Origin of the sequence: Comamonas sp. SCN 65-56, from assembly GCF_001724135.1 — a bacterium.
Classification (GTDB): domain Bacteria; phylum Pseudomonadota; class Gammaproteobacteria; order Burkholderiales; family Burkholderiaceae_C; genus Comamonas_C.
Map to the genome: position 1 here is coordinate 55,502 of NZ_MEDS01000008.1, position 57,671 is coordinate 113,172.

At 65.1% G+C, this 57,671-nt stretch carries 49 protein-coding genes (1 of these 49 cut by a window edge); 34 read left to right on the plus strand and 15 right to left on the minus strand.

The annotated features are described in order from the left end of the window. Positions 1–91 precede the first annotated feature (91 nt). From ABS45_RS05595 to ftsB, 5 genes are all read left to right on the plus strand, one after another. Positions 92–1,738 (plus strand): CTP synthase, encoded by a 1,647-nt coding sequence (locus ABS45_RS05595; RefSeq protein WP_291553870.1) that lies wholly within the window; start codon positions 92–94, stop codon positions 1,736–1,738. Between the two features lie 4 nt (positions 1,739–1,742). Continuing rightward, positions 1,743–2,600, plus strand: coding sequence for a 3-deoxy-8-phosphooctulonate synthase (kdsA, locus tag ABS45_RS05600; RefSeq protein ID WP_291553873.1), 858 nt, complete (start codon positions 1,743–1,745; stop codon positions 2,598–2,600). 3 nt (positions 2,601–2,603) lie between these two features. After that, positions 2,604–2,894, plus strand: coding sequence for a DUF1330 domain-containing protein (locus ABS45_RS05605; protein WP_291553876.1), 291 nt, complete (start codon positions 2,604–2,606; stop codon positions 2,892–2,894). A gap of 99 nt (positions 2,895–2,993) precedes the next feature. Next, positions 2,994–4,280: a phosphopyruvate hydratase gene (gene eno, locus ABS45_RS05610; protein ID WP_291553879.1), complete on the plus strand. Its 1,287-nt coding sequence runs from the start codon at positions 2,994–2,996 to the stop codon at positions 4,278–4,280. Positions 4,281–4,308: 28 nt separating this feature from the next. After that, a complete protein-coding gene (gene ftsB / locus ABS45_RS05615; RefSeq protein WP_291553882.1) occupies positions 4,309–4,602 on the plus strand; it encodes a cell division protein FtsB in 294 nt (97 codons plus the stop codon). A 23-nt stretch (positions 4,603–4,625) separates the two neighbouring features. Here the strand turns inward: ftsB and ABS45_RS05620 are convergent, their stop codons facing one another. Then, positions 4,626–5,546 carry a LysR family transcriptional regulator gene (locus tag ABS45_RS05620; protein WP_291553885.1) on the minus strand — a complete coding sequence of 307 codons (921 nt, stop codon included), beginning with the start codon at positions 5,544–5,546 and terminating at the stop codon, positions 4,626–4,628. Between the two features lie 234 nt (positions 5,547–5,780). Between ABS45_RS05620 and ABS45_RS05625 the strand changes: the two genes are divergently transcribed. After that, on the plus strand, positions 5,781–7,526 hold the full coding sequence (locus ABS45_RS05625) for a methyl-accepting chemotaxis protein (RefSeq protein ID WP_291553890.1): 1,746 nt from the start codon (positions 5,781–5,783) through the stop codon (positions 7,524–7,526). 11 nt (positions 7,527–7,537) lie between these two features. Here the strand turns inward: ABS45_RS05625 and ABS45_RS05630 are convergent, their stop codons facing one another. Continuing rightward, entirely contained in the window at positions 7,538–8,503 is a 966-nt protein-coding gene (locus ABS45_RS05630; RefSeq protein WP_291553893.1) for an Hsp33 family molecular chaperone HslO, read from the minus strand. Between the two features lie 10 nt (positions 8,504–8,513). Then, a complete protein-coding gene (locus ABS45_RS05635) occupies positions 8,514–9,038 on the minus strand; it encodes a gamma carbonic anhydrase family protein (protein WP_291553896.1) in 525 nt (174 codons plus the stop codon). A 43-nt stretch (positions 9,039–9,081) separates the two neighbouring features. Here ABS45_RS05635 and ABS45_RS05640 point away from each other — a divergent pair, with 43 nt between their 5' ends. The 3 genes from ABS45_RS05640 to ABS45_RS05650 all read left to right on the plus strand — a co-directional run bounded on the left by ABS45_RS05640 (position 9,082) and on the right by ABS45_RS05650 (position 12,521). Continuing rightward, complete coding sequence (locus tag ABS45_RS05640; RefSeq protein WP_291553899.1) at positions 9,082–9,882, plus strand: ferritin-like domain-containing protein; 801 nt, start codon at positions 9,082–9,084, stop codon at positions 9,880–9,882. Between the two features lie 84 nt (positions 9,883–9,966). After that, positions 9,967–11,226, plus strand: a complete 1,260-nt coding sequence (locus ABS45_RS05645) for an HDOD domain-containing protein (RefSeq protein WP_291553902.1) — start codon at positions 9,967–9,969, stop codon at positions 11,224–11,226. Between the two features lie 26 nt (positions 11,227–11,252). Continuing rightward, positions 11,253–12,521, plus strand: a complete 1,269-nt coding sequence (locus tag ABS45_RS05650) for an HDOD domain-containing protein (RefSeq protein WP_291553904.1) — start codon at positions 11,253–11,255, stop codon at positions 12,519–12,521. Positions 12,522–12,534: 13 nt separating this feature from the next. Here the strand turns inward: ABS45_RS05650 and xerD are convergent, their stop codons facing one another. Further along, positions 12,535–13,452 (minus strand): site-specific tyrosine recombinase XerD, encoded by a 918-nt coding sequence (xerD, locus tag ABS45_RS05655; RefSeq protein ID WP_291553907.1) that lies wholly within the window; start codon positions 13,450–13,452, stop codon positions 12,535–12,537. A gap of 115 nt (positions 13,453–13,567) precedes the next feature. On the opposite strand from xerD, the gene ABS45_RS05660 reads away from it, so the two are divergent. The 4 genes from ABS45_RS05660 to ABS45_RS05675 all read left to right on the plus strand — a co-directional run bounded on the left by ABS45_RS05660 (position 13,568) and on the right by ABS45_RS05675 (position 17,923). Beyond that, on the plus strand, positions 13,568–14,524 hold the full coding sequence (locus ABS45_RS05660) for a TAXI family TRAP transporter solute-binding subunit (RefSeq protein WP_291553909.1): 957 nt from the start codon (positions 13,568–13,570) through the stop codon (positions 14,522–14,524). A 61-nt stretch (positions 14,525–14,585) separates the two neighbouring features. Continuing rightward, positions 14,586–16,616 carry a TRAP transporter permease gene (locus ABS45_RS05665; RefSeq protein WP_291553912.1) on the plus strand — a complete coding sequence of 677 codons (2,031 nt, stop codon included), beginning with the start codon at positions 14,586–14,588 and terminating at the stop codon, positions 16,614–16,616. Between the two features lie 3 nt (positions 16,617–16,619). After that, positions 16,620–17,021 carry a DUF1850 domain-containing protein gene (locus tag ABS45_RS05670; RefSeq protein WP_291553915.1) on the plus strand — a complete coding sequence of 134 codons (402 nt, stop codon included), beginning with the start codon at positions 16,620–16,622 and terminating at the stop codon, positions 17,019–17,021. Continuing rightward, positions 17,018–17,923 (plus strand): AEC family transporter, encoded by a 906-nt coding sequence (locus ABS45_RS05675; RefSeq protein ID WP_291553918.1) that lies wholly within the window; start codon positions 17,018–17,020, stop codon positions 17,921–17,923. The genes ABS45_RS05670 and ABS45_RS05675 overlap by 4 nt, the downstream gene beginning before the upstream one ends. A gap of 261 nt (positions 17,924–18,184) precedes the next feature. Here ABS45_RS05675 and queG read toward each other — a convergent pair whose 3' ends face one another. Then, a complete protein-coding gene (queG, locus tag ABS45_RS05680; RefSeq protein WP_291554318.1) occupies positions 18,185–19,234 on the minus strand; it encodes a tRNA epoxyqueuosine(34) reductase QueG in 1,050 nt (349 codons plus the stop codon). 45 nt (positions 19,235–19,279) lie between these two features. On the opposite strand from queG, the gene tsaE reads away from it, so the two are divergent. The 9 genes from tsaE (at position 19,280) to guaD (ending at position 31,326) form a co-directional block, all read left to right on the plus strand. Then, complete coding sequence (tsaE, locus tag ABS45_RS05685) at positions 19,280–19,792, plus strand: tRNA (adenosine(37)-N6)-threonylcarbamoyltransferase complex ATPase subunit type 1 TsaE (protein ID WP_291553920.1); 513 nt, start codon at positions 19,280–19,282, stop codon at positions 19,790–19,792. Continuing rightward, positions 19,789–21,165: an N-acetylmuramoyl-L-alanine amidase gene (locus ABS45_RS05690; RefSeq protein ID WP_291553923.1), complete on the plus strand. Its 1,377-nt coding sequence runs from the start codon at positions 19,789–19,791 to the stop codon at positions 21,163–21,165. The genes tsaE and ABS45_RS05690 overlap by 4 nt, the downstream gene beginning before the upstream one ends. Positions 21,166–21,289: 124 nt before the next feature. Next, positions 21,290–22,849: a methyl-accepting chemotaxis protein gene (locus ABS45_RS05695; protein ID WP_291553926.1), complete on the plus strand. Its 1,560-nt coding sequence runs from the start codon at positions 21,290–21,292 to the stop codon at positions 22,847–22,849. A gap of 267 nt (positions 22,850–23,116) precedes the next feature. Next, on the plus strand, positions 23,117–23,572 hold the full coding sequence (locus ABS45_RS05700; RefSeq protein ID WP_291553928.1) for an Lrp/AsnC family transcriptional regulator: 456 nt from the start codon (positions 23,117–23,119) through the stop codon (positions 23,570–23,572). 164 nt (positions 23,573–23,736) lie between these two features. Further along, positions 23,737–25,284 (plus strand): xanthine dehydrogenase small subunit, encoded by a 1,548-nt coding sequence (gene xdhA / locus ABS45_RS05705; protein WP_291553930.1) that lies wholly within the window; start codon positions 23,737–23,739, stop codon positions 25,282–25,284. 11 nt (positions 25,285–25,295) lie between these two features. Further along, on the plus strand, positions 25,296–27,725 hold the full coding sequence (gene xdhB, locus ABS45_RS05710; protein WP_291553959.1) for a xanthine dehydrogenase molybdopterin binding subunit: 2,430 nt from the start codon (positions 25,296–25,298) through the stop codon (positions 27,723–27,725). 22 nt (positions 27,726–27,747) lie between these two features. Beyond that, positions 27,748–28,716, plus strand: coding sequence for a LysR family transcriptional regulator (locus tag ABS45_RS05715; protein WP_291553962.1), 969 nt, complete (start codon positions 27,748–27,750; stop codon positions 28,714–28,716). A gap of 38 nt (positions 28,717–28,754) precedes the next feature. Then, positions 28,755–30,047, plus strand: coding sequence for an NCS2 family permease (locus ABS45_RS05720; RefSeq protein WP_291553964.1), 1,293 nt, complete (start codon positions 28,755–28,757; stop codon positions 30,045–30,047). A gap of 4 nt (positions 30,048–30,051) precedes the next feature. After that, positions 30,052–31,326 (plus strand): guanine deaminase, encoded by a 1,275-nt coding sequence (guaD, locus tag ABS45_RS05725; RefSeq protein ID WP_291553966.1) that lies wholly within the window; start codon positions 30,052–30,054, stop codon positions 31,324–31,326. A gap of 66 nt (positions 31,327–31,392) precedes the next feature. On the opposite strand, the gene ABS45_RS05730 is transcribed toward guaD, so the two are convergent. Continuing rightward, a complete protein-coding gene (locus ABS45_RS05730; protein ID WP_291553968.1) occupies positions 31,393–32,034 on the minus strand; it encodes a DedA family protein in 642 nt (213 codons plus the stop codon). A gap of 51 nt (positions 32,035–32,085) precedes the next feature. On the opposite strand from ABS45_RS05730, the gene mutL reads away from it, so the two are divergent. Further along, positions 32,086–34,002, plus strand: a complete 1,917-nt coding sequence (gene mutL, locus ABS45_RS05735; RefSeq protein WP_291553971.1) for a DNA mismatch repair endonuclease MutL — start codon at positions 32,086–32,088, stop codon at positions 34,000–34,002. A gap of 54 nt (positions 34,003–34,056) precedes the next feature. Here the strand turns inward: mutL and ABS45_RS05740 are convergent, their stop codons facing one another. The 5 genes from ABS45_RS05740 to ABS45_RS05760 form a co-directional block, all read right to left on the minus strand. Then, positions 34,057–37,518 carry a DEAD/DEAH box helicase family protein gene (locus tag ABS45_RS05740; RefSeq protein WP_291553974.1) on the minus strand — a complete coding sequence of 1,154 codons (3,462 nt, stop codon included), beginning with the start codon at positions 37,516–37,518 and terminating at the stop codon, positions 34,057–34,059. Between the two features lie 51 nt (positions 37,519–37,569). Then, positions 37,570–38,823 (minus strand): HipA domain-containing protein, encoded by a 1,254-nt coding sequence (locus tag ABS45_RS05745; RefSeq protein ID WP_291553977.1) that lies wholly within the window; start codon positions 38,821–38,823, stop codon positions 37,570–37,572. After that, a complete protein-coding gene (locus ABS45_RS05750) occupies positions 38,820–39,104 on the minus strand; it encodes a helix-turn-helix transcriptional regulator (RefSeq protein WP_291553980.1) in 285 nt (94 codons plus the stop codon). The genes ABS45_RS05745 and ABS45_RS05750 overlap by 4 nt, the downstream gene beginning before the upstream one ends. Before the next feature lie 507 nt (positions 39,105–39,611). Then, positions 39,612–40,739 carry a restriction endonuclease subunit S gene (locus ABS45_RS05755; RefSeq protein ID WP_291553983.1) on the minus strand — a complete coding sequence of 376 codons (1,128 nt, stop codon included), beginning with the start codon at positions 40,737–40,739 and terminating at the stop codon, positions 39,612–39,614. An 8-nt stretch (positions 40,740–40,747) separates the two neighbouring features. Further along, complete coding sequence (locus tag ABS45_RS05760) at positions 40,748–42,310, minus strand: class I SAM-dependent DNA methyltransferase (protein WP_291553985.1); 1,563 nt, start codon at positions 42,308–42,310, stop codon at positions 40,748–40,750. A 246-nt stretch (positions 42,311–42,556) separates the two neighbouring features. Between ABS45_RS05760 and gdhA the strand changes: the two genes are divergently transcribed. The 3 genes from gdhA (at position 42,557) to ABS45_RS05775 (ending at position 44,764) form a co-directional block, all read left to right on the plus strand. After that, on the plus strand, positions 42,557–43,903 hold the full coding sequence (gene gdhA, locus ABS45_RS05765) for an NADP-specific glutamate dehydrogenase (RefSeq protein WP_291553987.1): 1,347 nt from the start codon (positions 42,557–42,559) through the stop codon (positions 43,901–43,903). Positions 43,904–44,195: 292 nt separating this feature from the next. Then, positions 44,196–44,486, plus strand: a complete 291-nt coding sequence (locus ABS45_RS05770) for a CopG family ribbon-helix-helix protein (RefSeq protein WP_291553989.1) — start codon at positions 44,196–44,198, stop codon at positions 44,484–44,486. A 26-nt stretch (positions 44,487–44,512) separates the two neighbouring features. Further along, positions 44,513–44,764 (plus strand): type II toxin-antitoxin system RelE/ParE family toxin, encoded by a 252-nt coding sequence (locus tag ABS45_RS05775; protein ID WP_291553991.1) that lies wholly within the window; start codon positions 44,513–44,515, stop codon positions 44,762–44,764. 42 nt (positions 44,765–44,806) lie between these two features. Here ABS45_RS05775 and ABS45_RS05780 read toward each other — a convergent pair whose 3' ends face one another. Further along, entirely contained in the window at positions 44,807–45,445 is a 639-nt protein-coding gene (locus ABS45_RS05780) for an ATP-binding cassette domain-containing protein (protein ID WP_291553994.1), read from the minus strand. Positions 45,446–45,492: 47 nt separating this feature from the next. Here ABS45_RS05780 and ABS45_RS05785 point away from each other — a divergent pair, with 47 nt between their 5' ends. Then, on the plus strand, positions 45,493–47,289 hold the full coding sequence (locus ABS45_RS05785) for an ABC transporter transmembrane domain-containing protein (RefSeq protein WP_291553997.1): 1,797 nt from the start codon (positions 45,493–45,495) through the stop codon (positions 47,287–47,289). 32 nt (positions 47,290–47,321) lie between these two features. Here the strand turns inward: ABS45_RS05785 and ABS45_RS05790 are convergent, their stop codons facing one another. Further along, positions 47,322–48,872, minus strand: coding sequence for a beta-1,3-glucanase family protein (locus tag ABS45_RS05790; RefSeq protein WP_291553999.1), 1,551 nt, complete (start codon positions 48,870–48,872; stop codon positions 47,322–47,324). 186 nt (positions 48,873–49,058) lie between these two features. Beyond that, a complete protein-coding gene (locus ABS45_RS05795; protein ID WP_291554002.1) occupies positions 49,059–49,670 on the minus strand; it encodes a 2OG-Fe(II) oxygenase in 612 nt (203 codons plus the stop codon). A 154-nt stretch (positions 49,671–49,824) separates the two neighbouring features. Here ABS45_RS05795 and ABS45_RS05800 point away from each other — a divergent pair, with 154 nt between their 5' ends. Further along, positions 49,825–50,133: a hypothetical protein gene (locus tag ABS45_RS05800; protein ID WP_291554005.1), complete on the plus strand. Its 309-nt coding sequence runs from the start codon at positions 49,825–49,827 to the stop codon at positions 50,131–50,133. Positions 50,134–50,439: 306 nt separating this feature from the next. Here the strand turns inward: ABS45_RS05800 and ABS45_RS05805 are convergent, their stop codons facing one another. Beyond that, positions 50,440–50,754 (minus strand): hypothetical protein, encoded by a 315-nt coding sequence (locus ABS45_RS05805; protein ID WP_291554008.1) that lies wholly within the window; start codon positions 50,752–50,754, stop codon positions 50,440–50,442. 233 nt (positions 50,755–50,987) lie between these two features. Between ABS45_RS05805 and leuC the strand changes: the two genes are divergently transcribed. The 6 genes from leuC to ABS45_RS05835 form a co-directional block, all read left to right on the plus strand. After that, positions 50,988–52,409: a 3-isopropylmalate dehydratase large subunit gene (leuC, locus tag ABS45_RS05810; RefSeq protein WP_291554011.1), complete on the plus strand. Its 1,422-nt coding sequence runs from the start codon at positions 50,988–50,990 to the stop codon at positions 52,407–52,409. Between the two features lie 11 nt (positions 52,410–52,420). Then, positions 52,421–52,546, plus strand: a complete 126-nt coding sequence (locus ABS45_RS05815; RefSeq protein WP_291554013.1) for an entericidin A/B family lipoprotein — start codon at positions 52,421–52,423, stop codon at positions 52,544–52,546. Between the two features lie 9 nt (positions 52,547–52,555). Continuing rightward, positions 52,556–53,209, plus strand: a complete 654-nt coding sequence (leuD, locus tag ABS45_RS05820; protein WP_291554014.1) for a 3-isopropylmalate dehydratase small subunit — start codon at positions 52,556–52,558, stop codon at positions 53,207–53,209. Positions 53,210–53,289: 80 nt separating this feature from the next. Beyond that, a complete protein-coding gene (gene leuB / locus ABS45_RS05825) occupies positions 53,290–54,360 on the plus strand; it encodes a 3-isopropylmalate dehydrogenase (RefSeq protein ID WP_291554016.1) in 1,071 nt (356 codons plus the stop codon). Between the two features lie 266 nt (positions 54,361–54,626). Further along, positions 54,627–55,739 (plus strand): aspartate-semialdehyde dehydrogenase, encoded by a 1,113-nt coding sequence (asd, locus tag ABS45_RS05830; RefSeq protein ID WP_291554019.1) that lies wholly within the window; start codon positions 54,627–54,629, stop codon positions 55,737–55,739. A gap of 240 nt (positions 55,740–55,979) precedes the next feature. After that, a protein-coding gene (locus ABS45_RS05835; RefSeq protein ID WP_291554022.1) for a FimV/HubP family polar landmark protein crosses the window boundary here: on the plus strand, positions 55,980–57,671 show its 5' portion. The gene runs 942 nt beyond the window's last position; the window shows 1,692 of its 2,634 coding nt (coding positions 1–1,692); it begins with the start codon at positions 55,980–55,982; the stop codon falls past the right edge of the window.

A 57,671-nucleotide genomic window follows, 5' to 3' on the forward strand; every position in this document is an offset into this window, starting at 1 on the left:
GCTTGGCAAAAGGCTTGCTCACGGTTGCATTTCCTATAATCAGCGTTTCCACCGGGAATGCGCCACCGAGTCCGCGCATCCCAAGCAGGACATGACCAAATTCGTCTTCGTCACCGGCGGTGTGGTGTCTTCCCTGGGCAAGGGAATCGCCTCCGCCTCCCTCGCCGCGATCCTGGAATCGCGGGGCCTGAAGGTCACGCTCGTCAAGCTCGACCCCTACATCAACGTCGATCCGGGCACCATGAGCCCGTTTCAGCACGGTGAGGTGTTCGTCACCGACGATGGCGCCGAGACCGACCTGGACCTGGGCCACTACGAGCGTTTCATCGAAACGCGCATGCGCCAGGCCAACAACTTCACCACCGGGCGCATCTACCAGAGCGTGCTCGAAAAAGAGCGCCGCGGCGACTACCTGGGCAAGACGGTGCAGGTGATTCCGCATATCACCAACGAAATTCAGGAGTTCATCAAGCGCGGCGCCGGCATAGGCACGGCCGATGCGGTGGATGTGGCGATTTGCGAAATCGGCGGCACGGTGGGCGACATCGAGTCGCTGCCTTTTCTGGAGGCCGCGCGCCAGCTGGCGCTGAAGCTGGGCCCGAACAACACCGCTTTCGTGCACCTCACTTACCTGCCCTGGATTGCCACTGCCGGCGAACTCAAGACCAAGCCGACGCAGCACACGGTGCAAAAACTGCGCGAGATCGGCATCCAGGCCGACGCGCTGCTGTGCCGCGCGCAAAAAGCCGTACCCCTAGAGGAGCGCGAAAAAATCTCGCTCTTCACCAACGTGCCCGAGTGGGGCGTGATCAGCATGTGGGACGTGGACACCATCTACAAGGTGCCGCGCATGCTGCACGAGCAGGGGCTCGACGGCCTGATCTGCGACAAGCTGCGGCTGAACACGCGCCCGGCCAGCCTGCAGCGCTGGGACGATCTGGTGCACGAAACCGAGCACCCGCAGGGCGAAGTGCGCGTGGCCATGGTCGGCAAATACGTCGAGCTGACCGATGCCTACAAATCGGTGAACGAGGCGCTCAAGCACGCGGGCATGCAGAGCCACGTGCGCGTGACCATCGCGCATCTGGATTCCGAAACCATCAGCGACGCGAACGCCGAGCAGCAGCTCGGCGGCTTCGACGCCATCCTCGTGCCCGGCGGCTTTGGCTCGCGCGGCATCGAGGGCAAGATTTCGACGGCCCGCTACGCGCGCGAGCACAAGCTGCCCTACCTCGGCATCTGCCTGGGGATGCAGGTGGCGACGATCGAATACGCGCGCCACGTGGCGGGCATGGCCAAGGCCAACTCCACCGAGTTCGATCCCAAGACGCCCTACCCCGTGATTGCCCTGATCACCGAATGGAAGGATCAGGACGGCAGCATCAAGACGCGCGACGAGAACTCCGACCTGGGCGGCACCATGCGCCTGGGTGCGCAGTCTTCGGATGTGCAACCGGGCACGCTGGCACATCACATCTACGGCGACGTGGTGACCGAGCGCCACCGCCACCGCTACGAGGCCAACGTGCGCTACCTCGATCAATTGCGCCAGGCCGGTCTGGTGATCTCGGCGCTGACGCAGCGCGAGCATTTGACCGAAATCGTCGAGCTGCCGCAAAGCGTGCATCCCTGGTTCATCGGTGTGCAGTTCCACCCCGAGTTCAAATCCGCGCCGTGGAGCGGTCACCCGCTGTTCAATTCCTTCATCGCCGCGGCCGTGGCGCGGCACAAGGGCTGACACCATGCGTTTGTGCGATTTCGACGCAGGTCTCACCCAGCCCTTTTTTCTCATCGCCGGGCCTTGTGTGGTCGAGAGCGAGCAACTGCAGATGGACGTGGCCGGGCAGTTGAAGGAAATCAGCGCCAGTCTCGACATCCCCTTCGTCTTCAAGAGCAGCTTCGACAAGGCCAACCGTTCCAGCGGCACCAGCTTTCGCGGTCCGGGCATGGAAAAGGGCCTGGAGATTCTGGCCAAGGTGAAACAAACCATTGGCGTGCCGGTGCTGACCGACGTGCACACCGAGGCCGAGGTGCCGGCGGTTGCCGCCGTCGTCGACGTGCTGCAAACGCCCGCTTTTTTGTGCCGCCAGACCGACTTCATCCACGCGGTGGCGCAATCGGGCAAGCCGGTGAACATCAAGAAGGGCCAGTTCCTCGCGCCGCACGACATGATCCACGTCATCGCCAAGGCGCGCGCCGCGGCGCGCGAAAAGGGTTTGCCGGAAGACAACTTCATGGCCTGCGAGCGCGGCGCGAGCTTTGGCTACAACAACCTGGTGAGCGACATGCGCTCGCTCGCCATCATGCGCGAGACCGGCGCACCCGTCGTCTTTGACGCCACGCACAGCGTGCAGCTGCCCGGCGGCAATGGCACGAGCAGCGGCGGCGTGCGCGAGATGGTGCCGGTGCTGGCGCGCGCGGCGGTGGCCGTGGGTGTGGCGGGCCTGTTCATGGAAACCCATCCTGACCCGGCACACGCACTCTCGGACGGCCCCAACGCCGTGCCGCTCAAACACATGCGCGCGCTGCTCGAATCACTCAAGGCGCTGGATGCAGCGACCAAGAGCCGCCCCTTTCTTGAAAACGACTTTGGAGTCTGAACCATGCCCTGCGGCTACATCATCGCGTCGGTCGACATCACCAACCAGGCGGCCTACGACGTCTACAAAAAGCTCAGCACCGAGGCCATCCGGGTGCACGGCGCCGAGGTGCTGGTGCGCGGCGGGGCCGTGGAAACGCTGGAAGGCGGCTGGAACCCGGGGCGCACCGTGGTGCTGAAATTCCCCAGCGTCGAAGCCGCCAAGATTTACTGGGATTCGCCCGAGTACCGTGCTGCGCGCGCCGCGCGCGAAGGCGCCTGCACCATGCGCATGGTCGTCGTCGAAGGCGCTTGATTTTTGATAGCTTGCAGCGCTTGCCCCTATTGCGCCAGAGCCTGATTTTTATTCAAACTGCCAGAGCCTGCGCCTCTGCCCACCCATCCAAGGAAACCCATGAGTGCCATTGTTGACATCGTAGGCCGCGAAGTGCTGGACAGCCGCGGCAACCCCACCGTCGAATGCGACGTACTGCTGGAAAGCGGCGTGATGGGCCGCGCGGCCGTGCCCAGCGGTGCCTCCACCGGCTCGCGCGAGGCGATCGAACTGCGCGACGGCGACAAGAGCCGCTACGGCGGCAAGGGCGTGCTGCGCGCGGTCGAGCACATCAACACCGAAATCTCCGAGGCGGTGCTGGGGCTGGATGCATCGGAACAGGCCTTCCTCGACAAGACGCTGATCGACCTGGACGGTACCGAGAACAAGAACCGTCTGGGTGCCAACGCCATGCTCGCCGTCTCGATGGCCGTGGCACGCGCCGCCGCCGAAGAAGCTGGCCTGCCGCTGTACCGCTACTTCGGCGGCATGGGCGGCTGCCAGTTGCCGGTGCCGATGATGAACGTGATCAACGGCGGCGCGCACGCCAACAACGGCCTGGATATTCAGGAGTTCATGATCATCCCGGTCGGTGCCGATTCGTTTCGCGAAGCGCTGCGCTGGGGCGCCGAAGTGTTTCATGCGCTAAAGAAAATCATCGCCGACAAGGGCCTGAGCACGGCGGTAGGCGACGAAGGCGGCTTTGCCCCGCGCGTGGAAAACCACGAGGCGGCGATTCAGCTCATCCTGCAGGCCATCGAGGCAGCGGGCTACACCGCAGGCGAGCAGATCGCGCTCGGCCTGGACTGCGCCTCCAGCGAGTTCTACAAGGATGGCCAGTACGTGCTGAATGGCGAAGGCGGGCTCAAGCTCACGGCAGAGCAATGGACCGACATGCTGCTGACCTGGGCCGACAAATACCCCATCATCAGCATCGAGGACGGCATGGCCGAGGGCGACTGGGACGGCTGGAAGCTGCTGACCCAGCGCATGGGCGACAACGTGCAGCTGGTGGGCGACGACCTCTTTGTCACCAACGCCAGGATCCTCAAGGAAGGCATCGAGAAGGGCGTTGCCAATTCCATTCTGATCAAGATCAACCAGATCGGCACCCTGACGGAAACCTTTGCCGCGATCGAAATGGCCAAGCGCGCGGGCTACACCGCGGTCGTCAGCCACCGCTCGGGCGAGACCGAGGACAGCACTATCGCCGACATCGCCGTCGGCCTGAACGCCGGGCAGATCAAGACCGGCTCGCTCTCGCGCTCGGACCGCATGGCCAAGTACAACCAGCTGCTGCGCATCGAGGAAGACCTGGGCGACGTGGCCGAATACCCGGGTCGCGCGGCGTTCTACAACCTGCGCTGAAGCACCCTCTCACCCCGTCGGCTGACCCTTGGGCTCGCGTACCGTTGCCCTGCTGCTCCTGCTGCTGCTGCTGCTCATCCACCTGCAGCTGTGGAGCGGGCACGGCAGCATCGGCGAGGTGGCGCAGATGCGCGCCCAGCTGTCCGCGCAGCAGGCAGCCAACGCCAAGGCGCGCCTGGCCAACGAGCACCTGGAAGCCGAAGTGCAGGACCTGAAGCAGGGTCTGGACATCGTCGAGGAAAAGGCCCGCAGCGAGCTGGGCATGGTCAAGCCCGGCGAGGTCTATGTCGAAGTGCTGCGCGGGAGCCCGGCCAAGCCCTGACGCGCGCCAATGACGTCACGGCGTCATGGCGTTGTCGGCTGCTGGCCATCGGCCTGGCGGAAGGCTTCGGCAAACCGATCCAGATGCGCCAGCAGCGCGCGCAAGGCCGCGCTGTTGTGCCGCCGCTGCATGTAGGCGGCGTACAGCCATACGTCCGACGGTGAAAATTGTTCCAGCGCGGGCTCCAGCTCGCCGCTCTCCAGCCACTGCGCCAGAGAGCGCCGTGCCGCCCACACCACGCCCAGCCCCTGCGTGGCCAGGGTGATCAGCGGCCCCTGCAGGCTGGCATTGACACGCGGCTGCAGCGCGAGCTCCAACGGCTTGCCTGCCACCTGAAAGCGCCAGCACGGCGCCTGCCCCGGCAGGCTCCAGGCCAGCTGCGCATGCGTGCACAGTTGCTCAGGCCGCTGCGGCTTGCCATGCGCGCGCCAATACGCAGGTGATGCTGCTGCCACAAAGTCGATCAGCAGCAGGCGGCGGACGATGAGATTGGCATCCGCGATGGGGCCGGCGCGAAATGCAAGGTCTATGCCTTCCTCGGCCAGGTCCACGACCCGGTCTGTCATGCGCAAATCGAGTGTCACCTCGGGGTATTCCTGCAAGAAATCGCCCAGCATGGCCGGCACGTCGGTATGCGCGAGCTCGTAGGGCATGGTGACTGAAAGCCTGCCGCTGGGACGCGTTGCGCGCTGGTGCAGTTCGCCCTCGGTGAGGTTCACCAGCTCCAGCACCGCGCTGCTGCGTTCAAACAGCAGTTGCCCCGCATCGGTCAACGACACCTTGCGCGTCGTGCGGTTGAACAGGCGCAGGCCGAAACGCTTCTCCAGCTGGGCGATCGCCTTGCTCACGCTCGCAGGTGAAACGCCCTGCGCCGCCGCGGTACCGGAAAAGCTGCCGCGGCGCGCCACCTCGCGAAAGATCTGTATGAGGTCAAGCGAATCCATGGCCGATTATTCCCTTTGCGCGCACGTCGCAGCCGCATTCTCGACCTCGGGCAGCCGTGGGCTGTCGGCATTCCCTGTGACACAAGCGAGATCTTCGAGTGTTGCGTCGCAATCGCACGCCTCAAGCATCTTCTTGCCTTGTCTCCAACAGCGGCAGTAAGCTTGTTTCAACGCAATGCAGACACGGCTGTCGACGGCCGACCATTGCGCCGCCTACCGCATCAGGAGCCATTCATGAACCTGTCCAGCTGGCGTGTGAGCACCCGCCTGACCGTGAGCTTCGGCGCCGTCTGCGCCTTGCTCGTCATCTGCATAGTGACCGGCATCCTGGCGCTGCAACACACCAGCGGCGACTTGGAGCGCATCTCGCATCGCGACTTGCCCGAGCTGCTGGAAAGCACCTCGCTGATGTCCAACGCCGACGCGATTGCGATCGCGCTGCGCAACATGATGCTGAGCAATGACCCGAGCGACCGCACGCGGCTGACGCAGGCGATCGCGGCGGCACGCCAGTCCAATGCTGCAGCGCTTGAGAACATCAACAAGACCGCGACTTCACCCGAAAAGCAGGCACTGCTCGCGAAAGTTCAGGCAACGCGCGATGCCTACCGGGCCGGCGCGGATCAACTCGCCAAGCTGGTACTCGCAGACCAGGTCGACGAAAGCCGCTTGTTCCTGAACGAAACGCTGCGCCCCATGCTGGCGAACTACAAGGGCGCGATACAGGCCTTCATCGATGCCGGGCGCAAGGCCGCCGATCAGACGGGCAAGGATGCGCAGAGTGCAGCGGACAACGCCCGTACCCTGCTGATTGGTCTCGGGCTGATTGCACTTGCGCTGGCCGCGGTGCTCGGCTGGCTGATCAGCCGCAGCCTGCTGCGCGAACTCGGCGGTGAGCCGGCCGAGGCCGCGCAAATGGCGCAGGCGCTGGCCGCGGGCGATTTCACACGCTCCATCCAGGTCAAGAGCGGTGACGGCAAGAGTCTGATGGCGCAGCTGTCGTCGATGAAGAGCAGTTTGGGCGAGGTGGTTACCCGCGTTCGCCGCAGCTCCGACAGCGTGGCCGTGGCCAGTGCCCAGATCGCACAGGGCAATCAGGACCTGTCTGCGCGCACCGAAAGCCAGGCCAGCGCCCTGGAAGAAACCGCGGCCTCGATGGAGCAGCTCGGCGCCACCGTGCGCCAGAACGCCGACAGCGCGAACCAGGCCAACCAGCTCGCCCTCAGCGCCTCCGAGGTGGCGGCGCGCGGTGGCAACGCCGTCAACCAGGTGGTGCAGACCATGAAAGGCATCCACGAGAGTTCCACGCGCATTGCCGACATCATCAGCGTGATCGACGGCATCGCGTTTCAGACCAACATCCTGGCGCTCAATGCCGCGGTGGAAGCAGCGCGTGCGGGCGAACAGGGCCGCGGTTTCGCCGTGGTGGCCGGCGAAGTGCGTTCACTGGCCGGGCGATCGGCCGAAGCGGCCAAGGAAATCAAGCAGCTCATCCAGGAAAGCGTCGACCGCGTCAGCCAGGGCAGCACCATGGTCTACGAGGCCGGTGAAACCATGACCGAGGTGGTGACCAGCATCCGCCGCGTGACCGACCTGATGAGCGAAATCAGCGCCGCCAGCAACGAACAGGCGAGCGGCGTCGCCCAGGTGGGCGAGGCCGTGACCCAGATGGACCAGGCGACGCAGCAGAACGCCGCGCTGGTGGAAGAAATGGCCGCTGCCGCGGCCAGCCTGAACACCCAGGCACAGGACCTGGTGCAGGCGGTCTCCATCTTCAAGCTGGGCAGCGAGTCAGCCTCGGCACCGGCGAGGGCCACCACTCCAGCGCCCCGTCACGCGCCGCCGCCACCCGCAGCGCGCAAGCCCGTCAAGCCGGCTGCCCTGGCCAAGGCAGCGCCCAAGGCGGCCGCCTTGCCTGCAGCGCCGGCGCCCAGGGCAGCCGCGCCCGCAAGTAGCGAGGGCGAGTGGGAATCGTTCTGAACCGCCCCGCCTCACTGCATGTGGGGCGGCACCGGTGGCTGGCTGCCGGGTTCGGTGAAGATCTGGCGGACATCGACAGCATCAAAGCGGTATTGCTGACCGCAGTATTCGCACGCAACCTCCGCCTCGCCACGCTCGCGCAGAAGGCCCTGCACTTCCTCCTGCCCCAGGCTGCGCAGCATGCCCGCCACGCGCTCGCGCGAGCAGGTACAGGTAAAGCGCGGGCCCTGGTCCCCTGAAAGAGGGGCAAACCCCATCAAGCGCTCTTGCCAGAACAGGCGGTGCAGCACGGCAGAGGGCTGCAGCTCCAGCAGCTCCTGCCGGGAAAGGCTGGCCGCCAACGTGGCGATGCGTTCGTAGCTCTGCGCCGCGTCCTGCGCGCTGCCACCCAGATTGCCCGCGCCCGAAAGCGGCATGCGCTGCACCAGCAGGCCGGCTGCGACACTCTCATCCGCCGCCAGCACCAGGGTGGTGGCCAGTTGTTCCGAGCGCTGCATGTAGTGCTGCAGACCGGCAGCCAGCGTGTGAAAAGGAGCACCATCGTCGCCCGTCAGCCCCACGATGCCCTGATAGGGCTGCTGGCCTTGCTGGCGCGTCTGCGGATCGAGCGTGATCGCGCAGCGCCCCTTCCCCCCGGGGTTCACCAGCATCGCCAGATCGGCGCCTGCAGGCACCACGCCGCTAAGGGATGCGGTGGCACGCAGACGCAAACCGGCGTCGACCTGCGCCACCGCAAGACGCACCGGGCCATCGCCCGCCATCTGCAAAATGAGCGTGCCATCGAACTTGACGTGGGTGTGCATCAGCACCGAAGCCGCCAGCATCTCGCCCAGCAACTGCGCCACCGGCACGGGGTAGGCACCGGTTTCGGTATTGGCCGCGCGACGGCGCAACACCTCGGTCCAGGCATCGGTCAGGCGCACGATGGCGCCGCGCACCGGCAGACCATCAAACAGAAAACGCTGCAGCTCGGACACGGCAGAGCGATCAGGCAATGCGCTTGAGCCCGGCCTTGAAGCGGCGGGCATTTTCAATGTAGTCGCGTGCGCTCCAGCGCAGGCCCTCGATCTGCTCGGGCGTGAGCTGGCGCACCACACGCGCCGGGCTGCCGATGATCATCGAGCCATCGGGAAACTCCTTGCCCTCGGTCACGAGCGAGCCGGCGCCGACGAGGCAGTTCTTGCCGATCTTCGCGCCATTGAGCACCACGGCGCCAATGCCGATGAGCGATTCATCGCCTATCGTGCAACCATGCAGCATCACCTTGTGGCCGACGGTCACGTGCTTGCCCACGGTCAGCGGCAGGCCTTCGTCCGCATGCAGCACGCTCGCGTCCTGGATATTGGAGCCGGCGCCTATGGTGATGTGCGCGGTATCGCCGCGCACCACGGTGCCGAACCAGATGCTGGTGTCTTCGTGCAGCGTGACGGCGCCCATCACCTCGGCGCTTTCGGCCACCCAGCTGCTGGCCGCCCGCTGAGGCGCCACGCCATCGAGTTCATAGATTGCCATCGCGCCGGGTCTCCATCAAAGGCTGAAAACTACAATTGTAGAGATGGAGCTTCGCCAACGCGCCCTGGATCTTCTAGGGCTGACAGACATAGAACAAAAACCACTGCAGACGCTTGCCCTGCATGCGCAAGCAGCTACTTTGGATATAGCAACAACGGCGACTTTGGTGGCCGAACAGGCACTGCCCGGTCACCCTGACCGCCCGCTGCTGCTGGCACCTACCGAGGTGCGGCGCCGCTCCCCTGCCACGCCCGAGGGCCGCGCGGTGCTGATCCACGCGATTGCACACATCGAGTTCAACGCCATCAACCTCGCGCTGGATGCCATCTGGCGCTTTCCGGGCATGCCCGAGGCCTACTACCGCGATTGGCTGCGCGTGGCGGCCGAAGAGGCCAGGCACTTCACACTGCTGCGCCAGCACCTGCGCAGCCGGCTGGGCCACGACTACGGTGACTTCCCGGCGCACCAGGGGCTGTGGACCATGTGCGAAAAGACCGCGCACGACATCACGGCACGCATGGCGCTGGTGCCGCGCACGCTGGAGGCGCGCGGACTGGACGCCACGCCGCTGATCCAGCACAAGCTGCGCAGCACGGGCGCGCCCGATGCACTGGCGGCGGTGGAGATTTTGAACATCATCTTGCACGAAGAAATCGGCCATGTGGCCATTGGCAACCACTGGTACCGTTGGCTCTGCGCCCGCCAGGGGCTGGACCCGGTGCGGCACTACGCCGTGCTGGCGCGCCAGCACGCTGCGCCACGCGCCAAGCCGCCGCTCAACGAGCCCGCACGCCTGGCCGCGGGCTTCACCGAGACCGAATTGCGCTGGCTCGCCGGGGAGTAGACGACAATGGAGCGCACGGCAGCGTTGCCTACAATGCCTTTCACCACGCCGCGTACGGCGCCACTTACGCCAGCCATCGCATCCATGACAGACCCATCCGCCACCCCCTCCCCTGGCCAGCGCAACGGCCCGGCAGGCGCGATGATCGCGCGTCAAGCCATCGTCAACGCCAGGCAGGCGGTCGTCGGCTACGAACTGCTGGATCGCTCGCACGCACGCGACGACCATACGGCCGCCAGCGATGTGCTGGCGCTGTTCAACGCGCTCTCGCATGCCGGCAGCGAAGAAATCGTGGGCAAGAGTCTGCTGTTCGTCAACTGCACGCATGAGAGTCTGTCCGGCGGCCATCTGGAGCTGGTCAATCCCGACAGGATCGTGCTCGAAATTCCCCCGCTGGCGCGCCCTGACGCCGAGGAAATTGCTGCCCGCCAGCCGGTACTGGCGGCATTGCGTGAGCGCGGTTTTCATCTGGCGTTCAACCAGTCGGTACTTGAATCCGCCTACGCGCCCTGGCTGGCCCAGGCCGATTTCATCAAGCTCGACCTCTCCGTGCTGCCCCCTGACCAGGCCACGGTGCTGATCCAGCATGCACAGCGCCAGAGCCAGGCCGAACTGATCGCCGAGAAGCTGGAAACCGCACAGCAGTACGACATGGCTTCGTCGCTCGGGGTCGGGATGTTCCAGGGCTACTGGTTTGCCCGTCCGGCGCTGGTGCAGGCCAAGCTGCTGAGCCCGGTGCAGGCCAACATCCTCGAACTGCTCAACCTGGTGCGCAAACAGGCCAATACCGATCAGATCGAAGACGTATTGAAGCGCGATGCGGGACTGGCCTTCAACCTGATGCGGCTCATCAACTCCGCCGGCCTGGGGCTGCGCCGCGAGATCACCTCGTTTCGCCAGGCCGTCATGTTGCTGGGCCTCAAGAAATTGTTTCGCTGGGCCGCGCTGTTGCTGACCGCCGCCCGCAACGGCGGACCGCCACCCGCCGTCGGCCAGACCGCGGTGGTGCGCGGGCGCTTCATGGAGCTGCTGGCGCAGGAGTTCCTCACGCCCGAGCAGGTGGACGAGGCCTTCCTTGCGGGCATGTTCTCCATGCTCGATCAGATGCTGGAGATGCCGCTCGACCAGGCCCTGCAGTTGCTGGATCTGCCCACTGAAGTGGTCAATCAGATCGAGCACCATGATGGCCCCCTGGGCCAGCTGCTGCTGCTGGTGCAGGCCTGTGAAACCAACAGCGATGAAGACTACGACCATGCGCTGCAGACGCTGCCATTGACCAGCCAGCAGGTGAACATGGCGCATCTGCAGGCACTTGCCTGGGCCGACCAAGTGTGCGAAGTCTGACACCGCACACACCGCCCCTGCACACCATGACCGATACCCAAAGCGCCGCCCCCGCCACCCCCGTCGACGACAACACGGTCGCGATCGCCCGCCAGGCCATCCTCGACGCCCAGCGCGCCGTGTTTGGCTATGAACTGTTCGATCGCAGCACCGCAGCCGACCAACACACCGCCGCCACGGATGCGGCCGTGCTGTTCAACGCGCTGTCCTACGCCGGTTCCGAAAGCCTCATCGGCCGCAACACCGTCTTCATCAATTGCACCCACGAAAGCCTGGTCGGCGCGCACCTGGATCTGATCCATCCCGAGAAGGTGGTGCTGGAGGTGCCTCCGCTGGGCGCCGAGGCATCGGCGCAGGACATCGACGACAAGGTGGCAATTTTCCAGGGCCTGAAGGAGCGCGGTTTTCGCATCGCGCTGGACCAGCATGCCCTGCGCAAACCCTATGCCAGTTGGCTGCCACTGGCGGATTTCATCAAGCTGGACATGCTGGCGTTCAAGCCGGAGCTGGCCGAGCCACTGGTGAAATTCGCCCGCGCGGCCAACGCCAAGGCCACGCTGGTGGCCGAAAAGGTGGAGTCCGCCGAGCAATACGAACGCATGGCCAAGCTTGGCGTGACCTTGTTCCAGGGCTACTGGTTTGCCAAGCCGTCGGTGGTCAAGGCGCAGACCATACGCCCGTCGCAAGCCACCATCCTGCAGCTCATCAACCTGGTGCGCAAGCAGGCCGACACGGATGAAATTGAGCAACTGCTCAAGCGCGACCCGACGCTCTCCTTCAACCTGCTGCGCTTCATCAACTCATCGGGCTTCGGCCTGCAGGTGGAGATCACCTCGTTCAAACACGCGGTGATGATTCTCGGGCTCAAGAAGCTGTTTCGCTGGGCCGCACTGCTGCTCACCACCTCGCGCAACAGCAGCACGCCGCTGGCCGTGGGGCAGACGGCCGTGGTGCGCGGGCGGCTGATGGAACTGCTGGCCGCCGAGATGCTGCCGCCCGAGGAGGCCGACAACGCCTTCGTGGTCGGCGTCTTTTCGCTGCTGGACGTGATGCTGGGCGTGCCGCTGGAACGCGCGCTGGAAACCGTGTCGCTGCCAGAGCCGGTGGTCGACGCGCTGCTGCACAAACATGGCGTGTTCGCGCCCTTCCTGGAGCTCACCATCGCCTGCGAAAGCGGAGACGATGCCGCGTTTGCGCGCGCTTGCGCGCAGTTGCAGCTATCCAACCACCAGGTCAACATGGCGCACATGCAGGCACTGGCCTGGGCGGACGAACTGACCAGCGAAAGTCCGTAGCCCGTTCCCCGCCTCACCCACGCGGGTGGTGCTGCGCATGCAGCTGCTTGAGCCGCTCACGCGCGACGTGGGTATAGATCGTGGTGGTCGAAATATCGGCATGGCCCAGCAGCAGCTGCACCACGCGCAGATCCGCGCCGTGGTTGAGCAAATGCGTGGCAAACGCGTGGCGCAGGGTGTGGGGAGAGAGCGGCACCGCAATGCCGGCCAGCCGTGCGTATTTCTTGACCAGCATCCAGGCCATCACCCGTGTCATGGCGCTGCCTCTGTGGGTGACGAAAAGGTCGGCCGTCTGCTGCCTGCCAAGGATCGCAGCGCGCGCATCCTGCCCATAGCGTTGCAGCCATTCGCACGCCACCTCTCCCATGGGCACGAGCCGCTCCTTGCTGCCCTTGCCCAGTACCCGCACCACGCCCTCGGCCAGGCTGATCTGAAAGGTCTTGAGCCCCACGAGCTCGCTCACACGCAGGCCGCTGGCGTACATCAGCTCCAGCATCGCCCGGTCACGCAGGCCAAGAGCGGTCGCCACATCCGGCGCGGCCAGCAAGGCTTCCACCTGCGCTTGCGTCAGCACATCCGGCCGGCGCGGCGGCTGGCGCGCGGCCAGCATGCGCAGCGTCGGGTCCCCGACCAGCAAGTTCTGTTGGCGCGCCCAGTGAAAGAAGCGCCGGAAGACCGTCAGCCGCCGGTTTGCGGTGGTGGCGCGCGTTTGGGCATGGCGTTCGGCGAAATACGCATTGAGCTGCGCCTCCGTGGTCTGCAGCAGCCCCGAACCCTGGCCCGCAAGCCAGGCGGCCAGCGCGCTCAGGTCGCGGCGGTAGGCCTGCAAGGTGTTGGCCGCCAAGCCGTCCTGCAGCCACAGGGCATCGGCAAAGCCGTCAATCAGCCGGATATCGGCATCAGCGGGCTGGTACGCAGCACGATCAGGCATCGTCGATCCGGAAAAATCAGGGAAATCCCTGCAATGAAACCATCAGGCAGCAGGTTGAAATCATGCCGTCTTGCACTATTCTGCCCGCTCAGACACTGATTCAGGAGACTTTCCCATGCGCTGGATACGCACGCTTTGCTACAGCCTCGGCCTGAGCGCCGCCTTCATGGCCCCCGCCGCGATGGCGCAGCAAACCTTCGTCAACGTGCTCACGGGCGGGCAAAGCGGGGTGTATTACCCGCTGGGCGTATCGCTGGCGCAGATCTACGGCAAGACGATACCCAACGCGCGCGCCACGGCGCAAGTGACCAAGGCCTCGGCCGAAAACCTGAATTTGCTGCAGGCCGGGCGCGGCGAACTCGCGTTCACGCTGGGCGATGCGCTCTCGGACGCCTGGAAAGGCGACGCGGATGCGGGCTTTGCCAAGAAGCTCGACAAGCTGCGCGGGCTTTCCGCCACCTACAACAACATCATCCAGATCGTCGCCAACGCCGATTCGGGCATCAAGACGCTGGCCGATCTGAAGGGCAAGCGCCTGTCGGTGGGCGCGGCGCGCTCGGGCACCGAGCTCAACGCGCGCGCCATCCTCAAGGCGGCGGGCATCACCTATCAGGATCTGGGCAAGGTCGAATACCTGCCGTTTGGCGAATCGGTGGAGCTCATCAAGAATCGCCAGTTGGACGCCACCTTGCAGTCCGCCGGCTTGGGCGTGGCGTCGATCCGCGACCTCGCCACCTCGGTGAAGATCATCGTCGTGCCGGTGCCCGCCGACGTGGTGGCCAAGGTGAGCGACCCGGCCTACCAGCCCACCGTGATTCCGGCCAACACCTACACCGGCCAGACCGAGGATGTGGCGACGGCGGCGATTCCCAACTTCCTCGTGACGCACTCAGGCGTCTCCGACGAATTGGCCTACCAGATGGCCAAGCAGCTCTACGCCAACCTGGACACGCTCTACGCCGCGCACAACGCCGCCAAGGCGATCAAGCTGGAAAACGCGGTCAAGGGCATGCCGGTGCCGCTGCACCCGGGCGCCGAGCGCTACTACAAGGAAGTCGGGCTGATCAAGTAAGCCCGCATACCCGGTTTCTGGCCCCGCATCCGGGGCCTTTTTTGATCCTGGCGCAAATACCATGAGCGATCCCGACATCGAACACGTGCCCATGCGCGGTGCCGCCTTCTGGGTGGCCGTGCTGTTTTCCTGCTTCCAGATCTGGACGGCGGCATTCCAGCCCATGTCCAGCCAGGTGATACGCGCGATCCACGTCGGCTTCGTGATCTGGATGGTGCTGATTCTGTACCCGCCATTCAAGGGGGCCCGTCCGTCGCTGGCGCGCATCGGCCGCATTGCAGGCTGGGCGCTGGGCCTGCTGGGTTTTGCGTGCAGTTTCTACTACTGGGTGTTCGAATCGGACCTGACGGCGCGCGCGGGCGAGATCGTCGGCTGGGACTGGTTTGTCGGCATCGTGATGCTCGCGCTGGTGTTCGAAGCCACGCGGCGCGCGATGGGCTGGGGCCTGCCGGTGATCTGCGGCATCTTCCTCGCCTACGGGTTGTTCGGCCAGTATTTGCCGGGCGTGCTCGCGCATCGGGGTTATGGCGTGGATCAGATTTTGAGCACGCTATCGTTCGGTACCGAAGGCATCTTCGGTACGCCGACCTACGTCTCCTCGACCTACATCTACCTCTTCATCCTGTTTGGCGCGTTTCTGGAGCAGGCCGGGATGATCGATCTGTTCACCGACTTTGCCATGGGCACCGTCGGCCACACCAAGGGCGGGCCGGCCAAGGTATCGGTGATTTCCTCGGCGCTGATGGGCACGATCAACGGCTCGGGCGTGGCCAACGTGGTGACGACCGGCCAGTTCACCATCCCGCTGATGAAGCGCTTTGGTTACGCCCCGGCGTTCGCGGGCGGCGTGGAGGCCACGGCCAGCATGGGCGGGCAGATCATGCCGCCGGTGATGGGGGCGGTGGCCTTCATCATGGCCGAAACCATCAACGTGCCCTACGTGGACATCGTCAAGGCCGCGGTGATCCCGGCCATGCTCTACTTCTTCACCGCGTTCTGGATGGTGCACCTGGAAGCCGGGCGCAAGGGGCTGCTGGGCCTGCCCAAGGACGAATGCCCGAACCCCTGGACGGCGGTGCGCCAGCGCTGGCACCTGCTGCTGCCCTTGATCGGCCTGGTGTGGCTGCTGTTCGCCGGCTACACGCCGATGTTCTCGGGCACCATAGGCCTGGCGCTCACGGTGGTGCTGATCTTCGGCTCGGCCGTGCTCACCGGCGTCAGGCGCACCACGCTGCGCGTCGTCTTCTGGGTGCTGCTGGCGCTGGCGTGCAGCGGCTTCTTCAAGTTTGGCGTCGGCACCTTCTTTGTCGTCACCGCCGCACTGGTGGCACTCACCTACATCCGCCACACCGGCAAGGATGCGCGCAAGCTGGCGATCACCGCACTGGCCGATGGCGCACGCCATGCACTGCCGGTGGCCGCGGCCTGCGCCATCGTCGGCGTGATCATCGGCGTGATCAACCTCACGGGCGTGGCGGCCGAGCTGGGTGGCCAGGTGATCGCGATCGGCGAGAACAACCTCTTCCTGGCGCTGTTCTTCACCATGGTGATCTGCCTGGTACTGGGCATGGGCATACCGACGATCCCCAACTACATCATCACCAGCTCGCTGGCCGCGCCGGTGCTGCTCAAGCTGGGCGTGCCGCTGCTGGTGTCGCACATGTTTGTCTTCTACTTCGGCATCATGGCCGACCTCACGCCGCCGGTGGCGCTGGCGGCCTTCGCGGCCGCACCGATCGCGAACGAGAGCGGCATGAAGATCGGCTTCCAGGCGGTGCGCATCGCGATTGCCGGTTTCATCGTGCCCTACATGGCGGTCTACGACCCGGCGCTGATGGCGCAAAGCACCAGCGTGCTGGCGATCGCGTGGGTGACGTTCAAGGCCATCGTCGCGGTCTGTTTCTGGGGCGCGGGAGCCATCGGCTACCTGCGCGCGCCACTCAACTGGTTCGAGCGCCTCTTCGCCATCGCCGCCGCATGCCTGCTGGTGGCCGCGATCCCGTGGACCGACGAGGCCGGTATGGCCTGTTGCGTGCTGTTCCTCGCCTGGCACTTCTGGCGCACGCGTAGGCCCGCGTCGGCCAAGGCCTGAGCCGTGATCCTCGGCATTTGCCTGGCCCTGGCGGCTGCGACGCCCGCCGCACCTGTCTTCATCCCCACCACACGCTTCACGCTGGCGTGGACGCATTCGATAGAAAAGCAGCGCTGGGAAGAAGACTACGTAGTGCACGCGGGCGAGCCGCCGCGCCTGAAAGCGGGCCAGGCGCGCATCCGCGGATCTGCTGCCGGGATGGAGCCCCCACCGGACGCGAAGCTTGAACACGGCTGGTACGTGTACCAACCCGCGCGCTGGCCGGTGACGCCGCTGCGCCTCACACGTTCGCAATTCACCGCCGATTTCGATCTGTGCGTCGATGGTGCATGCCGCAGCATGAGCGCCTACCTGCCGTCAGATCACGGCATCACGCTGCTTTCCCCCTGCTCTCACGCCGAATGAATTTCGCCGCGCTGCTGCTGCCCGACTTTTCGCTGATCCTGTCGGGCTACCTCGTCTGCCGAGTCACGCCGCTGAACCGCAGCGTCTGGCACTCGGTCGAGCGGCTGGTGTACTACTTTCTCTTTCCCATCCTGCTGTTTCTCTCCATCGTCAAAACGCCCATCGACGTGGGCGAAGCGTCCAGCCTGATCGCGGCGGGCCTGCTGCTCAGTGGCGGCGGCATCGCGCTCTCGTGGCTGATGCCGCATCTGCCGCTGCTCGGCCCCAAGATCGACGCGCGCGACCACGCGGGCGCGGCGCAGGTGGCGTTTCGCTTCAATTCCTACATCGCCCTGGCGCTGGCGGCTCGCCTGGCGGGCGAAGCGGGTTCGCAGGCCGTCGCCATCCTGATCGGCGTGTGCGTGCCGCTCATCAACGTCGCCGCCGTCTGGCCGATGGCACGCCAGAGCGAAAGTCGGGTGCTGCGCGAGCTGGCGCGCAACCCACTCATCATCGCCACCGTCTGCGGCCTCATGTCCAATCTCGCGGGTCTCACCTTGCCGGGCTGGCTCACGCCGTCGCTGCAGCGCGTGGGCTCCACTGCCGTGCCGCTGGGGCTGATGGCGGTGGGCGCAGGCATGCAGTGGGGCTCGCTGCAAACCAGCCGCGCGCTCACGGCGGCGCTGCTGGCGATTCGCCACCTGCTGATGCCACTCTGGGGCTGGCTGCTGGCGCGCCTGCTCGGGCTGGAGCCCGTGGCCGCGACGGTGCTCATCGCGTTTGCGGCGCTGCCCACGGCATCGAGCTGCTACGTGCTGGCGGTGCAGATGGGCTACCGCGGGCCGTATGTGGCGGGTCTCATCACACTGTCGCACATCGTGGCGTTGGCAAGTTTGCCGCTGGCGCTCGGGTTTTTGTCCTGAAACGATAGCTGCTCGCGATTTACCAGCAAGCGCTAGAGGCACTTTTAAATGCAAGGCACACATCGCCCCCATCCCTGCCTTCCCCCAAAGGGGGAAGGAGCAAGACCGGTGCACCCTGCTTTTTACCCCCTCCCCCTCTGGGGGAGGGTTGGGGTGGGGGCCAGCGGCGCTCGCCGCCGCAACCAAACTCGGCAAGGCGCACGCCGCCCCCTTCCCAGCCTTCCCCCAGAGGGGGAAGGGGTCAAGAGCCAGCGGGGCGCATCAAGGGGTTTGCATCAAAGCCCAAACCACATGCTCGCGCACCAGCGCGCTCGGATGGGCTAGCCGCGCGCGCAGCGCCGCGCGGATCGCTTCGGCTTCGTCGCCACTCGCCACTCGCAGTGCGTTGCCCAGCGCGACGGCCACGTTGCGCAGCCAGCGCTCGTGGTTGATGCGCCGTATCGGTCCACCCTCGGTGCGCTTCAAGAACGTCGCCTCGTCCCACGCCAACAGATCAACCAGCGGCTGCCCCACCAGCCCCGCGCGCTCGTCGAAATCGGCGACCTCGCTCTCTTGCGCGTACTTGTTCCACGGGCAGATGGTCTGGCAGTCGTCGCAGCCATAGACGTGGTTGCCCATCTGCGCGCGCAGATCCTCGGCAATCGCGCCCTTGTTCTCTATCGTCAGATAGGAGATGCAGCGGCGCGCGTCCACCACGCCGGTGGCGACGATGGCCTGCGTCGGGCAGACGTCGATACAGGCGGTGCAGGTGCCGCAGTGGTCGGTGACGGGCGCGGTCTCCTCCAGCGCGAAATCGACGTAGATCTCGCCCAGGAAGAAAGCCGAGCCCGCATCGCGCGAGAGGATGAGCGAATGTTTGCCCTGCCAGCCCTGGCCGCTGCGCGCCGCCAGCGCTTTCTCCAGCACCGGCGCTGAATCGCAGAACGCGCGGTGGCCGAACGGCCCTATGGCCTCGGCGATGCGATCGCACAGCTTTTGCAGCCGCCCGCGCAGCACCTTGTGGTAGTCGCGCCCCCTCGCATAGAGTGAAACCACGCCTTCGCCCGGGCGGGTGAGCCGGGCAAGTTCCTGCGCCTGCCAGTCATCGGGCACATCGCGCGGCAGGTAGTTCATGCGCACAGTGATCACGCTCAGCGTGCCGGCAATCAGCTCGGCCGGACGCATGCGCTTGGTGCCATGCTTGTGCATGTAATCCAGATCGCCGTGGTAACCCTTGGCGAGCCAGTCAAGAAAATCCGGCTCCACGGCAGACAAATCCACGCCCGAGACCCCGATTTGGGAAAATCCCAACTCGCGCGCCCAGCCGCTCATTTGCAGCATCAATGTGTCGCCATCGACCATTCCCCGATTGTAGAAATGCCCCCTCCCCCCGCCACACCCGCCCCGGCCGACACCCTCACGCTGCACTGGTCATCCGAAGCCGACACCGAGCGCTTCGCCCGGCGCCTGGCGCGCGCGCCGCAATTGGCCAACGCCTTCATCGCGCTGCATGGCGATCTGGGCGCGGGCAAGACCACACTGGTGCGCCACCTGCTGCGCGCGCTCGGCGTTGCCGGGCGCATCAAGAGCCCGACCTACGCGGTGGTCGAGCCCTACACCGCAGGTGAGCTGTCCATCTGGCATTTCGACTTCTATCGCTTCAGCGACCCGCGCGAGTGGGAGGACGCGGGCTTTCGCGACCTCTTCGCCAGCCCGGGGCTGAAACTGGCAGAATGGCCACGAAATGCAGGAAAGTGCTTGCCTGATGCAGACTTGGAGCTTGAAATTCAGGTGAATGATGATGAAAATAGGCACGTCACGCTGCGCGCGGGCACGCCACTGGGCCACGCGCTGCTGAGCGAACTGGCCCGCCCATGCGCACACCCTTGACCCCAACTCCCCTGCACCGACGCACGGTGCTGCAGGCGGGCTCGCTCGCCCTGCTGCTGGGCAGCGCGCAGATCGCGCGTGGCGCCAGCATCGTCGCGGTGCGCATCTGGCCGGCGCAAGACTATTCGCGCGTCACCATCGAATCCGACCAGCCCTTGAGGACGCAGCAAACCTTCGTGCCCGAACCGCCGCGCCTGGCCGTCGACATCGAGGGCATGGACCTGAACCCGCAGCTGCGCGAGCTGGTCGGCAAGGTGCAGCCCGACGACCCCAACATCGCCGCAATCCGCGTCGGGCAGTTTCAGCCTGGCCTGGTGCGTCTGGTACTCGATCTCAAGCGCGAGGCGCGGCCCCAGGTCTTTTCGCTGCCGCCGGTGGCCAGCTACCGCAACCGGCTGGTGCTGGACCTGTACCCGGCGCAGGCCCTGGACCCGCTGGCTACCCTGATCGCCGAGCGCTCGGGCGGCGCCACGCCCGCCGCCAACGAGGGCGAGAGCGACCCACTGGGCGCGCTGATCCAGCGCCAAGCCCAGGCTGACGCACCTGCGGCAGACAAGCCCACACCGGCACCGGACACCACCATCGCCCGCAGCGAGCCACCTGCGCCACCAGCCACCACAGCCACCACACCCACCCGAAGCGGCGGCACCGACCGCATCATCATCGTCGCGCTCGACCCGGGCCACGGCGGCGAAGACCCCGGCGCCATCGGCCCGCGCGGCACGCACGAAAAGGACGTCGTGCTCAAGGTGGCCCATCTGCTGCGCGAGCGCATCAATGCCACCAAAATCGACGGCAACCCGATGCGCGCCTACATGACGCGCGACGCCGACTTCTTCGTGCCGCTGGCCACGCGCGTGGCCAAGGCACGGCGCGTGCAGGCCGATCTTTTCGTCTCGATCCACGCCGACGCCTTCAGCAACCCCGACGCCCACGGCGCCAGCGTTTTTGCGCTCAGCCAGGGCGGCGCCTCCAGTTCTGCCGCGCGCTGGCTCGCGAACAAGGAAAACAAGGCCGACCTGATCGGCGGCGTGAACGTCGGCGTGCAGGACCGGCACGTGCAGCGCGCGATGCTGGACATGAGCACCACCGCACAGATCAACGACAGCCTCAAGCTCGGCGGCGTGTTGGTGGGCGAGATCGGCGCCATGGCCAAACTGCACAAGCCCCGCGTGGAGCAGGCCGGTTTTGCCGTGCTCAAGGCACCCGACATTCCCAGCGTGCTGGTGGAGACCGCGTTCATCAGCAACCCCGAGGAAGAAGCGCGCCTGCGCAGCAGCGCCTACCAGGAACAACTGGCCGACGCGCTGATGCGCGGCATCGTGCGCTACTTCGCCAAGAACCCGCCGCTGGCGCGCAGCCGCACCGTATAGCACGCACGAATCTCCCCGCTCATTGAGCGATGTCAAAACCGGGGTGAATTTCGAGAAACATTTGGTCGCATTGCCGCTTCAGCGGGTGATACTCGCCGTTACACAGCACTCCTGAGTCCGGGCCATGCAGCTAAACCTTCCGGTCACCCAGCAGGAAAACGACTGGGACGACAGCACCATGATCGTCTCCGCCACCGACACACGCGGCTATATCACCCACTGCAACGACACCTTCGTGCACGTGAGCGGCTACAGCCTTGAAGAGCTGGTGGGTGCCAACCACAACATCCTGCGCCACCCCGATGTGCCCGCGCTTGCCTTCAAGGACCTGTGGCGCACCATAGGCCGCGGGCGCCAGTGGACGGGCGTGGTGAAGAACCGCTGCAAGAACGGCGACCACTATTGGGTGACGGCCAACGTCGCGCCCATCATGAAGGGCGGCAAGCCGATCGGCTACCTCTCGGTACGCACCAAACCCAACCGCGCGGAAATCGCCGCGGCCGAAGCACTCTTCAAGGCCGTCAACGAAGCCAAAGACCCTGCCACCCTGCCCGTGATGCTGGAAGGCGGCGTGCTCTGGCGAAAGGGACTGGCGGGTGTGTGGCAACGCCTGGCGCAAACCAGTCTGGGGCAGCGCCTGAGCGTCGGACTCGCCCTGCTCACGCTGCCCGCCCTGCTGCCGCTGGCGCTGCCGCTTCAAGGCTGGGCGCTGGCGGTCGTGCAGTGGAGCGTGCTGGCCGCAGGCGCCGCGGCGTTGGGTTGGTGGTTTCATCGCAAATTCGATGGCGACATGGAGCAGGTGCGCAGCTTCACCGATGACCTGGCCGCCTGCAATCTCGCCACCACCGCCCCCCAGGGTGCGCTGCCACCGCTGTCGGTGCAGGCACGCAGCCTGCAGCAGATCCAGATCGCGCTGCAGGCGGTGGTGGGCGACGTGCAATCGCAAATCGGGCGCTTCAGCCGGGCAGCGCAGGAGATCACCCAGGGTGCGCGCAATCTTTCCGAGCGCACCGAAGCCCAGGCCGCGCAACTGCGCGAGACGACAGACAGCATGGATCAGCTGACGCAGACCATGCACCAGACCAGCAGCACCATGGAGCACATCGCCGCGCAAAGTCGCGACAGCAGTGCCGCTGCCGCCCAGGGTGCAGAGGCCATGCAGCAGGTGGACGCCTTCATGCAAGCGATCACGGCCTCGTCGCGCCAGATGCACGATATCGTCGGCACGATAGAAGGCATCGCCTTTCAGACCAATCTGCTGGCGCTGAACGCCGCCGTCGAAGCCGCACGCGCAGGAGAGCAGGGCCGCGGCTTTGCCGTCGTCGCCTCGGAGGTGCGCAACCTGGCGCAGCGCAGCGCCACCGCTGCGCGCGAGATCGGCGAGCTGATCGCGCGCAGCAACGGCCAGATCCGCCAGGGCACGGACACCATGCAACAGGCCGTGCAGACGGTGCAACGCGTCTCGGCCAGCGTGCAGCAAGTGGGCCAACTCATCCACGAATTCGGCAGCGTCAGCCAGCAGCAGGAGCAAGGCATCGCCCACGTCAACCAGGTCGTCGCGCAGCTCGACGAAATGACCCGACAAAACGCCGCGCTGGCCCAGCAATCGTTTGACGCGGCGCAGCAGCTGCAGGCCGGGGCGCAAGGGCTGAAGCATTCCGTGGATGTTTTCCGGATGCGTTGATCGTGCAAAACATTGGTCAAAATAGGCTCTAGCGCTTGACTGCAAAGAGCTGGCAGCTCCTTTTTTTAAACATACCCACCCAAAAAAGCGCCCCACCCAGCGGTAACCGGGTGGGGCCTTCTCACTCGTGTGCGCCTTGGTAAGGCGCTTTCACTGGGGACAAACTGTACGCGCCAGGGCACGGATTGTTTTACTGAATCAATCCATCATTTCTGCATTTTTAAAATATTTTTCTGATTTTTTGAAATTGATGGAATAATTTTCGAAATGGACAAATTAGATCGGAAAATTCTCTCCGTCTTGCAAGCCGACTCCCGCGCCAGCCTGCAGGAAATCGGCGCTGCCGTCGGCCTGAGCCCCTCGCCCTGCTGGGGCCGCATCAAGAAGATGGAAGAAGCCGGCGTGATCACCGGCTACACCGTGCGCCTGAATCCGCTGGCACTGGGCCTGGCCGAGACGGTGCTGGTCATGGTCACGCTGGACAGCCACTCGGACAACACGCTGGAGAAATTCGGCCAGGTGCTGGCGACGATTCCGGAGATCGTCGAAGCCCATTTGGTCTCGGGCGAATACGACTACCTGCTGCGCATCGTCGTCAAGGACACGCGCGACTACGAGCGCCTGCTGCGCGAGAAGCTCTACAAGATCAAGGGCATACGCCACAGCCAATCCAGCTTTGTGCTGCGCACGCTCAAATCCGCCGATCTGCCGCTGGACGCATAGCTCGGCAGCCGGAAACCCGCGTCATATCAGGGTAAACCCACCTGTTATATGCCTCCGGGCATAGTCAGTATGACCTCCCAAGGCTGGCATTGCGGTCGCAAGCGTCGCACCATCGGGCATTCACCCTGAACGAGGCAGCAGGTCGCGCACATACGGAGAACTCCATGACAGAAACCGCTCACACATCTCCCATCCGCTTCTACTTCCAAGGCCAGGTCGTCAGCGTCACCGGCGTGCAGACCACGCGCTCGCTGCTGGACTGGATGCGCGAGAACCGCCGCCAGATGGGCACCAAAGAGGGTTGCAACGAGGGCGACTGCGGCGCCTGCACCGTGGTGCTGGGCGAGCTGGATGCACGGGGCGAGCTGCAATTGCAATCGGTCAACGCCTGCATCCAGTTCCTGCCGACGCTCGACGGCAAGGCCTTGTTCACCGTCGAAGACCTCGCAGGCCTGGCGCCTTCCGGCAAGGACGGAAAGCCTGCATTGCACCCGGCGCAGCAGGCGATGGTGGAGTGCCACGGCTCGCAATGCGGCTTTTGCACGCCGGGCATCGTGATGACGCTTTGGGGCAACTACGAGCAGCACCTGCAGGACGGCACCCGGCCGACGCGCCAGCAGCTCGCCGATGACCTCTCCGGCAACCTGTGCCGCTGCACCGGCTATCGCCCGATTCTGGACGCCGGCCAGCGCATGTTCGATCTGCCCGAGGCGCGCCTGCAGCGCAAGGCCGTGGTCGATGCGCTGCAGACCATCCAGCGCGCCAAGGCGCTGGACTACAGCGCCGCCCACGCGACACCCCAGGGCCTGCGCACCGACCACTTTCACGCGCCACAAACCCTGGATGAGCTGGCCCGTTTGCGCGCCGACAAACCCAAGGCGCGCGTGCTGGCGGGCTGCACGGATATCGGCCTGTGGGTCAACAAGGCCTTGCGGGACGTGGGCGATCTGATTTACGTTGGCAACGTGACCGAGATGCGCAAAATCGAGGAGCGCGACGGTCAGCTCTGGATAGGCGCTGGTGCGTCACTGGAAGACGCCTGGCGCGCACTGGTGCTGCGCGCGCCCAGCCTGATGGACGTCTGGCTGCGTTTCGCCTCCCTGCCCATTCGCCACGCGGGCACCATGGGCGGCAACGTCGCCAACGGCTCGCCCATCGGCGATGCCCCCCCGATACTGATGGCGCTGGACGCTTCGGTCGAGCTGCGCAAAGGCAGCGCAGTGCGCAGCCTGCCCTTGCCCGAGCTGTACCTGGACTACATGAAGAACGCCATGCAGGAGGGCGAGTTCCTGCAGGCCATCACCGTGCCGCTGGCGGCATTCGGGCGCCAGGTGCGCGGCTACAAGATCAGCAAGCGCTTTGATTGCGATATCTCGGCCATCAGCGCCGGCATGGCGATCGAGCTCGACGGTGACATCGTCAAGAGCGTACGCCTGGCCTATGGCGGCATGGCGGGCACCGTCAAACGCGCGGCGCAGGCCGAGGCGGCGCTCACCGGCAAACCCTGGACGCAGGAGGCGGTGCGTGCGGCCCAGCAGGCACTCGCGCTGGACTACACGCCCATGACCGATATGCGCGCGAGCAACGCCTACCGCCTGCAGGTGGCGCAAAACCTGCTGCAACGCCTGTGGCTGGAAACCCGCGCCGTCGCGCCGCTGGCCAGCCATGCAACCAATGTCTTCAGCGTGCTGCCGCACGCCGCCGTCGTCTGAAGGGGACCACCATGAACACCCGTGTTGCCGAAGAACTCCTGCGCAAAGGCGAACCCTTTGCCAACTACCAGCACAACCTCAAGGCGCGCTTCAACGCCACGGCCGAAGCGAATGCGCTGAGCGAGGGCGTGCGCGTGGGGGTCAGCCGCCCGCATGAATCGGCCGAGCTGCATGTCACCGGCACCGCCACCTATTGCGACGACATTGCCGAGCTGACCGGCACGCTGCACTGCGCGCTCGGGCTCTCGCCGATTGCCGCCGGCAAGCTGCTGGCGAGTGACCTGGCAGCCGTGCGCGCCATGCCGGGCGTGGTGCGCGTGTTCACCGCTGCCGACATCCCCGGCGAGAACAACTGCGGCTCGGTGCTGCACGACGATCCCATCCTCTGCGATGGCGAGATTCGCTACCTGGGCCAGCCGGTGTTCGCCGTGGTGGCCGAAACGCGCGATCAGGCGCGCCGCGCGGCGGCGTTGGCCAAGACCGTGCTCAAGACCGAAGCCGCCGAACCCGTGCTCACGCCCCGCCAGGCGCACGAGCAGCAGCGCTATGTGGTGCCGCCGATGCAGCTCACGCGCAGCGTCTCGGGCAAGGACGAAGCCGGCATCCGCGCTGCGATTGAAAGCGCACCGCACCGCCTGACCGGCAGCCTGGACGTGGGCGGGCAGGAGCAGTTCTACCTTGAAGGCCAGATCAGCTACGCCCTGCCCAAGGAGGGCGACGGCATGCACATCCATTGCTCGACGCAACACCCGAGCGAGATGCAGTTTCTCGTCGCGCATGCGCTGGGTATCCAGGCGCATGCGGTGCTGGTTGAGTGTCGGCGCATGGGCGGAGGCTTTGGCGGCAAGGAATCGCAATCGGCGCAGTTCGCCTGCATCGCCGCAATGGCCGCGCGGGCATTGAACCGTCCGGTCAAGCTGCGCCTGGACCGCGACGACGATTTCATGATCACCGGTCGGCGCCACGGCTTCTGGTACGAATACGACGTGGGCTACGACGACGCCGGCCACATCCTCGGCGTGACGCTGCAAATGGTTTCGCACGCCGGGCATTCGGCGGACCTTTCCGCCGCGGTGATGACGCGCGCGGTCTGCCACTTCGACAACGCCTACTGGCTGCCGGAAGTGGCCATGCACGGCTTTTGCGGCAAGACCAACACCCAGAGCAATACCGCGTTCCGGGGTTTTGGCGGCCCGCAGGGCGCAATCTGCGTCGAGTACATCCTGGACAGCATCGCGCGCACGCTGGGCAAGGACGCGCTGGCGGTTCGCCGCGCCAATTTTTACGGCACGAGCGAGCGCAACGTGACGCCCTACCGCCAGACGGTGACGGACAACATCATCGAAGAACTGGTCGACCAGCTGGAGGTCAGCAGCGACTACCAGGCACGCCGCGCCGAGGTGGCTGCCTTCAACGCAGGCAGCGAGGTGCTCAAGCGCGGTCTGGCGCTGACCCCCGTCAAGTTCGGCATCAGCTTCAACGTCAAGCACCTGAACCAGGCGGGCGCGCTGGTGCATGTGTATCTGGATGGCTCCATCCTCGTGAACCACGGCGGCACCGAGATGGGCCAGGGCCTGAACACCAAGGTAGCGCAGGTGGTGGCGCATGAGCTGGGCGTGAATTTCGAGCGCGTGCGCATGAGCGCCACCGACACCAGCAAAGTGGCCAACACGTCCGCAACGGCGGCCTCCACCGGCGCGGATCTCAACGGCAAGGCGGCGCAGGATGCTGCGCGCCAGATCCGCGAACGCCTGGCGGCCAACGTCGCACAGCGCCACGGCGGCACGGCCGAAGACGTGCGCTTTGCCAACGACAAGGTGCTGGCGAACGGCAAGGAACTGGACTTCAGCGCCGTCGTCGCCGACGCGTATCTTGACCGCGTGCAGCTCTGGTCCGACGGCTTCTACGCCACGCCTGGCCTCTCCTGGGATGCCAAGACCATGCATGGCCGCCCGTTCTACTACTACGCCTACGGCGCGGCCGTGAGCGAAGTCGTCGTCGATACGCTCACCGGCGAATGGAAACTCTTGCGCGCCGACCTGCTGCACGACGTGGGCCAGTCGCTCAATCCTGCAGTGGACATCGGTCAGGTCGAGGGCGGTTTCATCCAGGGCATGGGCTGGATGACCATGGAAGAGCTGGTCTGGCATCCCAAGAGCGGCCTATTGATGACGCACGCGCCCAGCACCTACAAGATCCCGACGGCCAACGACTGCCCGCCGGTGTTCAACGTCAAGCTGTTTGAAGGCCGCAACGCCGAAGACGCCATCCACCGCAGCAAGGCGGTGGGGGAGCCGCCGCTGCTGCTGCCGTTCTCGGTGTTCTTCGCGATTCGCGAAGCGATTGCCGCTGTCGGCAGCCACAAGGTCAATCCGCCGCTGCAGGCACCCGCCACCAGCGAGGCCATTCTGCGCGCCATCACCGCGGTCCAGGCGGGCTGAACCCTGCAGCGACGCAACGCCGATGGAGCACCACGCGCCACCGACCGCTGCAGGCGCCTCGCAACCGGGGGTCGAACGCGCGTTCTTTGATCGCGTGGACCTGCATCTGGTGCGGGTGCTCTACACCGTGCTCACCGAGCGCAGCGTCTCACGCGCAGCGCTGCGGCTGGGTATGAACCAACCGGCTGCATCGGCCGCACTCAAACGCCTGCGTGAACTCACGGGCGATGCCCTGCTGGTCAGAAGCGGCGCCGAGATGGTGGCCACCGACGTGGCGCTGCAGATGATCGAACCCGCCGCGAGCGTGCTGCGCGCGGCCGAGGCGCTGTTCACGCAAACGCGCGACTTTGACGCCGCAACCAGCACCATCACCTTCAATATCGCCGCCAGCGACTACCTCGACCCGCTGTTTCTGCCGCATCTCGTGACCGGCATCAAGCGCGAGGCGCCGCTCGCGCATGTGGCCATCCACGCGCTCACGCGCGAAGCCGACTACCGCGCGCAGCTCGCGCAGGGCGAGGTCGATCTGGTGATCGGCAACTGGCTACAGCCGCCGGACGATCTGCACATCGCCCAGCTCTTCAGCGACGAGGTCGTCTCGCTGGTAAGCGCCCACCATCCGGCCGTGGAAAAAGGCTGGAGCACGCAGCAATGGCTCGCCGCCGAGCATGTCGCCCCCATGCCCACCTACCCCGGCGCACGCGGCATCATCGATCAGGTGCTCAGCAGCCAGGGCCTGGCGCGCAACATCGTGGTGCGCAGCGCCTACTTCGGCCTGATCCCCGAGATGGTGGCGCACAGCCAGCTCGTGCTCACCACCGGGCGCCAGCATTGCGAGCGCATCGCCAGCGGGCTGCCGCTGGTGATCCTGCCCTGCCCCATCCCCATGCCGCCCATGGATTACTACCAGCTCTGGCACACCCGCAGCCAGCACGCGGCCCATGCACGCTGGCTGCGCGAGCGCGTGAAAAAAACCATCCAGGCGCTCTGATTTTTCATCCCCCACCGGCAACAACAAGGAGACAACCGATGCTGGAGCAACTCTTCAAGCTCAAGGAGCACGGCACCAACGTGCGCACCGAGCTGATCGCGGGCCTGACGACCTTCCTCACGATGGCCTACATCATCTTCGTCAACCCGGCCATCCTGGGCGACGCAGGCATGCCCAAGGATTCGGTCTTCGTCGCCACCTGCCTCATCGCCGCGCTGGGCACGGCGGTGATGGCGCTGTACGCCAACTACCCGATCGCGCTGGCCCCCGGCATGGGGCTGAACGCCTACTTTTCCTACGCCGTGGTGCTGCACATGGGCTTTACCTGGCAGGCGGCGCTGGGCGCGGTGTTCATCTCTGGCTGCCTGTTCCTGTTCGTCACCCTCACCGGCATCCGCAGCCTGATCATCAACGGCATCCCGCAGTCGCTGCGCCTGGCGATCACTGTCGGCATCGGCCTGTTCCTGGCGCTGATCGCGCTCAAGAGCGCGGGCATCGTCGTCGGCAACGAGGCCACACTCGTAACGCTGGGTGACCTGCACAAGCCGAGCGTGGTTCTGGCCGCCATCGGCTTTCTCATCATGGTGGTGCTCGACCGCATGCAGGTGCGCGGCGCGATCCTGATCGGCATCATCGCCGTCACCGTCCTTTCGTTTTTCTTTGGCGGCAACGAGTTTCGCGGCATCTTCTCGCCGCCGCCCTCGATCGAGCCGACGCTGTTCAAGCTCGACATCCACACCGCGCTGACCAAGGGCCTGCTCAACGTCGTGCTGGTGTTCTTCCTGGTGGAACTGTTTGATGCCACCGGCACGCTGATGGGCGTGGCGCGACGCGCCGGCCTGCTGGTGCCGGGCAAGATGGACCGGTTGAACAAATCGCTCTTTGCCGACAGCGCCGCGATCTTTGCCGGTTCGCTGCTGGGAACGTCAAGCACCACCGCCTACGTCGAAAGCGCCTCGGGCGTGCAGGCGGGCGGGCGCACCGGCCTTACCGCCCTGACGGTCTCGGTGCTGTTCTTGGCAGCACTTTTCATAGCACCTCTCGCAGGCGCAGTGCCGGCTTATGCCACGGCACCCGCCCTTTTCTTCGTCGGTTGCCTGATGATGCGCGACCTGACGGAACTCGACTGGAACGAATCCACCGAAGTCATCCCCGCGGCCATCACCGCATTGATGATGCCCTTCACCTACTCGATCGCCAACGGCCTCGCCTTCGGCTTCATCGCGTATGCGGCCATCAAGCTGTTGACCGGCCGCGTGAAAGAAGTGCACTGGATGGTCTGGCTCATTGCCATCGTGTTCCTGTTCAAGTTTTTCTACGTCGGAGGCTGAGTCCATGCAAGGCTACCGGGCGCAATTGCTGCGCTTTGATGCTCAGGGCCAGGCCCTGTTCGAGAGCGACGGCCTGCTGGTCACCAGCCCGGGCGTCGACGGCGTCCAGCGCGTCGTCGACGCCGGGCCCCACGCGGCGGTTGCCGCGCGCCACCCGGACCTTCCGGTAACGCACTGGCCGGGTCGCATCATCGCGCCCGGCTTTATCGACCTGCATGTGCATTACCCGCAGACCGACATCATCGGCGCGCCCGCCGACGGTTTGCTGCCCTGGCTCGCGAACTACACCTTCCCGGCCGAATCGCGCTTTGCCGACCCGGCGCATGCGGCCGAGGTTGCGGCTTTCTTCTTCGACGAACTCGCGCGGCACGGCGTGACGACGGCGCTCACCTTCGCCACCTCGCACCCGGCGTCGGTCGATGCCTTCTTCACCGAGGCCAGTCAGCGCGGTCTGCGCATGATCTCGGGCAAGGTGCTGCAGGATCGCCACAGCCCCGAAGGCGTGCGCGACGAAACCGGGCAAAGCCTGGTCGACACCGAGGCGCTCATTCAGCGCTGGCACGGCAAGGGCAGGCTGGGTTACGCCATCACGCCGCGCTTCGCGCCCACCTGCAGCGACGCGCAACTGCGCGGCGCGGGTGAACTGGCGGCAAAGTACCCCGACACCTGGATCCAGTCGCACGTGGCCGAGAACCGCGACGAGGTGCGCTGGGTGCACGAGCTCTTTCCCCAATCGCGCTCCTACCTCTCGGTCTACGAAGACTTCGGCCTGCTGCGTCCGCGCGCCATCTACGCGCACTGCATCCACTTTGATGGCGAAGACCGCGCGCTGATGCACGCCAGCGGCGCCGCCGCCGCCGTGAGCCCGACGAGCAACCTGTTCCTCGGCAGCGGTTTCTTCGATTTTGGCGCGGCGCAAGCGGCAAACATGCTGCATGGCTTGGCAAGCGATGTCGGCGGCGGCACCAGCTTCTCGCCGTTTCACACCATGCTGGCGGCCTATTACGTCGGCCGCGAAAGCATGGGCAAGGCGGGGCTGAGCCTCTCACCCGCCCAGCTGTGGTTTCAGCACACCGGCGGCGCGGCGCGCGCGCTGGGGCTCGATGGCGTGGTCGGCACCTTGCAGCCGGGAACCGAGGCCGACTTCGTCGTGCTCAACCCCGCCGCCACGCCGCTGCTGGCGCGCAAGAGCGCGCAAGCGAACAGCCTGGATGAATTGCTCTTCGGCCTCATCGTGCTGGGCGACGACCGCGTGGTGGAGCGCAGCGTCACGGCGTGAGAGGGTTCGGCGTTGGGCGTTCAGCGTGAACTTCCGGGACGCGCACCGCCTCCTCACGCTCAACGCTCAACGCTCAACCTTCCCACTTCGCCACGCGCCATAGATCGCGATCAGCCCGGGCACCAGGATCAGCGCCCAGATGATCTTCTCCAGGTTGTCCTTCACCCACGGCAGGTTGCCGAAAAAGTGCCCCGCGGTGCAGATGCCCAGCACCCAGATCAGCGCCCCCGCCACGTTGAACGCGGTAAAGCGCGTGCGGTTCATCGCCGCCACGCCACCGACGAAAGGAGCAAAAGTGCGGATGAAGGGCATGAAACGCGCCAGCACGATGGTGATGCCGCCGTAGCGCTCGTAAAAGGCATGCGCCTGCTCGAACGCCTTCTTGTTGAACCAGCGCGAGTTCTCCCACTGAAACACGCGCGGCCCGAAGTGGTGGCCAATCTGGAAATTGCACTGGTCGCCCAGCACGGCCGCCACGATCAGCACCGCGCTGGCGGTCCAGAAATCCAGCAGCCCCGCACCACTGAGCGCACCGGTGATGAAGAGCAGTGAATCGCCCGGCAAAAACGGCATCACGACGACACCGGTTTCCACGAACACGATGAGAAACAGCAGCGCGTACACCCAGGCGCCGTAGCTTGCAACGAAGGCCTCCAGGTGTTTGTCCACATGCAGGATGAAGTCGATCAGAAAAGCGGCGATTTCCACGGAAGGTGCGTCGGTTCAAAGCGAAGCCGTCGATTATCCGTGCCTCCTAAAATGACCCGCGTGAACGACCGTGCAGCCCCCCTCCCCTCGCCGCCCCGCCCCATCCACGAACTGCCCGACGAGCTGATCAGCCAGATCGCCGCCGGCGAGGTGGTCGAGCGCCCCGCCTCCGTCGTGCGCGAGTTGGTGGACAACGCGCTCGACGCTGGTGCGGCGCAGATCACGGTGCGGCTGCTGGCGGGTGGCGTGCGACTCATCACAATGGAGGACGATGGCTGCGGCATCCCGCACACCGAGCTGGTGCTGGCCTTGCGCCGGCACGCGACGAGCAAGATCGCCAGCCTTTCGGACCTGGAATCGGTCGCCACCATGGGCTTTCGCGGCGAGGCGCTGGCGGCGATTGCCTCGGTCTCCGAGCTTTCCATCCTCTCGCGCACCTTTGGCCAGCCCAGCGCCTTCCTGCTGCATGCGCGCAGCGGCGAGCTGCGCCCGGCGGCACGCGGCACCGGCACCACGGTCGAGGTCAAGGAACTGTTTTTCTCCACTCCCGCACGGCGCAAATTCCTCAAAAGCGATGCCACCGAGCTCGCCCACTGCATCGAGGCCGTACGCCGCCATGCGCTCGCCCGCCCGGATGTCGGCTTTGCCATCTGGCACGAAGGCAAGCTGGTGCAGCAGTGGCGCGCCAGCGTCACGCCGGGCGCGGCGCCCGATGGCGACGCGCTGGCCCGGCGCATGGCCGATGTGCTGGGCGAGGAGTTCATTGCCGCATCGCTGCCGGTGCACCACCAGGCGGGCCCGCTCGTCATCACCGGGCGTGCCGGGCTGCCCAGTGCCTCGCGCTCGCGCGCCGACCAGCAATACAGCTACGTCAACGGCCGCTTCGTGCGCGACAAGGTGCTGCAGCACGCGGCACGCGCCGCCTACGAGGATGTGCTGCACGGCCAGCGCCAGCCGGTGTACGTGCTGTATCTACAGATCGCCCCCGAGCGCGTGGACGTGAACGTGCACCCGACCAAGATCGAGGTGCGCTTTCGCGACAGCCGCGAGGTGCACCAGGCGGCGCTGCACGCGCTGCAAGGCGTGCTGGCGGCGCCACGCGCGCAGGCCCTGGCGGCGACACCCGCCGCGGCCGATGACGCACCCACACTGCAAAATTTCAAGCCAAATCAGCCTCCAGCGCCCTACTGGCAAGCGCAAGCAGCTCTCAGTTTGAGAGAAAGCGGGGGCCACAAGGTCTCTGACCTGCAAGCGCTCTGGGGCAGCCCGCCGCCTGCTGCCCCGGCGGGCGAGGTGCCGCCCCCCGACCACGCCGCCCAGCCGTGGCCTGCGCCGATCATGGCCGCCGCTGTCCAGGCCAGCGTCGATGCCGCCCCCGCCATCTGGCCGCTGGGCCGCGCGGTGGCGCAAATCCACGGCGTCTACATCCTGGCCGAGAACGCGCACGGCATGGTCATCGTCGACATGCACGCCGCGCATGAGCGCATCGTCTACGAGCGCCTGAAGGCGCAGCTGGACGGCACGCAGCGCATCGCCAGCCAGCCGCTGCTCATCCCCGCCACGTTTGCCGCCACCCCGGTTGAAGTGGCCACGGCCGAAGCACAGGCCGAGACGCTGGCCACGCTGGGGCTGGAGATTATGCCGTTTTCCGCCCGCACCCTCGCGGTGCGCGCCGTGCCGACCACGCTCGCCCAGGGCGATGCGGTGGAGCTTGCGCGCAACGTGCTCGCCGAGCTGGCCCAGCATGAATCCAGCACCGTGGTCCAGCGCGCACGCGACGAAATTCTGGGCACCATGGCCTGCCACGGCGCGGTGCGCGCCAACCGTCAGCTCACGCTGCCGGAGATGAACGCGCTGCTGCGCCAGATGGAAACCACCGAGCGCTCCGACCAGTGCAACCACGGCCGCCCCACCTGGCGCCAGCTCTCGATGAAAGAGCTGGACGCGCTGTTTTTGCGCGGGCGCTGAAGGGGTCTGCACGCCCCTCGCGTGCATGGGCAGAAAGGACCAATGCTGTCGGCTTCACCCACCCGATGCCGCCAGCGCCGGTTGCTCAAACCGCTGCAGCAACGCCAACAATTGCTCCACCTGCGCCGCGCCAAACACCCCATCCGGCCCCTTCGTGTGGATGTCGATGAACGGCGACTGGTACAGGCGCGCCGCCGGCATGGCGCCGTGCTCGGTCAGGTGCTGCACGATCTCGTCGATGAACTGCAGCTGGCTCGCACTGGCCGTACCTCCAGCCACCAGGTGCGCAAAGGCCGCGGCGGCGGCCTCACGGTCGAGACCGACGAGCGAGCGGACAAACACCGGCAGGCTGGTGTGCAGCGCGCGGGCGCGCTCGATGTCGCCGTCGCTGCCGCCCGCCTCGTGCAGCAGCGCGTCGAGTTCCTGCAGGTCGGTAACCGTGAGCGGCTGGTTGCGGCGCAGCTTGTGCAGCGCCAGCCGGTCTTCATGGGCGCGCAGAAAGACCTTGGCCTTGGCGCGAAAGCGCTCGAAATCCACCGCGCTCGCCACCAGGGGCAACTCGACCTCCGCAGCCTCGCCCAGCGCATCCTCAAAGTCGGTATAGACCACCTTGCGGCTGGTTTTCTCGATCAGCTTGATAAGGCTGCGCAGCTTGCGCCGGGCCTGCTCCAGCATGGGCAGGGTCACGTCCTGCCACCATTCGTCGCCCGTGATGGCTTCGATCAGCAACAGGTGCTCGCGCACGCTGGGCACATTGGCGAGGTGGAGCAGGCCGTTCGCCAGTTGCTGCACGCGGGCCTGCAAGCGGGCCAGGGCGGGCTCCTGCCGCAGCAGGGCGAGTTGGGTCCCCAGCATCAGGGCGTCGAAGCGCTTGGCGTCCTCGTCGTCGTCGCGCACGCTGGTAGGCAGGCCAGAGAGGTGCTGCGACACCTCGGCCAGTTGCTCCGCCGTCGGCTGCCGCCACGCATCGGCCTGCGCCCAGGCTTCCACCCAGCGGCGCTGCGGGCGCACCACGAAGTTGTCGAGCGACATGCCCGCCACCATGCCGTGCAGCAGGGCGGCGGTGTCGTCGCGGATGGCGGCCTCGGTCAGCACCAGCGGCTGCGGCGTTGCCTCGGCCACGCCTTGGATTTTCAGGCGCTGATCCAGCACGCCCAGCAGTTCCAGCCGGGCGTTGAACAGGCGCTGCGACAGCGGCTGCGCCAACGCACCCTCGCTTCCCTCCAGCTCCTGGCTGAAAAACTCCAGGTTCTGGCAGAAGTCGAAGATGAAAAAGTCCTGCTTGTCCTGCTCCGGCCCGTACAGGTCTTTGCACAGGCGCGTGCCGCGCCCCACCATCTGCCAGAACTTGGCCTTGGAGCGCACGATCTTGAAGAACACCAGGTTCACCACCTCGGGCACGTCAATGCCGGTGTCCAGCATGTCCACCGAAATGGCGATGTGCGGTGCGCGGTCTTTCTGCGCAAAGTCGTCGATCAGCGACTGCGCATATTCGGTCTTGAAGGTGATGACGCGCGCGAATTCGCCCCGGTACTGCGGATAGTTGGCGTTGAACCGCTCGGCGATGAAATCGGCATGCCGCTGGTTCTTGGCAAAGATGATGGTCTTGCCCAGCCGGTCGCCGCCCGCCACCTTGTGGCCGCGCTCCATCAGCAGGGCCAGCATCTTGTCCACCTGGTTCACCGCCTCGGCACTCACGGCGTCGGGGGGCTCCCCGCCCTCCTCGTCCCACTCCAGCGCGTCCCACTGGTCTTTCTCGTCGTCGCTCAGATCGTTGTAGCGGATGCCCTCGCGCTGGAACTTCAGCGGCACCGAAATCGCCTTGGGCGGTGCCAGGTAGCCCTCGGCAATCGCATCATCCAGCCCATAGGCGTCGGTGGGCACGCCGCTTTCCAGGCCAAACAGGCTGTAGGTATTGCGGTCGATCTCGTCCTTGGGCGTGGCCGTCAGGCCCACCAGCAGGGCGTCGAAGTAGCTGAAGATGGCGCGGTACTTCTGGTAGATGGAGCGGTGCGCCTCGTCCACCACGATCAGGTCGAAGTGGCCCACGCCGAAGCGGCGTTGCCCACTACCCGCGCCTTCGTTGATGAGCCCCATCATCGTGGGGTAGGTCGATACATATACCCGCCCCTCGGTGGCGCGGTCGGTCACCAGGTTCACCGGTGCCGCATCGGGCAAGTGGGCCTTGAAGGCATTCACCGCCTGGTTCACCAGCGCCACGCGGTCGGCCAGAAACAGCACGCGCTTGGCCCAGCCCGCGCGCATCAGCAAATCCACCAGCGCAATCACCGTGCGCGTCTTGCCCGCGCCCGTGGCCATCACCACCAGGGCCTTGCGGTGCTGGTCGCGCTCGAAGGTCTCGGCAATGCGGCGAATGGCGCGCTGCTGGTAGTGGCGCTCCACAATGCTTGCGGCAATGGGCAGCCGGGCCAGCGGCTTGCGCGTGGTGCGGCGCTGGTGCATCAGCTCCAGCTCATCGCGCGTGTGAAAGCCTTGCACCGGGCGCGGCGGGCTGGTGGTGTCGTCCCACACCCAGTGCTCGTAGCCGTTGGTGCCGTAGATCACGGGGCGGTGGCCCGTGCTGCGCTCGAGGCAGTCGGCATACAGGCGGGCCTGCTGCTCGCCTTCCTTGGCGCTGCGGCGGCTGCGCTTGGCTTCGACGATGGCCAGGGGGATTTCTCCGCTCCACAGCACGTAATCGACAAAGCCCTTGCCTTGGCCATTGGGCATGCCCTGCACTTCAAACTCGCGGTCGCGCTTCTGGTCCAGCGCCCAGCCCGCTTCTTTGAGCAGCAAGTCAATGAACAGGTCGCGCGTGGCGGCCTCGTGGTAGTCGTGTTCGGTGGCGGGTTGTGCGGCGTTGGCCGCCTTGGCGGCAGCGATCTCGGCGCGGTAGCGGGCCAGCTCGGCATCCAGCTCGGCATGGCGCGCTGCGGCTTCGCGCAGGGCAGCGTCGCGCTCTGCCAGGGCCTGGGCTTGCTTCGCCAAGGCTTCTCGCGCAGTTGCCTGGGCGGCACGGCTGGCGGCCTGCTCTTGCGCAACTGCCGTGCTGGCAGGCAGGGGCAAAAGATCGGCACGAAACTGCAGCCCCGCCGCGGGCCGGTCGCCCACGCGGCGCGCATAGTGCTGCGCCAGCCAGAAGGCCACATGGAAGAGCTCGCGCAGTGCGGCCAAGGCGTCTTGCGCAGGCACGGAGCGCACATCGTGCACCGCCTTGTTGCCCAGGCGGCGGATCACATCCATCTTGGCGTGCACCGCCGGGCCCACCAGCTGCTGAAAGCTGGGCTCGAACAAAAAGGCCGACAAATCCGCCTTGTAGGGCATGCGCAAGCTGCCACCCCGCCCGCCTTCGGCCCGGTACAGCCAGGCCACGGCCAGCTCCAGCGTGCGGCGGGCGTAAAAGCAGGCGGTGCGCGGGTCGGCGTGGGCAGCGGCCTCGGCACGGCGGGCTTCGGCCAGCAGGTCGGGCCAGTCGGGTTGCAGGAAGCCGAAGTTCGATGCAGCGCTATAGCTCACGGGGTTGCCTCTCCTCTGCGGTGTACGCCGTCTGCGCGGCGGGTTTTTTGTTCAGCCAGTCATCGACAGCGCGTTGCGGCAGTGTTCCTCAAAAACACCGCCCAGGGTGTTCAGCAATGCGAGCTCTGCCGATGTCGGTTTGTTTTTCTTCTCGATCTGCGTACGCACTTTCTCCCATGCGGCGGGCAGTGCTGACGCCATCGAGCGGAATTCCTTGAGCGTTTCGTCCAGACGAAAGCCGCAGTCCTCGCACAGTGCCTCCCAGGAGTGGCGGCCCACGGCGTCAAAGTTTTCCTCATCGCCAATGAACAACGCCAACCCGGTGTCGCCATACGCCCGCACGCACAGCAGATCGTAAAACGGCGCCAGGCGGTAGCCCTTGTCGTCGATCAGCACCGACAGGTTCTTGGCGTGCGCATCCGCATTGCCGATGAGGTAGTTGAACATCACCCAGCGCTGCAACTCCAGCAGGTCGCGCCCGCGCACCGACAACGCACGCAGGGCCTGCACCAGCTTGGGCAGGCTCACCAGGCCGCCACTGCGCTCGTACTTCCAGCCGGGCCCGTGGCCCAGCAGTTGGCAGCCGTCGATCTGGTGCAGCCCCACGATGTTGCCCGCCGTCATCACGCGGTCGTAGCGCTCCACCACGTAGGCGGCCTCCGGCACGCGCAGCAGCCACACCTTGGGCACGGGCAGCTTCAGTGCCTTGGCCAGCAGCATGCAGGCGTATTCGTTGATGGCGCTGGGCGTGTAGCGCAGCTGGCGTGTGTCGGGCTTGAGGATGTGGGTGGTGGGCGACTGCCCCACGCTGTCAAACAGGTGGCGTTTTTTGCTGTCGTAGCGCAGGCCCACCTTGTCTTGCGCGCCCGCCAACGACATGGTGGCGGCGTCGTTCGACACCAGCAGCGGCACCCGTTGACGAGCGGCCAGGCGCTCGCTCAGTGTGGGCAGTGCCAGTGGCGCATATTCCTGCGTTGCGGACGGGCGCTCGCCCTCGGGCAGCAGCGCGATCACGCCCGGCAATTCCTGCCCCAGCTTGCCCAGCAGGTCAAAGCTGGATGCTTGGCGCATGTGCAGCGCGCTGATGATGTCTTCCAGCGCCTCGCCCTCGGGCAGCAGGTTTTCGAAAAAATTGCGCACCAGCGCCCCGGTGTAGCGCTGTGGGCCCAGCGCGAATTGCGGCGCCAGCACATATGCCCCTGGCTGGGCGAGCCACTGGGCGTCGTACTCAAAGAAAAACTCGGCGGCGGCGTGCCCAAACCACCCCATGGGGCAGGTATTGGCCCACACGCGCAGCCGAATCATGCGCTGGGCCCGCCCTGGGCGTGGGGTGTGGCATCTGGCGGCGGTGCCATGCTGGCCGCTTCGTCGCCCCAGCCCACCACCTGCACCGACAAGCCCAAGCCTTGCACCAGCAGCAGCAGCTTGCCCAGCGAACAGCGTTCGGGCGTGCTCTCTGCATCACGGATGAAAGACGGGCTCACATTGCACACCGCTGCCGCTTGCGTGCGCGACAACCCCTGGCGCTTGCGCTCGGCAGCCAGGCGCTGGGCCAGCGGGGACAGATCGGGTACCTGGAGCTTCATTTTTTGACCTTATCGGGTCATATTAGCCGGTTTCACGGTCGCTGACCGCATTTTTGCTCTTATGAGGGCAATTTTTCGCAACGATGGTTGCGCGCCGTTGGCCCCGGCGCCCATTGGGGGCAGCCCACACAACCGAAAAGTGATCCCATAAGGTCAAATTTGGAAGGATGGTGCGCGAATTCCGTGAATTTGTCCCTAAGGGAACATTTTCAGAGGGCTGGTTTTTTCGACAGTGACGCGCGAAGGCTGTGTGCGGTGGGCCACTCTTCCAGCCGTCTTTAACCTGTATTGGCTGGCTTATTCAAGGCCGACGGGTTTTATAAGTGATTGATTTTCAAAGAAATTTTGAGGAGGCAATGACCGCTTTGACGTATGGAGCGACCATCGGGTTTAAAGCAGGCTGTGCGCCAAGGCCGGTTGCACTCGGTGTGCAGCCTGCCGTATGGACTGAGTGGGCGCACAGCCCGGAAGGTGAGCGCACCCGAGCGGCGGGATTGCTACCCTCGTTCACAACTGCCCCGCAAACGCCCGCTGCTGCAGCGAGGCAAACAGCGCATCCAGCGCGGCCAGGGCGCGGCGGTGGGTGGCTTTGAGGGCTTCGATGGAGGCGATGCGGGTGGCGAAGGTTTGTTGGAGGGGGAGGGGGGGGACCATGAACTCGATGGCTTCAAACCGCGATTTGCTAACCATGCCCTTCATCCCGTTTGTTGATGCGCCTTGGATCAACTTCTTTCCAACAACAATTTGTGCGTAGGCAAAGTGCGCATCCAGTTCAACAGGAATGAATGCATTGATCTGCTGGTTGAACGCAACTTCACGATCCGCCATGGCCGCATTACCTATGCAATCCGGACTTCCTGCAATACAGGTCACCAAGATTGAGTTCGGTGGAACCAATCGGCCAACAGCCTTTCCAGCTTCTGATAAGCCCTCTGTTGCATTGGTCACGTAATAGTGTGGAGTGTTCAAGTTGTCCGACTTGATCCACTCCACCGAATTGCCGTAGTAGGCGGGCACATCCCGAGAAGGCGTGTTGCCAGTGACAACTTTTCCCAAGCTCGAAACAGGCTTGACTGGCCACCCCTTCGGATTCGCCACCGGGTCCCCAAACATATCGAGAAAGAGGGACTGGGTGAGGCAGTCGAGCAGGGCCAGGGCGGTGCGGCGTTGGGTTCGGAGGGTTTCGGCTTGGTCGAGGATGGCGGCGATGCGGCGTTGTTCTTCCAGCGGAGGAAGATACAGGGGCGTACCTAAGAATTCGCCACGGTTGACGTGCTGCATGGTGGCGCCATGCAGATGCTTTTGCATTGCAGACAAGGCACCGCTTAACGCCAGTCGCAAATACGCTTTGTCAACTTTCGATTCGTCAGGGACGACACGAAAAATGTGCTGATTCAGCAAACCAATTTCCGGTCTGTTCCAAGTGAAAACGCCCAAGGTTGCTGACCATGAAACGAGCAAATCGCCTGGGTGTACCTGCAGCTTTTCAGCAACCGTCCGTGTGGTCCGGTTAAACGGCTTCGACGCATCCGTGAGGTTCTGAATGCGAATGATTGGAAAGCCGCTGTCGCCCCAGTCTTCGGGCTTAAATGCGGCGCCGTTGATGAATTGAGCAACTTCACCGAGAGAGGTCATGTTGCGAGTCACTTCAACATCCCCTCCAACACCCCCATCCCCCGCGCAATCTGGTCTTCCAGCGCCCGCAGCTCCGCCAGGATCTCCCCCGGTGCCCGGTGCTGCACTTGCTCATGCACCACTTCCTTGTAGCGGTTGATGCTCAGGTCATAGCCATTGGCCTCGATGTCGGCCTTGGGCACGCAAAAGCTTTGCGCGGTGCGGGGGCGCTCGCGCTCGCTGCCGTGGCGCTGCGTCCAGCGGGTCAGCACATCGGGCAGGTTGTTTTTTGCGTGCTCTGCTTCTGATAGCTGCTCGCGGTTGTCCAGTAAGGGCTGGAGGCCTAAAAGACTTGTATCCAGCAGGGGCTGGCGTTTGTCGTCCAGGCTCCAGCCGTCGGCTTGCATGTCGTAGAACCACACATGGTCGGTGCCGCCGCTCATGGTTTTGGTGAACAGCAAGATGGCCGTGCTCACGCCCGCGTAGGGCTTGAACACGCCGCCGGGCAGGCTGATGACGGCATCCAACTTCTGCTCTTCCACCAGCTTGCGGCGCAGTTCTTTGTGCGCCTTGCTGGAGCCAAACAGCACGCCGTCGGGCACGATCACGGCGGCGCGCCCGCCGGTTTTCAGCAGGCGCAGAAACAGGGCCAAAAACAGCAGCTCGGTCTTTTTGGTTTTGACGGTTTGCTGCAAATCCTTGGCGGTGTTTTCGTAGTCCAGGCTGCCCGCAAAGGGTGGGTTGGCCAGGATGAGGCTGTAGGCCTCGGCGTCGCCCGCCGCGCCTTCGGCCAGCGAGTCGCGGTATTCAATGGCGGGGTGCTCTACACCGTGCAGCACCATGTTCATGCTGCCAATGCGCAGCATGGTGTTGTCAAAGTCATACCCGTGGAACATGCCGTTGTGGAAGTGCGCGTTTTGCGCGGGCACGCGCAGCATGTCGGGGTAGGTGCGGCGCAGGTATTCGCCGGCGGCCACCAAAAAACCGCAGGTGCCCGAGGCGGGGTCGCAAATGGTGTCTTGCGGCGTGGGGGCGGTGAGGGCCACCATCAAATCGATGATGTGGCGCGGGGTGCGGAACTGGCCGTTTTGCCCGGCAGAGGCGATCTTGCCGAGCATGTATTCGTACAGGTCGCCCTTGGTATCGCGGTCGTCCAGCGGGATGGTGTCGAGCAAGTCCACCACCCGTTGCAGCAGCGACGGCGTGGGGATGGTGAAGCGGGCATCGCGCATGTGGTGCGCAAAGGCGCTTTCAGCCGCCGGGCCGCCCGAGGCTTGCAGGCCGCGCAGGAAGGGGAAGACCTGGTTGCTGAGCACGTCGAACATCTCGGCCGGGGCCATGTTCTTGAAGCGCGACCAGCGCATGTTGTCGTGCGGGCGCTCCAGTGCGTCCATGCCTGCCGGGATGAGGCGCACGGGCTGGGTTTTGAGGCGCAGGGCCTTGTTGTCTTCGCGGGTCTGGTCGCTGTCGAGGGCGCGCAGAAAGAGCAGGTAGGTGATCTGCTCGATGACTTCGATGGGGTTGGCGATGCCGCCGGACCAGAAGGCGTTCCAGACTTGATCGACTTTGTTGCGCAGGTCACCGGTGAGCATGGGGCGATACGAAAGTAGAGAGGGAAAGACCGCACGAGTCTGCCACGGCCGCCCCACCTGGCGCCAGCTCTCGATGAAAGCGCTGGACGCGCTGTTTTTGCGCGGGCGCTAGCGGCCGCGTTCGGCGCTTTCACTTCCTGACCCCGTTTTTGCGCAGACCGGTGTTCGCCCGGCATATTCAAAACATGATCCCATGTTTTTTTGGCATAATGCTGCGTCGCATCATTTTTCCTGAAGGTGTTTTACATGGGTGCCCGTCTTTCCGCTGGTCAGTTTCTCGACCGTGTCGCTCAACGCAATGCTGGTCAGGTCGAATTCCTGCAGGCGGTCACCGAGGTCATGGAAACCCTCTGGCCCTACCTCGAAGCCAACCCGCGCTACACCGATCAGGCGCTGCTCGAACGCCTCGTGGAGCCCGAGCGGGTGGTGATGTTTCGCGTAAGCTGGACGGACGACAAGGGCGCCGTGCATGTCAACCGCGGCTACCGCATCCAGCACAGCATGGCAATCGGCCCCTACAAGGGCGGCCTGCGACTGCACCCCTCGGTCAATCTTTCCATCCTCAAGTTCCTGGCGTTCGAACAGACCTTCAAGAACGCGCTGACCACGCTGCCTATGGGCGGCGCCAAGGGCGGCTCGGACTTCGACCCCAAGGGCAAAAGCCCGGCGGAAGTCATGCGCTTTTGCCAGGCCTTCGCCAGCGAGTTGTTCCGCCATGTGGGCGCCGATACCGACGTGCCGGCGGGCGACATCGGTGTGGGCGGGCGCGAGGTCGGCTTCATCGCCGGCATGATCAAGAAACTCAGCAACCGCGCCGACTGCGTGCTGACCGGCAAGGGCATGAGCTTTGGCGGCTCGCTCCTGCGCCCCGAAGCCACCGGCTACGGCCTGGTGTATTTCGTCGATGAAATGCTCAAGGCCCAGGGCAAGAGCCTGGACGGGCTGCGCGTGTCGGTCTCGGGCGCCGGCAACGTCGCGCAATACGCGATCGAAAAGGCGCTGCAACAGGGCGCCAAGGTCATCACCTGCTCGGACTCGAGCGGCACGGTGATCGACGAGGAAGGCTTCACGCCTGAGAAGCTCGCCATCCTCATGCAGGTCAAAAACGAGCAGTACGGCCGCGTGGGCGACTACGCCAGCCGCGTCGGCGCCAAGTTCCAGGCTGGCGTGCGCCCCTGGCATGTGCCGGTGGACGTGGCCCTACCGTGCGCGACGCAGAACGAACTCGACGAGAACGATGCCCGCACGCTGATCAAGAACGGCGTGCAGTGCGTGGCCGAAGGCGCCAACATGCCCTCGACCAACGAGGCCGCCAAGGCCTTCGAGGCCGCCGGCGTGCTCTACGCGCCAGGCAAGGCCAGCAACGCCGGCGGCGTCGCCACCTCGGGCCTGGAAATGAGCCAGAACGCGGTGCGCCTGGTCTGGACGCGCGACGAGGTGGACGTGCGCCTGCTGTCCATCATGCAAAGCATCCACAGCGCCTGCATCCAGCACGGCCGCCGCCCCGACGGCAAGATGAGCTACATCACCGGCGCCAACGTGGCCGGGTTCGTGAAGGTGGCAGACGCGATGCTGTCGCAAGGCGTGATCTGAACTTCTTCCTCCCCCGCCGGGGGAGGATCGAGGTGGGGGCCAGCGGCTCCCGCACATGTGTTCATCGGTTCGTGCCCTCGGGCACGCCAACCGCATAGAGGCAACCTCAACCGGGTTGCCTCTTTTTTCATAGCTTTTTACGCATACTGAATGGGCGCTAGCGCCGGATTTCATTCAATATCGATCTGATGCGCTCCGCATCAAGGCTCATCCCCATGCCTTCAACGCCCACGGCTCATGGGCACATGGTTATAGTGAGGCGATACCCGCAAATACCTTGACGGAGCTTGTCATGACCGCTGCTGCCGTTCGCCCCGTGGCGATCAAGATCGACGAGGACACCCGGGCCCGCATCAAGCGCCTGGCCGACGCTCGGCATCGCACGCCTCACGGGCTGATGCGCGAGGCGATCACCCAGTACGTTGAGCGCGAAGAAAAACGCGAGGCCTTTCGCCAGGACACGCTCAGGGCCTGGGAAGAGTACCGCAGCACCGGACTACACGCGAGCGATGAAGAAGTGCAGACCTGGCTTTCGAACTGGGGCACGGATCACGAGTTACCTGCGCCCACATGCCATAAGTAAGGTTCGCACCATCCGCCATCCGTGACTTGGAGCGCCTGCGCGAATTCCTGCAACCGAAAAGCCCCATCGCAGCCAAGCGTGCAGGCGAGGTGATCGTCAAGGCCGTGCAGGTGCTGGGCTTGCAGCCCGGGATCGGTCGCCCCATCGAGGGCATGCCCGACGAGTTCCGAGAGTGGATCATCGACTTCGGCGCCAGCGGCTACGTGGCCCGCTACCGCATAGCCCCAGATACTGTCACGATCCTGGCAGTGCGGCACCAGAAAGAGGTGGGCTATTGATGGAGGCACGCGAGCACGTGCCGGGGCTTTTTCTTGGGCGGCTCAAGACAAGCGAATGACCTGATTCCAAGGCAGCTCAGCGATCAGTTCGTAGTTCGCCACCACCCAAACACGCCCTGCCTCACCCGCGCGCCGTGCCTGCTCCCCCAGCGCCTCGCGCAGATAGCGGATCGACGCGTGGTCCAGCGCCGCCTCGGGCTCATCGATCAGCGTGAGTGGCGCGCCGCTGGCGAGTGCTGCGGCCAGCAACACCTTGCGCTTGCTGCCGGTCGAAAGCCGAAACATTTCCTTGTGCAGATGCTCTTGCAGCGCCAGGCCCTGCACGTGCCGCTGCCAGTCGTCCGCGCGCCACGCGGGGTAGCGCGCGGCGAGCTCGCCCACCCATTGCTCGGGCGAGATCTCCGGCCAAGGCGCACGCGGATCGCGCCAGAAAACGCCTTCGGGTGAACGCTCACGCCAGGCGGCGACATCTACCCCATCCCAACGCACCGTACCCACCGCAGGCGCCACCTCACCAGCCAGCACGCGCAGCAACGACCCCGCCACCGCACCCTCTTCATCCAGGAGCAAGGACAGGCCCGCGCCAAAACTCGCGCTCCATCCCGCCAACCGCGCCCCGCCTTCCTCACCCAGCGTCACGCCTCTTGCAATCAGGCAAGCCTGTGACCATTTCTCGCTCATGCTCCGTACTCCAACGTTCACACCCACGTGTTTTTACACTGTGCGCCATGCCTGATTCGATCCCCCCGGCAGGTGCGGCCCACCGTCCTGCCCCGCGCGCGTTGGGCGCCTTGCTGCCCTTCCTGCGCCCCTACCGCTGGCCGATCGCGCTGGCGCTGGTCTTCCTGCTGCTGGCGGCGGCGGCGACGCTGGCGTTTCCGCTGGCGCTCAAGGTCGTGATCGACCGCGGCCTGCCCTATGCCGCGCAGGGCTCGATGCTGCGGGCGCATTTCATTTTCCTGTTCATCGTGGCCGTCGCGGTCGGCGTGTTCTCGGCGGCGCGCTATTACATGATGAGCTGGCTGGGCGAGCGCGTGACGACTGATTTGCGCAGCGCCGTCTACGCGCACGTGCTGCGCCAGAGCCCGGCGTTTTTCGAGACCACGCAGACCGGCGAGGTGCTTTCGCGCCTGACAGCCGACGCAACGCTGGTGCAGACCGTCATCGGCTCGTCGTTCTCGATGGGGCTGCGCAATGCGGTGCTGGGGCTGGGCGCGCTCGCCATGCTGGTCTGGACCAATCCCTACGTGATGTCGGTGGCGCTGGCCGCCGTGCTCGTCGTGGTGCTGCCCGCGATGTGGATCGGGCGCAGTGTGCGGCGCCTCTCGCGCGCCAGCCAGGACCGCGTGGCCGATGCCAGCGCCATCGCCGCCGAGGTGCTGAACGCCATCCCCGTGGTGCAGGGCTACACCGCCGAGCAGCGCGAGGCCGCGCGCTTCGCCGATGCCAACGAATCGGCCTTCCAGACCGCCATCCGCCGAAGCAGCGTGCGCGCGCTGCTCGTGGCCTTCATCATCATCGCCAACGCCGCACTGCTGCTGTGGGGGCTGTACCGCGGCAGCCAGGCCGTCGCCGCCGGGCAGATGAGCGCGGGCAGCCTCGGGCAGACCATCGTCTATGCGCTCTTCCTGGCCAGCGCCGTGGCCGTGCTCGGCGAGGTCTATGGCGATCTGCTGCGCGCCGCCGGTGCGACGGAGCGGCTGATGGAGCTGCTGGCGATCGCGCCCACCGTCGCGCCCCCGCCCGAGCCGCAACGGCGCGCCTTGCCAGCGGACGGCGCGCTGGACGTGGCGTTTGAAGCCGTGCGCTTTCACTATCCCTCGCGCCCGGAGCATCCGGCACTTCATGACTTCACGCTGCATCTGCATCCGGGCGAGACGGTGGCGCTGGTGGGCACCAGCGGCGCGGGAAAATCCACGGTGTTTCAGTTGCTGCAACGCTTCTACGACGTCGAGGGCGGCCGCATCCGGGTCGGCGGCGAGGACCTGCGCGCGCTCGATCCGCAGGCGCTGCGCCAGCGCATCGCCACCGTGCCGCAAGAGGCGGTGATCTTTTCCAGCAGCGCGCTGGACAACATCCGCTACGCCCGCCCCGAAGCCACGCGCGAAGACGTCATCGCCGCCGCCCGCGCGGCATTTGCCGACGACTTCATCACCGCGCTGCCCCAGGGCTACGACACCTTCCTGGGCGAGCGCGGCGTGCGCCTGTCAGGCGGGCAGCGCCAGCGCATCGCGATTGCCCGCGCGCTGCTCAAGGACGCACCCATCCTGCTGCTCGATGAAGCCACCAGCGCGCTGGACGCGCACAGCGAACGCGTGGTGCAGCAGGCGCTGGATGCGGCGCTGCACCAACGTACCGGGCACCGCATCACGCTGGTGATCGCGCACCGCCTGGCGACGGTGCAGCATGCCGACCGCATCGTCGTGCTCGACCATGGTCGCGTGATCGAGCAGGGCACCCACGGCGAGCTGATCGCGATGGATGGCGCCTACGCGCGGCTGGCGGCGCTGCAGTTCACCGCTTGAACCATCCACGAGACGCGGGGAAACGCCCCGCATTACGCAAACTGGCCCAGGATGATCGTCACCCCCGTCGTGCCCTGGGCGTGCACCGAAGGATCCTGGTCACCCACGTCGTCATAGGCAAAGCCGTAGGCCATACCGTTGGCGCTCCAGGCGTGGAATTTCTGCACCCAGACGTTGAAGGGCAGCGTGGTCGACGTGAAATTCTGGCTCAACGGCGGCTGGTAATTGCTGCCCGTACCGCTGTCGTCGATGTCGATCGCCGCCGTGCTGCTCGAGATCACGCCGCGATTGAACCCCGCCAGAATCGCCTTGCCGGTATTCTTGAGGTCTCCCAGCAGATTGCCAACCTGCGGCACGCCAACGCCAGTCATGGTGCCGTTGCAATCAAGCACGTTGTAGGTGGTGAGATCGTTGAACGAAAACTGCACGCCGCCCGTCATCTTCTCGTCGTTGTAGAAATTGAGCGTCTTGCCGTCGCTCGCCGTCTGGCCGTAGTAGGTCTGTTGCAGCGCATTGCTCGGGCAGGTCACCTGCAGCCAGGTGGTTTTCCAGGCGTTGAGCGCCTGTGCAATCACCCCGTCCAGATAGGTGCTGGTCGTCGCGCCGGACGTGCTCGACGGTGCCAGGGCGCGCAGGATGCCCTGCGTGTTGGCCACCGGCGGATAGGTGCCCGCGGCAACCCCGGTGCCGGGAACCGGCAGCGTGGAGCCGAACAGCGGATTGCCGATCGCCGCCAAGTCGGCCAGGATGGCGGAGCGCGCCTGTGTGTACACGCCCTGAATGCCGCCGTCGACGGTCGCGCCACTCGCCTGGATCGAAATCGGGAAACCGTATTGATCGACCTGCGTGGTATTGAGAAACAGCTCTCCCGTTGCGCTCCACGAGAACTCCAGCCAGTCGTACAGGCAGTAGCAGCCCGGCCCGCCGGCGGTCACGACCGGGGTGGTATAGCCATCGACCGTGCCCGTGCCGCTTGGATCGGCCCCCACCCGGGGCGTGAACGGAATTTGCGGCGTGCCCACCGAGATCCAGATGCGCCCGCTGAATGCCGCGGGGCCAGTGCCAAAACCCGGAATGGTGGTGGTGTTGAAGCTCGCCAGATCGGCCACCAGGGTCGGACAGGAGCGATCGAGCGCAATGCTGTAATCGGCCCAGATGCTCGGGTAGTTGGTGTCGTAGGTATTGCCCGAAAGACCGGTCACCGCCTTGGTACTGTCGGTCACGGTGTTGTCGCCCGTCAGCATTTGCACGGGCTGCATTGTCTGCCCGTCGTAGCGGTAAAAGACCTGTCCCGGCACCTTGACCAGCCCGGTGATGTAGGCGCGGATCGGCACATCGGCAGGAATGCCGGTGGCCGCGACGCTGGCATCGATGGTCAGTGGAATCGTTGCCACCGGAGTCTTGCACGCCGAGGCCGGCGGCGTACTGCCCAGGTCACCCGGCGGCGTCGTGCCGTCTCCTCCCCAGTAGCCGACGTCCGACGAGTGGGAAGTGCCGCCGCCGCAGGCAGTCAGCACGCCACCCGCTCCAAGCAGACCCATGCCTTTGAGCAGTTTGCGCCGCTCCAGCTCAAAACTGTCCATGTTCATCTCCTTTGAGAGGGTTGTTGGTCTTCGGAAAAATCGCAAGCGGATTCAGTCTACGGTAATCATTGGCGCCCTTTGCCGAAAAAATGGGCCGGTGACACCCGGTTGTTTGACAGGTGTCAAATTCAAAAAAATGCGCCATTACGTTCACCAAGAAAGCGCGGGTAGCTATCAATGTGATAGTTAACCAGGTATCTCATCGGTACGCAGCCAGCCCGTCACGCTCCAGCGCGTACTGCGGCAGGGCAGCACCGCATGCGGCATCAGGCCGCTGACAAACACCGCCAGACGCGCGTTCAAGGGCGCAAAGCGCGCCAACTCGATGTCCGGGTTCGTCGGCTGATAAAAGCACAGCTCGCCGCCGTCGGCTTCATTCCATTCATCGTTGAGGTACAGCACGATGGAAATCTTGCGCACGTTGCTGCCGCGGTGCTGATCCAGATGCTTGCGGTAACCGCGCCCCTCGGGGTAGCGCGCAAAGTGAAATTCCTGACTGCGCAGGCCCATGGCGAAGCGCTCGTTCAAGACCGCGCGCAGGCCCGCCATCCAGCCAAAGAACGGATGGCGCTCCAATCGCGAACCGGGTGGCACCCAGCAGATCGCGTCGCCGCGCACCTCGGGCTCCTTGCCGCCCGCCGGGTCCAGGCCGAACTCGCCCGGCTCGAAGCAGTTGGCAGCCCACAGCTCTTGCGCATAGCGGCGCAGTTCGGCGCACCACGCGGGCGCGACGTTCGCGTCGCTCACGCTCCAGCCCTGCCGGTTCAGCGCGCTGATGATGGTGTCGTAATCACCCATGGTTCATGGCTCACGGGAGCTGAAAATTCTCTTGTCACAAAACGCGGTCTGCCCGCATCCAATATTGCAACGAGGGGAACAAAAGCCCGGTTCTCCGCATTCGACATCCAACAGGGTGCCAAAGATTCGGGGCTGGTGATTGAAGGAGAAAATCATGATCAAGGTCTATTCCACCATCGCTTTTGCCGCTGGCCTTCTGTTGGCTGGTTCCGCATTTGCTGCCACCATGCAACCGGCCGCTGGCAACGCACCCTATTTTGACGAAGGCCAAAGTACGACGAGCACGCTGCAACGTGCGGACGTCCGCAGCGCCGCCATCGCACAGCACCCTGCGGTTGGCAACTTGTCTGCTGCGCAACCTTACACACCAAGCAAGCTGACACGTGCTCAGGTGCATGACGCAACCGTGCAGGCTATTCATAACGGCTTTCATGTCGAGGTCGGCAATCTGACCACCTTGTAATCGCACGTCTGCCAAGGCAGACATGAAATGGCTTGACCGATACACGGTCAGGCCATTTTTTTGTCTGGCGGCAACAGGCGCATGGCGATAGCTGCATCGATGCGGCTATCGCCATGGTCGCCCATGCTTCGCGGTGCATGTCTCACGCGCCCTGCGTAGCAGTGCCTTCTTTGCGGTTCTTGTTCATCGGCTCGAGACTTGCACTCGCTGGTGCGCGCGCATGCCGCGCGCAGCACAAAAAAAGCCCGGAGAACCCGGGCAAAAAGAAAGGTTGCCGCGAGAGATGCCTCCCTCGCGACAAGCGCGTTACGAAGCCATGCCTGACTTGACGTGATAGCCAGCCGCCAATGCTTTCAGCAAGTCCTGATGAACCTGCGCACGCGTCAGCGTGCTGGAGCCAGGTGCAGTCTCGGATTGAAACTGCGTCAACTCACCGACTGCAGGACGGTGCGCAATCGCATCGGCATGTACTTGGGCACGTGTCAACGCGCCAACGCTCACGGCAGCAGGGTCAAAGAAAGGCATGTTTCCTGCGACAGGTTGTACGGAACCCGCCTGCGCCGCACCTGCCATCAATGCAGCAGCGCCGAAAGCAGCAAGAGCAATCGCAATTTTGTTCATGATGATTCTCCTAAAGACTGATCAAACAAACCGCCCCTCACGAGGTGGAATCCATCGAACAGGCCTGTTCTGCTTTATTGGATGGTGCGATGCAATCGCATGTTTCATGAATGCGCCACGCCAGCACAATTCCATGCGCGATCCAGCCTCTCAAGCCCCGATCAACGCGTGATCAGCCACAACGCCTAAAATTGACAGGTTTCAGCTACGCACGCCATTTGTCATTCACCACCATGGGACGTACCCTCTACGACAAAGTCTTCGACGAGCACGTCGCCCATACCGAAGAAGACGGCACCGCCCTGCTCTATATCGATCGCCACCTGGTGCACGAAGTGACCAGTCCGCAGGCGTTTGAAGGGCTGCGCGAGGCGGGCCGCCCGGTCTGGCGCACCAGCTCCATCATTGCCACGGCCGATCACAACACGCCCACCACCGGCTGGGAGCGCGGCTACGACGGCATCGCCGATCCGATCAGCAAACTGCAGATCGAGACGCTGGATGACAACATCCGCAAGAGCGGCGCGGCCGCCTTCTTCCCCTTCCTCTCCAGGCGCCAGGGCATCGTGCACGTGATCGGCCCGGAAAACGGCGCCACGCTGCCCGGCATGACAGTGGTCTGCGGCGACAGCCACACCAGCACCCACGGCGCTTTTGGCGCGCTGGCGCACGGCATAGGCACGAGCGAAGTCGAGCATGTGCTGGCCACGCAGTGCCTGCTGGCCAAGAAAGCCAAAAACATGCTGGTGCGCGTGAACGGCCAGGTGGCGCCCGGCATCACCGCCAAGGACATCGTGCTGGCGATCATCGGCAAGATCGGCACCGCGGGTGGCACCGGCTACACCATCGAATTCGCCGGTGAAGCCATCCAGGCGCTGTCGATGGAAGGCCGCATGACGGTGTGCAACATGGCCATCGAGGCCGGTGCGCGCGCCGGCATGATCGCCGTCGATCAGAAAACCCTGGACTACGTCAAGGGCCGCCCGCTCGCGCCCACCGGGGTGGAGTGGGATCAGGCCGTGGCCTACTGGAAAACCTTGCATTCCGATGCGGACGCGCATTTCGACGCCGTCGTCAACCTGGCCGCGGCGGACATCGAACCGCAGGTCACCTGGGGCACCAACCCCGAGATGGTGGTCAATGTCAGCGCACGCGTGCCCGACCCGGACAAGGAAAAAGACCCGGTGATCCGCCATGCCATGGAGCGCGCGCTCACCTACATGGGGCTAGAACCCGGCAAGCCGATGCAGGACATCTTCGTCGACAAGGTGTTCATAGGCTCATGCACCAACAGCCGCATCGAAGACCTGCGTGCCGCCGCTGCCGTGGTGAAAAATCTCAACCAGAAAGTGGCGAAGAACATCAAGCTGGCGATGGTGGTGCCGGGCTCTGGCCTGGTGAAGGAGCAAGCCGAGCGCGAGGGCCTGGACAAGATTTTCCTGGCCGCCGGCTTCGAGTGGCGCGAACCGGGCTGCTCGATGTGCCTGGCGATGAACGCCGACCGGCTGGAGCCGGGCGAGCGCTGCGCGTCCACCAGCAACCGCAATTTCGAAGGCCGCCAGGGCGCCGGTGGACGCACCCACCTGGTCAGCCCCGCAATGGCCGCCGCTGCCGCCATTCATGGCCATTTCGTAGACATCCGCAGATTTGCCTGAAAGCGCCACGCATGACAAAAATCGCCGTGATCTTCTCCGTGCTCCTCACCCTGCTTTTGGCCGGCTGCAACACCGTCAAGGGCGTGGGGCAGGATGTGCAAAAAGCCGGCAGCGCCATCGAGCGCGCCGCCAAGTAAGGCCGCCCCATGCAAGCATTCACCATCCACAAGGGACTGGTTGCGCCCATGGACCGCGAAAACGTCGATACCGACGCGATCATCCCCAAGCAGTTTCTCAAGTCGATCAAGCGCACCGGCTTCGGTCCCAATCTGTTTGACGAGTGGCGCTACCTCGACCAGCCCGGCAAACCTGGCATGCCTGAGTCCAAGCGCAAGCCGAATCCGGACTTCGTGCTCAACCAGCCGCGTTACAAGGGCGCAAGCATCCTGCTGGCGCGGCAGAATTTCGGCTGCGGCTCAAGCCGTGAGCACGCGCCCTGGGCACTGCAGCAGTACGGCTTTCGCGCCATCATCGCGCCCAGCTATGCCGACATTTTTTTCAACAACTGCTTCAAGAACGGCCTGCTGCCCATCCGCCTGCCGGAATCGACGGTCAGCCGTCTGTTTGACGAAGTGGCCGCGTTCCCGGGTTACGAGCTCACGATAGATCTGGAGCGCCAGGTGGTGGTCGAGCCGCAAGGCGCCGAGATCCCGTTCGAGGTCGAGGCCTTCCGCCGTTACTGCCTGCTGGGCGGGTTGGACGACATCGGCCTGACGCTGCGCCACAAGGACAAGATCAAGGCCTTCGAGGCCGAGCGACTGGCCACCAAGCCTTGGCTGGCGCATGTCATGTCCTCTTGAAGACACGCTCAGGAATGTGAACAAAACAGGGCTCCAGCGCTTGTCCAGCAAGCGCATGCAGCTATCAAAACAAAGAAACCATGAAAATCGCCATTCTTCCGGGTGACGGCATAGGCCCCGAAATCGTCGAGCAAGCGGTCAAGGTGCTCAAGGCGCTGGACCTGCAGCTTGAAATGGAAACCGCGCCCGTCGGCGGCGCCGCCTACGAAGCCAGTGGCCACCCGCTGCCAGACGCCACGCTGAATCTGTCCAGGGCGGCCGATGCCATTTTGTTCGGTGCCGTGGGCGACTGGAAATACGACCAGCTTGAGCGCGCACTGCGCCCGGAGCAAGCCATCCTCGGCCTGCGCAAGGCGCTCGGTCTGTTCGCCAATTTCCGTCCGGCGATCTGCTATGAGCAGCTCACGCACGCCAGCAGCCTCAAGCCCGAGCTGGTTGCGGGCCTCGATATCCTCATCATCCGCGAGCTCACCGGCGACATTTATTTCGGCCAGCCGCGCGGGCGCCGCAGCGCACCGGATGGCGCTTTTGCCGGTGCCGAAGAAGCCTTCGACACCATGCGCTACGCGCGCCCCGAGATCGAGCGCATCGCCCATGTCGCCTTCCAGGCCGCCCGCCAACGCAGCAAACGCGTGACCAGCGTGGACAAGGCCAACGTGCTGGAGACCTTCCAGTTCTGGAAGGACGTGGTTGCCGAGGTGCACAAGGATTACCCCGACGTGGAGCTGTCGCACATGTACGTGGACAACGCCGCGATGCAGCTGGTGAAGGCACCCAAGGCCTTTGACGTGATCGTCACCGGCAACATGTTTGGCGACATTCTCTCGGACGAAGCATCCATGCTCACCGGCTCCATCGGCATGCTGCCCTCGGCATCGCTCAACGCTCAGCGCCAAGGCCTGTACGAACCCAGCCACGGCAGCGCACCGGACATCGCCGGCAAGGGCGTGGCCAATCCGCTGGCCACCATCCTGAGTGCCGCAATGATGTTGCGCTTTTCGCTGAACCAGCCCGAGGCGGCCGATCGCATCGAGGCAGCCGTGAAGCAGGTCCTGGCGCAGGGCCTGCGCACGCCGGACATCCACAGCGAAGGCACGACGCGTGTCGGCACCGCCCAGATGGGCGACGCGGTTGTCAACGCGCTGCGCTGACAACGCGTTCATGGATACGCCGCCTGCATGAGGTCATGCGGCATCCTTTAAAATCCGGTGCCATGCGCAGCTTTCGCCATTTCGTGACTCAAAACACACCTGCCCCATCGGCGGCTGTGGCGGCGCGCGCATCCATCACCAAAACCACGACCATTACGGGCTGAAGCAGCTCCAGCATCGTCGTGCGCCCTCCTCCGGCCCTGACGAGCCGGGGCAAAAAGCAGCGCCGGATGGTGCAAGACTTTTTAATCTGAAAGGGCAACGCAATGAGCAAGCAACTGGTAGGCCTCGTCGGCTGGCGCGGCATGGTCGGCTCCGTGCTGATGGAGCGCATGCAGGCCGAAGGCGACTTCGAGCTGATCGAGCCGGTCTTCTTTTCCACCTCCAACGCCGGCGGCAAGGCCCCGGCGATGGCCAAGGCGCACAAGGAACTGCATGACGCCAACGACGTCGCGGCGCTGACCAAGTGCGACATCATCATCTCCTGCCAGGGTGGCGACTACACCAAGGAAGTCTTCCCCAAGGTGCGCGCCAGCGGCTGGCAAGGCCACTGGATCGATGCCGCGAGCGCCCTGCGCATGCAGGACGATGCGGTCATCATCCTCGACCCGGTCAATGACGATCTGATCCAGGCCAGGCTCGCCGCCGGTGGCAAGAACTGGATCGGCGGCAACTGCACCAACTCCATCCTGTTGATGGGCCTGGTGGGCCTGTTCAAGGCCGGCTTGGTGGAATGGGTCAGCTCCATGACCTACCAGGCCGCTTCGGGTGGCGGCGCCAACCACATGCGTGAACTGCTCAAGGGCATGGGCGTGATCCACGGCGCGGTCGCCAGCGAACTGGCCACGCCGGCCTCGGCCATCCTCGATATTGACCGCAAGGTGGCCCAGACCATACGCCAGGACGTGCCGCGCGAATTCTTCGGCGCGCCGCTGGCGGGTGGCTTGATCCCGTGGATCGACGCGCAGCTGGAAAACGGCCAGTCCAAGGAAGAATGGAAGGGCAAGGCCGAGGTCAACAAGATTCTGGGCACGCCGACGCCGATCCCGGTTGACGGCCTGTGCGTGCGCATCGGCGCGATGCGCTGCCATTCGCTGGCATTGACGCTCAAGCTCAAGAAGGATGTACCACTCGCCGAGATCGAGACCCTGATCAAGGGCGGCAACCCCTGGGTCAAGTTCGTTCCCAACGAGCGCGAGCAGACCGTCAGGGAGCTGACGCCCGCGGCCATCACCGGCGGTCTGCAGATCGCCGTCGGGCGCGTGCGCAAGCTGAACATCGGTCCGGAATACGTCTCGGCCTTCGTCGTTGGCGATCAGCTCCTGTGGGGTGCGGCCGAGCCATTGCGGCGCATGCTGCGCATCTTGCTCAAGGCCTGAGTCAAGCGATAGCGGCACGGCGTGCGCCACAGCATGCCGTGCGGCAGTGTTGCCGGTTGCCAACAAGCCCAACCGTCAAATCGGCGATAACGGCGGTAAAAAAGCTGAACTTCGTTCTTAGCTTGTCAGTGCAACACATTGATGCTAAGGTGCTTTCACCTGTCTTCAGGTGCTTCAGTGCTCCCGTTTTAAAAGCGCAAGGCCTACCCAACAGACGCAACGCACACTGCCTCACCACCCATGCATCGCTGCAAACCCACCCTTCTGGCCGTCGCGGCCGCCCTGTCGATGGGGCTGTATGCCTCCAATGCAAGCGCGCTGGCGCTCGGTCGGGTCACCGTGCAGTCTGCACTTGGCGAGCCTTTGCGGGCCGAAATCGCACTGCCCCAGGTCAGTGCGGCCGAGGCGGATTCGCTGAACGTCACGATCGCCAGCCCCGAGGTTTTCCGTGCGCAGGGTCTTGAGTATTCGGCTGCGATCAAGGGCATCCGGGTTGACCTCAAGCGCGAAGCCAACGGCAAGATGGTGCTGCGCCTGAGCAGCAACCAAACCATCACCGACCCATTCATCGACCTCGTCGTCGATGCGGCATGGAATGCCGGGCATATCGTGCGCAGCTACACCATGCTGTTCGATCCGCCAGGGCTGCGCAGCGCGCCTGCGCCCATCGCAGCGCAGGTGGATACCTCCCCACGCAGCAGCGCATCGCCCGCGCCCGTGCGCACGCCCCAGGTGGCCGCAGCACCTGCGCCCGCCCCGGTCAGCGCGCCCGCTGCAGCGCGCAAGGCTGAAGCAAGCCCCGGCGAAGTCAAGGTCCGCTCTGGCGATACCGCCAGTGCCATCGCCAGCGCACACCGCCCCAGTGGCATCTCACTCGACCAGATGCTGGTCGCCCTGGTGCGCGCCAACCCCAAGGCCTTCATCGACGGCAACGTCAATCGCCTGCGCGCCGGCAGCGTGCTGCAGATGCCGGACCAGGCCAGTGCCGAGGCGACCTCCGCCGCCGAAGCCAGCAAGATCGTTGCCGCGCAGAGCCGCGACTTCAACGCCTTCCGCCACCGCCTTGCCGGCGCAGCGCCCGCAGCCGGTGTCGAGGCGGCGTCGCGCACCAGCAGCGGCAAGGTGCAGACGCAGGTGTCCGAATCCAAACCCGAAGCCGCCAGCGCCGACAAACTGACCCTGAGCAAGGGCAGCGCCGCCGGCGACAAGGCCGATGCCGAAACCGCGCAAACCAAGCAGGCAGACCAGACATCGGCCCGCATGGCGGAACTGTCCAAGAACATTTCCGAGCTCAAGGCCCTGAGCGATGGGGCCACCGACGCCAAAGCGGCGCCGACGGCCCCGGCAACGCCGCCCGCGCCAGGCGACACCGCCAAGCCCGGTGTCGAAGCCGCCACGCCCGCGGCGCCCGCCGCCGATGCAGCCGCGGCGCCACCACCCGAGGAAAGCGCAGCACCCGCTGCTCCTGCGGCAGCAGAACCTCCTGCGCCCGTGCCGGCCCCTGAACCAGCGCCAGCGCCCGCAGCCACGGCAGCCGCCGAAGCGCCGCCCAAGCCTGCGGCTGCCGCCCCCGCGCCAGAGCCGCAGGAAGAACCCGGTCTGCTCGCCTCGCTCACGGAGAACCCGATGGCGGCGGGCGGTGCTCTGGCCTTGGTACTGCTTTTGCTTGGCTGGGGCGGCTACCGTTGGCAGCAAGGACGGCGCAGGGCAGAGAGCCCGGAAACCACCTTCGCCAGCGAAGGCGATCACCCCGATTCCTTCTTCGCCGAAAGTGGTGGTCAGGAAGTGGACACCACGAGCAGCGATCTGACGACCGGCTCCACCTCCACGCTGTACTCGCCAAGCCAGCTCGATCAGACGGGCGATGTCGATCCGATCGCCGAGGCCGATGTCTACCTGGCCTATGGCAAGGACCCGCAGGCCGAGGAAATC

Coding starts and splice junctions, on each gene's coding strand:
- ABS45_RS05595 (WP_291553870.1), top strand. CDS start 92: ATGACCAAATTCGTCTTCGTCACCGGCGGTGTGGTGTCTTCCCTGGGC.
- kdsA (WP_291553873.1), top strand. CDS start 1,743: ATGCGTTTGTGCGATTTCGACGCAGGTCTCACCCAGCCCTTTTTTCTC.
- ABS45_RS05605 (WP_291553876.1), top strand. CDS start 2,604: ATGCCCTGCGGCTACATCATCGCGTCGGTCGACATCACCAACCAGGCG.
- eno (WP_291553879.1), top strand. CDS start 2,994: ATGAGTGCCATTGTTGACATCGTAGGCCGCGAAGTGCTGGACAGCCGC.
- ABS45_RS05620 (WP_291553885.1), bottom strand. CDS start 5,546: ATGGATTCGCTTGACCTCATACAGATCTTTCGCGAGGTGGCGCGCCGC.
- ABS45_RS05625 (WP_291553890.1), top strand. CDS start 5,781: ATGAACCTGTCCAGCTGGCGTGTGAGCACCCGCCTGACCGTGAGCTTC.
- ABS45_RS05635 (WP_291553896.1), bottom strand. CDS start 9,038: ATGGCAATCTATGAACTCGATGGCGTGGCGCCTCAGCGGGCGGCCAGC.
- ABS45_RS05640 (WP_291553899.1), top strand. CDS start 9,082: ATGGAGCTTCGCCAACGCGCCCTGGATCTTCTAGGGCTGACAGACATA.
- ABS45_RS05645 (WP_291553902.1), top strand. CDS start 9,967: ATGACAGACCCATCCGCCACCCCCTCCCCTGGCCAGCGCAACGGCCCG.
- ABS45_RS05650 (WP_291553904.1), top strand. CDS start 11,253: ATGACCGATACCCAAAGCGCCGCCCCCGCCACCCCCGTCGACGACAAC.
- xerD (WP_291553907.1), bottom strand. CDS start 13,452: ATGCCTGATCGTGCTGCGTACCAGCCCGCTGATGCCGATATCCGGCTG.
- ABS45_RS05660 (WP_291553909.1), top strand. CDS start 13,568: ATGCGCTGGATACGCACGCTTTGCTACAGCCTCGGCCTGAGCGCCGCC.
- ABS45_RS05665 (WP_291553912.1), top strand. CDS start 14,586: ATGAGCGATCCCGACATCGAACACGTGCCCATGCGCGGTGCCGCCTTC.
- ABS45_RS05675 (WP_291553918.1), top strand. CDS start 17,018: ATGAATTTCGCCGCGCTGCTGCTGCCCGACTTTTCGCTGATCCTGTCG.
- queG (WP_291554318.1), bottom strand. CDS start 19,234: ATGAGCGGCTGGGCGCGCGAGTTGGGATTTTCCCAAATCGGGGTCTCG.
- tsaE (WP_291553920.1), top strand. CDS start 19,280: ATGCCCCCTCCCCCCGCCACACCCGCCCCGGCCGACACCCTCACGCTG.
- ABS45_RS05695 (WP_291553926.1), top strand. CDS start 21,290: ATGCAGCTAAACCTTCCGGTCACCCAGCAGGAAAACGACTGGGACGAC.
- ABS45_RS05700 (WP_291553928.1), top strand. CDS start 23,117: ATGGACAAATTAGATCGGAAAATTCTCTCCGTCTTGCAAGCCGACTCC.
- xdhA (WP_291553930.1), top strand. CDS start 23,737: ATGACAGAAACCGCTCACACATCTCCCATCCGCTTCTACTTCCAAGGC.
- xdhB (WP_291553959.1), top strand. CDS start 25,296: ATGAACACCCGTGTTGCCGAAGAACTCCTGCGCAAAGGCGAACCCTTT.
- ABS45_RS05715 (WP_291553962.1), top strand. CDS start 27,748: ATGGAGCACCACGCGCCACCGACCGCTGCAGGCGCCTCGCAACCGGGG.
- ABS45_RS05720 (WP_291553964.1), top strand. CDS start 28,755: ATGCTGGAGCAACTCTTCAAGCTCAAGGAGCACGGCACCAACGTGCGC.
- guaD (WP_291553966.1), top strand. CDS start 30,052: ATGCAAGGCTACCGGGCGCAATTGCTGCGCTTTGATGCTCAGGGCCAG.
- mutL (WP_291553971.1), top strand. CDS start 32,086: ATGACCCGCGTGAACGACCGTGCAGCCCCCCTCCCCTCGCCGCCCCGC.
- ABS45_RS05745 (WP_291553977.1), bottom strand. CDS start 38,823: ATGATTCGGCTGCGCGTGTGGGCCAATACCTGCCCCATGGGGTGGTTT.
- ABS45_RS05750 (WP_291553980.1), bottom strand. CDS start 39,104: ATGAAGCTCCAGGTACCCGATCTGTCCCCGCTGGCCCAGCGCCTGGCT.
- ABS45_RS05755 (WP_291553983.1), bottom strand. CDS start 40,739: ATGACCTCTCTCGGTGAAGTTGCTCAATTCATCAACGGCGCCGCATTT.
- ABS45_RS05760 (WP_291553985.1), bottom strand. CDS start 42,310: ATGCTCACCGGTGACCTGCGCAACAAAGTCGATCAAGTCTGGAACGCC.
- gdhA (WP_291553987.1), top strand. CDS start 42,557: ATGGGTGCCCGTCTTTCCGCTGGTCAGTTTCTCGACCGTGTCGCTCAA.
- ABS45_RS05770 (WP_291553989.1), top strand. CDS start 44,196: ATGACCGCTGCTGCCGTTCGCCCCGTGGCGATCAAGATCGACGAGGAC.
- ABS45_RS05780 (WP_291553994.1), bottom strand. CDS start 45,445: ATGAGCGAGAAATGGTCACAGGCTTGCCTGATTGCAAGAGGCGTGACG.
- ABS45_RS05785 (WP_291553997.1), top strand. CDS start 45,493: ATGCCTGATTCGATCCCCCCGGCAGGTGCGGCCCACCGTCCTGCCCCG.
- ABS45_RS05790 (WP_291553999.1), bottom strand. CDS start 48,872: ATGGACAGTTTTGAGCTGGAGCGGCGCAAACTGCTCAAAGGCATGGGT.
- ABS45_RS05795 (WP_291554002.1), bottom strand. CDS start 49,670: ATGGGTGATTACGACACCATCATCAGCGCGCTGAACCGGCAGGGCTGG.
- ABS45_RS05800 (WP_291554005.1), top strand. CDS start 49,825: ATGATCAAGGTCTATTCCACCATCGCTTTTGCCGCTGGCCTTCTGTTG.
- ABS45_RS05805 (WP_291554008.1), bottom strand. CDS start 50,754: ATGAACAAAATTGCGATTGCTCTTGCTGCTTTCGGCGCTGCTGCATTG.
- leuC (WP_291554011.1), top strand. CDS start 50,988: ATGGGACGTACCCTCTACGACAAAGTCTTCGACGAGCACGTCGCCCAT.
- ABS45_RS05815 (WP_291554013.1), top strand. CDS start 52,421: ATGACAAAAATCGCCGTGATCTTCTCCGTGCTCCTCACCCTGCTTTTG.
- leuD (WP_291554014.1), top strand. CDS start 52,556: ATGCAAGCATTCACCATCCACAAGGGACTGGTTGCGCCCATGGACCGC.
- leuB (WP_291554016.1), top strand. CDS start 53,290: ATGAAAATCGCCATTCTTCCGGGTGACGGCATAGGCCCCGAAATCGTC.
- asd (WP_291554019.1), top strand. CDS start 54,627: ATGAGCAAGCAACTGGTAGGCCTCGTCGGCTGGCGCGGCATGGTCGGC.